Source organism: Alcaligenes sp. Marseille-Q7550 (genome assembly GCF_965112015.1).
Window position 1 is genome coordinate 280,643 of the sequence record NZ_CBCOPU010000003.1, and the last position, 55,837, is coordinate 336,479.

A 55,837-nucleotide genomic window follows, 5' to 3' on the forward strand; every position below is an offset into this window, starting at 1 on the left:
CTACTGTGCGGCGTTGGGCAAGCCCTACGTGACCCTGCACGCCGAAGACATCATCCACCCGCTCAAGGAGGTGGACGCCAGCGCCCAGGCCTGGGCCACCACTCCCGAGCAGATCGTGGAGATCCTGCGCTACATCCTCAAAGCCTGATCGGGCTTTCTCCCGGCTGCTTACGACATGCACCCGCAGGGCGAAGCCGAAAGGCCCCGCCCTGCGGGTACGGCCTCGGAGTGGCTATAGGCGGTTCAGTGCCCCGCAGGCCCGATGAATGACTTGGTGCTGTACAGCGAATGATCCAGGCGTTGGATCGCTGGCAGTCCCGTGCTGTCAGGGGCCAGGGCCTCGATGTAATTTTGAAGCACATCCGCGTCCTGCACCCCTACGTCGAAGCGACGTTCGGCGGGCACATTGGCCAGCGTCGCATAACCATCGCCCCCCGTGGCGTTGAAGCTCAGCACGAACAAGTCATACATGCGGGCCTCGTCCAGCGGCAGCCAGGTTTTCGAATTGCGATCGAGCACTTCAAAGTTGCTGGCGCGCGAGCCCTTGGCTTGCCGGGCATCGACGTCCCAACGCAGACCGCCAGCATAGGGATAAGGCCCCGTGCTGCCGTTCGGCCCGAATACCGCTTCCAGGCCATCTTCGATCATGGCTTTGGCTTCGGCCCCGCTGATGCGGAGTTTCCAGAGCTTATTGTCGAAAGGAAGCACTTCGATGACCTTGGCCGCGGTGACGCGGCCTTCCAGCGGCACGCGCACTCCCCCGCCGCTCTGCAGGCTGCAGTCGGCGCCGCCGTATTGCTGGCCGGCGACGTCCAGGTAGGCCTGGGCGACGAGTTGCTGGATGTCGCCGCCGCGAGCGCTGACGCTGCCTTCGGCGTTGCATATGGGTCCTGAGCGGCCATAGTCGACGGAGCCAGGACCGCCGGGGACGCGGCGCGTGCACAGCACGATGGGCGCATTGGCCACTTCGGTCTCTTTGTAGATCTCCACGCTTTCCTGATAAGGCTTCAGGATGCCGGCGGCTGCGGCGTCAGGGGCGGTGATACGCAGGAAACCGCTGGCGGCCGCATCGGCCTGGATGGCGGCCAGGTCGGCGCCTTGAACGGCGGCGCCATCAATCTGGAAGTCGTCGCCAATCAGGACGTGCGGCGTGCCTCCGCAGGCCGTGACCCGGCCTTTCTCATCGAAGCTGACTTTGAGCTCTCCCACCACTTGCGAGTATTCCCAGGCCTGGGCGATACATACGGTTTCGCCGTCCCGGTTCTTGAGCGCTTCGCCGTAGGCGCCGCCCGGCGTGCCAATGCCATATTGGGTCAAGGCGTCGGGACCCAGCAAGGTGTGGGAGTCGCCGCCGATCAGCACGTCCACGCCGGAAAGCTGGGCCAGCACCTGTTTTTCGTAGTCGTAGCCCAGATGGCTCAGCAGCACGATCTTGTTGACGCCTTGGTCGCGCAGCTTGTCGATGGCTTGCTGGGCGGCCACGACTTCATCTTCGAAGGTGGTGTCAGGATCAGGGCTGGATGAAGCCTTGGTCTTGCCGCCGATGGTCAGGCGCACGATGCCGATCTGCTGGCCGTCGCGCTCGATGATGGTGTAGGGCTTGACCATGCCGTCGGCGCGGCGGGGGTTCAAGGCCGAGTTCTCGCCGAAGCGGACGTTGGCGCTAAGCACAGGCGTCCGGCATTGCTGCGAGTTCAGCAGTTCCAGCCATTGGCGAAGTTCCGTGTCGCCTTTGTCGAATTCGTGGTTGCCCAGCGTGAAGGCGTCAAAGCAGACGGTGTTCATCATGGCCGCATCCGGCTCGCCGATTTCCCGCTGCCCGGCTGAAATACAAGGTGCCGGTCAGGGCGTCGCCCGCATGCAGCTTGAGCACATTCCCGGACTTCGCAGCCAGTTCAGCAAACGCGGCGGTGACTCGTGGAAAGCCCCCTGCATCCACCGATACGTTCACGCGCTCGTTGGAGGCGTTCAGCAGTTTCAGCGTCTTGCGTTGGCTGTCCCGGTTGGCGTGGAGGCCGTTGATGTGCAGGATGGCCCGTTCAAGCGGTCTGGCTTCAGGCTGACCCGGCTCGGCGAGCGGGACTCCGCTGCCGTCGGGACCGCGGTCGCCACAAGCGCTTAAGGCGCCGGCGACGAGCATGGCGAGCGCTTTGGCGCGGATACCGCCCGACGTCCAGGGATTGCCTGCCCAAAGATGTGACTTCCGAGATTCTTGCATGCTTGTTTCCATCAAAAGAGGCCAAGCGCACATCATCGTGCAGCTTTATGACGGTCTTATTAAGTTGGAAGTCAGGCACGGAAATACATCGGACAAAGAGAAAGAACGCCTGCCCGCCCACGGCGAACAGGCGTTTCGCGCTTACGGCAGCGACACGCGGCGCAGGCGCAAGGAGTTGGTGACCACGAATACGCTGGACAAGGCCATGGCGCCGGCCGCGAATACCGGCGAGAGCAAGGGGCCGCCGAAGGGGTACAGGGCGCCGGCCGCCACCGGTATCAGGGCCACGTTGTAGGCGAAGGCCCAGAACAGGTTCTGCCGGATGTTGCGCAAAGTGGCGTGCGAGAGCGAGATCGCCGTGACCACGCCGCGCATGTCGCCGGACATCAGCACCACGTCCGCCGCCTCGATGGCAATGTCCGTGCCCGTCCCGATGGCAATGCCCACGTCGGCCACCGCCAGGGCGGGCGCGTCGTTGATGCCGTCGCCGACATAAGCCAGGTGCTGGTGCGCCTGGCGCAGCGATTCCACGGCCTTGACCTTGCCTTCGGGCATCACTTCGGCCACGACCTCGTCGATGTTCAAGCGGCGCGCAATGGCCTGCGCGGTATGGCGGTTGTCGCCGGTGATCATCACCACCTTGATGCCGCGCGCATGCAGGTCCTCGATGGCTTGGGGCGTGGTGTCCTTGATGGGATCGGCTACCGCCAGCAAGGCGACCACCTTGTTTCCGCGAGCCGCGTACATGGGCGTCTTGCCTTCCTGGGCCAGCGATTGGGCCTGTTGCGTGAAGGCGGACAGGTCCGCCCCCAACCGGGCCATCAGGCGGTCGGCGCCGACGTGCCATTGCTCGCCGCCGATGCGGGCGGCCACGCCCAGCCCGGTCAAGGATTCGAACTGCTCGGCCTGCGGCAGCTCCAGCCCCTTGCCGCGGGCGGCGGTGACGATGGCTTGCGCAATGGGGTGTTCGGAGTGGTTCTCCAGCGACGCGATCGCAGCCAGTACGGCGGATTCATCTTCTCCCTGTGCGCCGATGAAGTCGGTCAGTTCGGGCGAGCCCTTGGTCAGGGTGCCGGTCTTGTCCACCGCCACGACCTTGACGTCGCGCAGCGCCTGCAAAGAGTCGCCCTTGCGGAACAGCACGCCGGCTTGCGCCGCCCGGCCGGTGCCCACCATGATGGAGGTCGGCGTGGCCAGGCCCATGGCGCAGGGGCAGGCGATGATCAGCACGGCCACGGCGTTGACCAGTGCGAAGCTGAGCGCGGGCGAAGGGCCGAAGATCAGCCAGACGATGGCGGTCAGCGCCGCCAGCCCCATGACGGCGGGCACGAACCAGAGCGTGATCTTGTCCACGATGGCCTGGATGGGCAGCTTGGAGCCCTGCGCCTGCTCGACCATGGAGACGATGTGGGCCAGCACCGTGTCCTGTCCCACGGCCGTGGCGTCGAATTCGAGGGAGCCTTTCTGGTTGACGGTGCCGCCGATCAGGGAGTCGCCCGCCGCCTTGGACACCGGCACGGACTCGCCGGTCACCATGGATTCATCGACGTAGCTCTGCCCGGACACGACCTGGCCGTCCACGGGGATGCGTTCGCCCGGACGCACCACGACGCGCTCGCCGGTCTGCAGCTCCTCCAGCGGCACTTCCACTTCCTGGCCGTTGCGGCGTACGCGGGCCGTCGGCGGCTGCAGGCTGAGCAGGCGCTGGATGGCTTCAGAGGTGCGGCCCTTGGCGCGCGCTTCCATCAGCCGGCCAAGCAGGATCAGCGCCACGATGACGGCGGCCGCCTCATAGTAGACGTGCTGCGAGGCTTGCGGCAGCCACTGCGGGAAAAACGTCGTGACGATGGAGAACAGATAGGCGGCCAGCGTGCCTACGGCCACCAGCGAATTCATGTCCGGCGCGCCGCGCAGCAGCACCGGGATGCCTTTGGTGTAGAACTCGCGTCCCGGGAACAGGAGCACCAGAGTGGTCAGCACGAACTGCAGCAGCCAGCTGTTCCGGGTGCCTATGGCCTCTCCCACCCAATGGTGGAAAGCCGGCACCATGTGCCCGCCCATCTCCAGGATGAATACGGGCAAGCCCAGCGCAGCCGCCAGCCAGAAGCGCTTGCGTATGGTGTCGTAGGCCTGCCGGGCGCGCTCGGCCGGGTCGTTGGCGGCTGCTGCGCTTGCCTGTCTGGCCGGATAGCCCGCCTTGCCCACGGCCTCGATCAGAGCGCCGGCCGCCACGCCTTGCAGGCTCTGCACGTGAGCCTTGCCGGTGGCCAGGTTGACCGTCGCGGCCTGCACGCCGGGCACCTTCAGCAGCGCTTTTTCCACGCGGCCCACGCAGGAAGCGCAAGTCATGTCCTGCACATCCAGAACCACTTCCTGGGAAGGCACGTGGTAGCCGCCTTTTTCCACGGCCTGGATGATTTCCTGTACAGGCGGCGCTCCGTCGAAATCCACGGTTGCCTTCTGCGTGGCCAGGTTCACCTGGGCCTGCCGCACGCCGGGGACCTTGGCGATGATCTTCTCCACCCGGCTGACGCAGGAGGCGCACGTCATGCCCTCCACGCCCAGCGTCAGGCGCGAGCCGTTGTCCGAAGTGCTTGTTGTCATGAGAATCACCTATGAGATGTCTTGGATGATTCCACTTTAGAGCTTGACCCGATGGGAAGGTCAACACCTACGAGAAAAAGCCGGAGGCCTTCTCTCAGACTGGGTGTGCAGCAGAAAAACAGCGCCCCTTTCCTGGGCGCTGCGTGTGCCGGACCAGGCAGGTCTGGATTTAGTAGGCCACGAAGTGGTCGTGCCTGCCATGCCATTGCCTGACCTCTGCCGCCACCTGTTCACGGCTCAGCGTGCCGCCCTGCGAGGTTCTATGGTTTGGGTCAAGTCGTTTTAGGCAATAACTTGGATGGATCGAAGGCTTGTCCGCTTTTCCATACCGCATAGGCGATGCGCAACAGCTTGCGCGCCAGAATCACAATCGACTCTGTGCCCGCCAGGCCTCGAGCTCGATACGCCTCATACAGCGGTTTACATGCCGTACTACGGCACGCCGACATCGCTGCCAAGTACAGTTGTCGGCGCAGCAGGGCTGGCCCACGCTTGCTGATACGGCGACGTCCTCGTTTGGCCCCGGAGTCATTGGGTCGGGGATCCAATCCGCTATACGCCACCAAGGCATCCGCGTTGGCGAAGGGGATACGATTGAGCAGCTCCGTTAACACGGACGCTGTCTGCTGGCCAATGCCCGTGACGCTGCGCAAGCGTTGATACCCCTGTTCGAGCTGTGGATCGCCGGCAATCAAGCGCTGTATTGGCCGATCCATTGAAGCCAGAACAGCCTCAAACCCCTGCTGCAACGCGTGGATATCCACACCCGATACATCCACATCCGCAAACGCCTGACGTAAGGCGCCCTGGTGAGCGATGACTTGAGCGCGACGAGACAGCAGCTGGCGTAGCTGTTGCTGTTGGATGCTGAGCGGTTGCCAGGCCTGCAAGCTGGATTGATGCTCTTGCAGGTAGCGGGCAATCACCTCGGCATCAAGGCTGTCGGTCTTGCCCCGGCTGCCCAAGGCCCGCGCATAGTAAAAGACGTCGCGAGCGTTCAGAATAAACACCGTCAGGCCATGAAGATGAGCCAACTGAGCCAGCAAGGCGTGATAACGGCCCGTTGACTCCATCGCAATTTGAGCCTGTTCGGGCACCGTCTTTAACCAGCGCGTAATACCAGCCGCCGTGTTGGCAATGGTGCAGGGCCGTTCGCCCGCTACGCTGATGACCACGTCAGCCTTGGCGACATCGGCGCCGATATAAAGCCTAGTCGTTTGCATGGGAGCACCTCCTGAGCGCATTATGAACAATGTCGGGGTGTACGCCATCGGGCTCGTTAACTTGCGTTCAGATCGGCGGTCGCGGTTCAAGGAACAGCGCCGCTCAGTTCCTTATCGACGATGATGGGTGGGGCAGGAGAGTTCTCGCAGTGTCGGTCCGGCGATGGCCGATAGTTCACAGTGTCCCTCCACCCCGACACCTTAACCATACAAGATCTGAGGATAATCGTTCATGGCGCCGGCCTCGAGCCGGCCTTTGGCGCGAGCGTCGGCCAGCTCCTGCATGACTTGCTGTCTGCTCTTGCTGGACGCGGTCTGCAGGACGGGGTAGTCCAGATGCTCGCCGACATCCTGCCCTGCGCCGGCGGCGTGGGCGGCGCCCATCAGGGCGGCGGCGCTCAGAGAAAGACCCAGGATGACGGAACGTGCAATGCTTTTCATGATTCACTCCAACTTCTTTAAGAAAGAAATTGCACTCTAGGGTTTGCTACCGTGGCAAGGTCAACACGTCAGGCGGGCCGCCCTCTGGAGCAGGATGGGCGGTGCAAAAAAAAACAGCGCCCCTTGCGGGGCGCTGTCGGAACCTGCGCAGAACCGTCTGGCTTAGAATGCCACGAAGTCGCCGTGAGTGCTGTTCCACTCGTTGGTCGAGGCCGCGACTTGTTCGCGGGTCAGCTTGGTGCCTTGCGACAGCTGAGGATAGTCGTTCATGGCGCCGGCGCTGGCCAGGCCCTTGGCTTGGGCGTCGGCCAGTTCCTGCTGAATTTGCTGGCTGCTCTGGGAGGCGCTTGCAGCGATGACGGGGTAGTCCAGCTGTTCGCCTTGCGCTGCGCTGGCGGCGTTGGCGGTGCCCATCAGGGCGGCGGCGCTCAGAGAAAGACCCAGGATGGCGGTGCGTGCAATGCTTTTCATAATTCACTCCAACTCTAACTATTCGTTTAAGAAAGATTCGGAGTCAGATCATTTCCGAATCGTTGGATGAAGTATGAGCTTTTCCGAACCTAGGAAAAACCCTTAATATTGCAAATATATTTCCATTCATGGAACAATCCCAATGAGCAGCAACATCACTGCCGGCCCCCTGCTGAACGATATCGCCATCTTCGTGGAGGTGGCGCGGGCGCGCCATTTCACCCGCGCCGCCGAGGCGCTGGGCATGCCGGTTTCCACCGTGTCCCGGCGCATCCGCGAACTGGAAAAAGAAGTGGGCGTGGCCCTGCTCAAGCGCAGCACCCGCAATGTGGATGTCACCGAGGCCGGGCAGATCTACTTCGAGCGCTGTCTGGCCATCGTGGAGCAGGCGCGGCTGGCGCATGAACAGTTGCTCGACGTGGCGCAGTCCCCCAGGGGGCGCTTGCGGGTCTCGATTCCCGCCAGTTTCAGCATTGTGTTCATGCCGCCCGTCATCCATGGCTTTCGCCAGAAATACCCGGACATCGAGCTGGACTGCGACCTGAACATCCGCCATATCGATCTGCAGTCCGACAACTACGACTGCGTGATTCGCGTCGGCCCCCAGCCCGACTCCAATACCGTGGCCACTGTCCTGGGGCAGATCCACCTGGGCCTGTATGCGTCGCGTACCTATCTGGACCGCCACGGCCGCCCTCAGCATCCGTCCGAGCTGTCCGCGCATACCTGCATCTGCGCCAGCCATGACGAAAGCGACAAGGTGTGGACGCTGCGCGGTCCGAACCAGGAGCGTTACGATGCCGTGATCAGCGGCCCGGTCACCATCAACAATGCCATCATGATGCGCAAGCTGGCAGTGCGCCACATGGGCATCGCGGCCTCCTCGTTGATTGAACGCTACCTGGACACGGATGGCGCCCGCCTGGAACGGGTCTTGCCGGACTGGGAGTTCACGCCTTTTCCCATCATGGCCCTGCTGCCATCGCGCATGATTCCCCAGAAAACACGGGTATTCGTGGACTATCTGCGCTCGGAGCTGGATCGGCTGATCAACAATCCCGAGCTGGACGGCGAAACCCAATCGTACCTCCTGTAATAGGACGTATGGCCTTTCACATATCGGGGTCGGAGGTGATCTATGCTATTAATGGCCGGACAGATCCGAGTGTATTCACTGCAATGAACAGGAGTTCAAGATGATCCGCATCAGCAGACGCGCATTGTGGGCGCTGGCGCTGGCTCTGGCCTTGGGCGGCGGCAGCGCCTGGTCGCAGACCGCTTTGCTGGAAGCCGTCGAACAGGGCGACAGCCCCAAGGTGCGGGAGTTGCTGGAGCGGCCGGACGGGCGCAAGGCGGTCAACATACCCGATCACCAGGGGCAAAGTCCCCTGCTGCGCGCAACCTGGCTCAACCATGTGGAGATTGCGGCGCAACTGATACGCGCCGGCGCCGACGTGAACCAGGCGGATGCCATTCATGACACGCCCTATCTGGTGGCGGGCGCGGAAGGCCGGCTGGAGATCCTGCGCATGACGCTGCGCAACGGGGCGGACGTGCGCAGCGTCAACCGCTATCGCGGCACCGCGCTGATTCCGGCGGCCGAGCACGGCCACGTGGAGGTGGTGCGCGAACTGCTCAAGGCCGGGGTGGACCCCAATCACGTCAATCGCCTGGGCTGGACAGCCCTGCACGAGGCCATCGTCCTGTCCGACGGCGGCCCTGCTCACCAGCAGGTGGTGCGCGACCTGATCAAAGGCGGGGCCGATGTGAACCTGCCCGACGGCCAAGGAGTCCGTCCCCTGTCGCTGGCGCGCCAGCGCGAGCAGCACGCCACGGCCGCCATCCTGGAGCAGGCCGGCGCAAGACCGTGATCCCCGAAGCGTGTACAGTACCGTTTTAATCAGTCTACTGACCTTTATTTCATGACCTCTTCCGTTTCACCCCGCGCCCAGGGACTCTGGCTGGCGTTCGTCATTCTCGTCGGCCTGAACCTGCGGCCCTTCCTCACGTCCAGCGGCACCTTGGCGCGGGACGTGGCCGAAGGTCTGGGCATGGCCCTGGGCGACATGGCCTGGCTGACCTTGCTGCCCATGATGATCATGGGGCTGGGCGCCTTCTGCATGCCCTCGGTGCGCCGCGTGCTGTCCGTGCGCCATGTCGTCATGGTGTCGCTGATCATACTTTGCCTGGGCTGCGCGCTGCGCTGGATCGTGCCCAACGGCCTGAGCCTGATCTCCACGGCCCTGCTGTGCGGAGCCGGCGTGGCCATGTTGCAGGCCGTCATGCCCGGCATCATCAAGGAGCAGTTTCCCAACCATATCGCCCAGGTGACGGGCGTGTATTCCGCCACGCTGATGGGCGGCGGCGCCCTGGGCGCGCAGATCACGCCCCTGGTCAGCGCCTTGTCGGACAGCTGGCGCATCGCGCTGGCCTTCTGGGCGCTGCCCATCAGCGTGGCCTTGTGGATTGCCTGGAAGGTCGTGCCGCCCGCGGTGCGCGGCGCCGCGGGCGCCCTGCCCTCGCTGGAGCTGCTGCGCCGGCCGCGCACCTGGTCGCTGATGCTGTGCTTTGGCCTGATCAATGGCGGCTACGCGTCGCTGGTCACCTGGCTGGCCACCTTCTATCAGGATCACGGCTGGAGCCTGGCGGCCAGCGGCACGCTGGTGGCCCTGCTGTCGGTGGCGCAGGCCGTGGCGGCCTTTCTGCTGCCCACGCTGGCTGCCAGGAACAAGGACAGGCGCGCCTGGATCTGGCTGGCGCTGGTGTTTCAACTGATTGGCTTCGCGGCTTTTGCCTGGATGCCCGATACGGCGCCCTATTTGTGGGGCGTCATCATCGGCATAGGCTTGGGCGGCTGCTTTTCGCTGGTGCTGCTGGTGGCGCTGGACCATTTCGGCGATGCCGCCCGCGCCGGCACCTTGAGCGCCCTGATGCAGGGCGGCGGCTTTCCGATTGCCTCGCTGTTTCCCATGATCAGCGCCTGGCTGCGCGAATATAGCGGCGGGTTCAATGCAGCCTGGATGCTGCATTGCGTCCTGGTTCTGGCCGTGGCCGTGCTGGCCTGGCGCTTCCAGCCCGCCCATTACGCCCGCATCATGAAGGATGAGCGCAAGGCCTAAGGCTGCAGGCGGCGCCGCGGCTTGCCTTCAAAAGAAAACGGACACCTCCTGGTGTCCGTTTTCCTTTGTCCGGTATTGCTCTTACTGCGCGGCGCCGGCCATGATCCATTCCACGACTTTCTTGATGTCGTCGTCGGAAATGCCGGGGTTTGGCGGCATGGGCATGGGACCGTACACGTCCTTGCTGCCCTGGCGGATGTGCTGGGCCAGCAGTTCGGCATTGGCGGGGTCGCCTTTGCGCTTTTCGGCGACTTCCTGATAGGCTGGGCCCACGACCTTCTTGTCCACGGCGTGACACGCCAGACAGGCGTTCTTGGTCAGGATGTCCTTGACGGACTCGAAGGTGGGCTCGGCAGCCTGCGCGCCGAAACCGATGGTCATCAGCGATGCACAGACCAGCAGGTGTTTCAATTTCATTGGGCATCTCCCTTGTAAAGCAGGCGCAGGAACGGGCCGGGGCTCGTGTGAATGCTGCGCATGCGTCGTTTCCCACATAGATCGCTATGTGGCATTCACTTCGTGATGATACGGTTATGATAGAACAGCTTTGGGTAAATAAGCGTATGCATTGATGTCGATCAAGTATATCCAACTGCTTATTCGGTAATGTGCATATGACAACTAAGTGTTTCAGGCTTAAACAGTTAAAAACCAATCAAGAGGTGTCTATGCTGAATGTTCTCGTTCCGGTCGATGGTTCCGATGCTTCCACCCGCGCCGTCCAGGCCGCCGCGGCCATGCTGGCCCACAAGCCCGAAGCCACGCTGCACCTGCTGGCCGTGCCCACGCCCATCGTGTCAGGCAATGTCAAACGCTTCTTTTCCGAGGACGTGCTGCAGGCCTATTACCAGGACGAAGGCAATAATGCCCTGATTCCCGCCCGCTCGGTGCTGGCCGACCAGTCCCTGCGCGTGAAGGAAAACATCATCGCCGGCAACGCCGCCCAGACCATCAAGGACTACGCGGAGCGCCATGGCATCGACCACATCGTGATGGGCACCCGCGGTCTGAGCGCCCTGCCCGGCCTGGTGCTGGGTTCGGTGACCACCAAGGTGCTCAGCCTGGTCAATGTGCCGGTTACGCTGATCAAATAAGTCGGCTTCGGCTTTTGCAGGCCCGGACTGATGGCGCACGCTGTTTGTCCGGGCTTTCTCATGAGGGATTCCCAGGCGGACAGTCGATTTCGCGCTGTAGTCCAGCCGGTCATCAGGGAAGAAATCCGCCGCCACGCGCAGCCTGAAACCGCTCTGAAATACCGCCTTCAAGGTGCAGCGCGCACGCGCAGCAACTGGCCGTCGCGCTCGTCGGTCAGCACGTACAGCCAGCCGTCGGGTCCCACGCGCACGTCGCGGATGCGCGCCCCCAGGTCCTGGAGCAGGCGTTCTTCGCCCACCACGCGGCCGTCTTCCTCATCCAGTTGCAGGCGTATCAGAGCCTGTTCCTTCAAGGCCCCCACGAAAACGCTGTGCCGCCAGGCCGGCACGCGGTCCGCGTCATAAAAGGCCAGGCCGCTGATGGCGGGCGAGACCGACCAATAATGGAAGGGCTCGACCAGGCCGGGCACGGGCTCCTGACGCGCCTCGGGGATGGGCTGGCCGTTGTAGTTGATGCCGTGGGTGGCCAGGGGCCAGCCGTAGTTGGCGCCGGGCTGGATGCGGTTCAGCTCGTCCCCGCCTTGCGGACCGTGCTCGGCCACCCAGAGCTCGTTGCTCCAGGGGTTCCAGGCCATCCCTTGCGGGATGCGGTGGCCGTAGCTCCAGATCTCGGCCCTTGCCTGGCGGTTGCTCCGGAAAGGGTTGTCCCTGGGCACGGAGCCGTCGGGCCGTATCCGGACCACTTTGCCTTGCAGATGATCGAGCTGCTGAGCCGTGGGCCGCTGGTTGTTCTCGCCCAGGGCGATGTACAGGTCGCGACCGCCCGGACCGAAGGCCATGCGGGCGCCGTAGTGCAATCCGGTGGACAGCGCCGGCTCCTGGCGGAAGATGGGCCGGAAAGCCTCGATCCGCGTCAGGTCCGAGGACAGCACGCCATAACCCACGGTGGTGGCCGATACCTGCTTGTCGCGCCGTTCCGCATAAGCCAGGTAGATGCGGCGGCTGCGGAAGAAGTCCGGCGCAAGGGCCACGTCGAGCAGGCCGCCCTGCCCCACGGCGTGGACCTTGGGTACGCCCGTGATCGGTTCGGACAGGCCTTTTCCCGCCGTCCACAGCCGCAGCCGGCCAGGACGCTCGGTGATCAGGATGCCCTCGTCCCTGGGCAGAAAGGCCATGGACCAGGGATGTTCCAGGCCCGAAGCCAGGACTTCGGTGGAGACGGCGGGGCCGGTAATGGCCGGCACGGGAGCCGCCTGGGCCAGGACCGCGACGGGGGCGGCCAGGCAGGCCAGGCCCAGCAACGCGCCGGCCAGGCCCAGCCGGATGCTGAATGTTCTTCTTGTGCTCATAAAACTACGAAGGATTGATCGGAGGGTCGGGATTCCTGTCCTGCTCCGGCTTGTGGCCAGGTGCGGCCGTCTGGCCGCTCATCAGCCCTTTGAGCAGCTCGACCGGCAGCGGAAATACAATGGTGTTGCTCTTGTCGCCGGCAATCTGGGTCAGGGTCTGCAGGTAGCGCAATTGCATGGCCGAGGGCTGGGTCGCCAGCACGAGGGCCGCTTCGCGCAGGGCTTCGGCCGCCTGCCGTTCGCCATCGGCATGGATGACCTTGGCGCGCCGTTCGCGCTCGGCCTCGGCCTGACGGGCGATGGCGCGCACCATGGTGTCGTTCAGGTCGATGTGCTTGATCTCCACGTTGGTGACCTTGATGCCCCAGGAATCGGTCTGCTCGTCCAGGATGCGCTGGATGTCCAGATTGAGTTTTTCCCGTTCGGACAGCATGTCGTCCAGCTCGTGCTTGCCCAGAACGGCGCGCAGCGTGGTCTGCGCCAGTTGGCTGGTGGCGTTCAGGTAGTTTTCCACCTGGATGATGGCCTTCTCGGGCGCCACCACCTTGAAATACACCACGGCGTTGACCTTGACGGAGATGTTGTCGCGCGAGATGACGTCCTGGGCGGGCACGTCCATGGTGACCACCCGCAGGTCCACGCGCACGATCTGCTGCAGGAAGGGAATGATCAGGATCAGGCCGGGGCCGCGCACGGCGGTGAAGCGGCCCAGCGTGAAGACCACGGCGCGCTGGTATTCGCGCAGCACGCGCACGGATTTGATCAGGACGACGAAGATCAGGAAAAGGACCAGGACATAGCCCAGGCTGGCGTCGTAGTAGAACATGTGGTTCTCCTTGGCTATCAGTGACGCAGGCGCTGGACCTTGAGGGTCAGCCCCTGCACGGCAATGACTTCGATGCTCTGGCCGGCTTGCAGCGTGTCATTGGTTTCGAAGCGCCAGCGCTCGCCCTGCACTTCGGCGTAGCCCTGCCCCGGCTTGTCCAGCACCAGGACTTCGCCCACCGCGCCCAGCAGCGCCGCGCGTCCGGTGACCGAACGACGTCGCAGCAGGCGCCAGGCCAGCACCAGCGTGATCACCAGCAGCACGAACAGAGCGGCCACCAGGATCAGGAAGGTGGTCGTGCTGTAGGTGCGCAGCACCGCGTCGTCCACCCAGAGCAAGGCGATGCCGTTGAAGCCGGCCAGCACGGCCACCACGCTCAGGGCGCCGGTGCCGCCCAGGCTGGCTTCGGCCAGCAGCGCAGCCAGGGCCAGGGCAAAGGAAAAATAGGCCAGCCATTGGTAGTCCAGGAACTGCATGGCGTCCTCCTTGGTCTGCAGCCCTGAGGATCTGGCCGATCAGCCAGGGTGCGTCATGTCCAGCGGAACGATCCAGTCGTCGTATTGCTCGGCGCTGAGATGGCCTGACTGCAGGGCCGCTTCGCGCAGGGTGAGCCCGTCGTGGTGGGCCCGCTTGGCGATGGCGGCGGCCTTGTCGTAACCGATATGCCGGTTCAGGGCGGTGACCAGCATAAGGTTTTGATCAAGATTATGCTGGATTCGTTCCATGACGGGTTCCAGGCCCTGAGCGCAGTGCTCGTCGAAGGCCAGGCAGGCATCGCTGATCAGGGCGATGCTCTCCAGGACATTATGCACCATCACGGGTTTATAGACATTCAACTGGAAGTTGCCCTGGCTGCCCGCGAAGGCCACGGCGGCGTCGTTGCCGTAGACCTGCACGGCCACCATGGTCAGCGCTTCGCACTGGGTCGGATTGACCTTGCCGGGCATGATGGAAGAGCCCGGTTCATTTTCCGGGATCTGCAGCTCGCCTATGCCGCAGCGCGGCCCGCTGGCCAGCCAGCGCACGTCGTTGGCCATCTTCATCAACGCGCCGGACAGGGTGCGCAGCGCGGCCGACAGGTTCACCAGGGCGTCATGCGCAGACAAGGCGAAGAACTTGTTCGCGGCGGACTCGAATGGCAGGCCCGTCAGCTGGGCGATGTGGGCGGCGGCGCGCTCGCCGAACCGGGGATGGGCGTTCAGGCCGGTGCCCACCGCCGTGCCGCCGATGGCCAGCTGGTAGATGCCGTCCAGCGCCTTGGCGACGGTTTCCAGGCCGAAGTCGATCTGCGCCACCCAGGCGCCGATCTCCTGCCCCAGGGTGATGGGCGTGGCGTCCTGCAGGTGGGTGCGGCCGGTCTTGACGATGGCGGCGAACTGTTCGGCCTTCAGCTCCAGCGTGTCGCGCAGCTGGCGCACGTCCCGCATCAGGCGCCGGCGGCACTCCAGCGCGACGGCGATGTACATGGCGGTCGGGAAGGTGTCGTTGGACGATTGGCCGCGGTTGACGTGGTCGTTCGGGTGCACGGGATTCTTGCTGCCAAGCTCGCCCCCGGCCAGTTCGATGGCGCGGTTGGCGATGACTTCATTGGCATTCATGTTGCTCTGGGTGCCCGAGCCGGTCTGGAACACGACCAGCGGGAATTCCGTATCCCAGCGGCCGGCGATGACCTCGTCGGCGGCCTGTACGATCAGGTCGGCAAGCTCGCCCGGCAGTTCGCCCAGCTCGCGGTTGGCCAGGGCGGCGGACTTTTTCAGGATGCCCAGGGCCTCTATCATGCTGCGGCCCCATTGGAAGCGGTCGCGGCCGATGGGAAAGTTCTGGATGGAACGCTGGGTCTGGGCGCCCCAGTAATGCTGGGCGGGGACCTCGATGGGGCCCATGGAATCCTGTTCGACGCGTATGGTGCTCATAGGTGCTCCTTTAAAGTAACGACGGTCCGCTCCGCGCCTGCGGGGCGGCTCAGGCCTCGCGCACGAAGCGCGAGGCCCACACACAGGCAATGTCCAGCAGGCGGTTGGAAAAGCCCCATTCATTGTCGAACCACACCAGCATATTGACCAGGCCGTCGCCATTGGTGCGGGTCTGGGTGCCGTCCACCACCCCTGAATGCGGGTTGTGGTTGAAGTCGATGGAGGCATGGGGCCGTTCCGAGTAGTCCAGGATCCCCGGCCAGCGCCGCGCGGCCTGGCGGAACAAGGCGTTGATCTCTTCCTGGCTGGTGTCGCGCCGCAGGTTGACCATCAGGTCGATGGCGGACACGTTCAGGATGGGCACGCGTATGGATTTGGCCTGCACCTTGCCCTTCAGTTGGGGCAGCAGGCGCTCCACGCCCTGCGCCAGGCCCGTGGACACCGGAATCATGGACTGCAGCGCCGAGCGCGTGCGGCGCAGGTCGTGGCTGTGGTAGCCGTCTATCATGGGCTGGTCGTTCATGACCGAATGCAGCGTGCTCAGGAAGGCGTGGCGTATGCCGAAGGCCTCGTCCAGTTGCGCCAGGACCGGGATGATGGCGTTGGTGGTGCAGGAGGCGTTGGAGACGATGCGCTCCGTTCCCTGCAACTGATCGTCGTTGATGCCCAGGACGGCGGTGAAGTCCACGTCGTGGGCGCTGTGGGCCGGGTTGGAGACCAGCACCCGCGGGCAGCCCGCATCCAGGAAGGCCTGCAGGCCGGCGCGCTCGCCATAGACGCCGCTGCATTCGATCAGGATATCCAGCCGCAGCGCCGCCCAATCCACGGCTTGGGGGCGGGTTTCGTGCAGGACGCGGATGGGCCGGCCGGCGATGATCAGGTGGTCGGCGTCGTGCTCCACCTTGGCGGGAAAGACGCCGTGGGTGGAGTCGAACTGCGTCAGGTAGGCCATGGCGGCGATGTCGGCCGGCTCGTTGATGGCCACCACGTCGAAATCGGTCTGCCGGGGCGACTCATGGATGGCGCGCAGCACGCAGCGGCCAATGCGGCCATAACCATTGATGGCGATACGGATGGGGCGGGACAAGGACATGCTTCGCGTGAATCAGAAAGTGATGGAGAAACCGCCGTCCACGACCACGATGTGGCCGTTGACGTAGGAAGCGGCCGGCGAGGCCAGGAATACCGCGGCGGCGCGGATCTCGTCCGGCCGGGCCCAGCGCCCCAGCGGATTGCGGCCCACCACCAGCGGGCCCTTGACCGGATCGCCGGCCAGCGCGGCGTTGCTTTCGGTGGCGAAGGTGCCGGGGGCGATGCCGTTGCTGGTGATGCCCAGCCCGCCGAACTCCACGGCCAGCGAGCGCACCATGCCGGCCAGTCCTTGCTTGGCCACGGGGTAGATGGCGTCGCCCGGACGCGCCAGGGGCCCGGCGATGGAAGTCAGGGTGATGATGCGGCCTGCAGTCGTCTGCGCCCGCAGCATGGCCTGAGCGGCCAGCTTGGAGAGTTTCAGCGATGCCAGCAGGTCCACCTGCAGCAGATGCGCGATGTCGTCCCAGGCGGCGTCCTGCAGCCGGCTGCGCAGGCGTATGCCCACATTGTTGACCAGGATGTCGGGCGCGCCGCCGCGCGCGCAGAGCGCATCGAAGGACGGTTCCAGGCCGTCCAGGTCGGCAAGGTCTTGCACCCAGGTGTCGACCTTGGCGCCCGCGGCTTGCAGTTCATCGGCCAGGCCCTGCAGCTTGGCGCCGTCGCGGCCGTGCAGGATGAGGTCGGCGCCGTGGGCGGCGAAGGCTCGGGCGATTTCCAGCCCCAGGCCGGCCGACGACCCCGTGACCAGGGCGCGACGGCCGGTCAGGGAGAAGTCGGCTAGGTAGGAAGACAATGTGGACATGGCTACAGGACGTTGCGGGGAACGCCGTCGTGAAAGGCGGCGATGTTGTCTATCAGTTGATCGGCCAGGGCCTGCATGGACTGCTCGCTGGCCCAGGCGATGTGCGGGGTCAGGATGTAGTTGGGCAATTCCAGCAGGCGCATCAGGATGTGGTCGGCCGGCGGCGGTTCGGGCACGCACACGTCCAGGCCCGCCCCGCCCAGCCAGCCCTGGCGCAGGGCCTGCTCCAGGGCCTGGTTGTCGATCAGGCCGCCGCGGGCGGTATTGATCAGCAGCGGACGGCGCGGCGCCATCAGCCGCAATTCCTCCAGGCCCAGCAGGTTCTGCGTGTCCGGCGTCAGCGGGCAATGCAGGGACAGGATGTCCGCCTGCGCCAGCACCTGCTCGAAAGGCAGGCGGTCCGGCTCGCCTGTGACCTGCGCCTGGCCGCGCCGCTGCGCGAAGATGACCTTCATGCCCAGCGCCCGGCCCAGGGCGGCTACCGCCTGCCCCAGCGAGCCCGAGCCGATCAGGCCCAGGGTGGAGCCCGCCAGGTCACGGATCGGATAATCGAAGTAGCAGAACTGGCCGGACTGCTGCCAGCGTCCGTCCTGGACGGATTGCCGGTAGGCGGTGATGTTGCGGCGCAGGGCGAATATCAGGGCGAAGACGTGCTCGGGCACGCTGCGCACGGCATAGTCGCGGATGTTGCTGACCGTGATGCCCTGCTCGCGCGCCGCCGCCAGGTCGATGTTGTCGCTGCCGGTGGCGGCGATGGCGATCAGCCTGAGGTGCGGGGCCTGCGCCAGATGCTCGCGCCGCAGCGCCACCTTGTTGGTGATGACGATGGTCGCCGAGGCGATCCGTTCGGCCACCTGCTCCGGGCTCGTGCGGGCGAACACATCCAGTTCGTGTTCGAAGGGTATGGCTTTGAGTGTGACGCTGTCGGCCAGCGTGTCCCGGTCCAGAAATACAATTCGAATCGGTGGGGTCATGAGCGTCCTTGTTCTGCTGCGCCGGCCATTGCCGCCGGTTCCGATTTTCCGCGCCATGCTTTTTACATGGCCGGGACCATCATCCGATATAGTAATGTGATTGGCCGGGCCTTGTCCGCCGTCTTGCCATTACCTACCTGTTTTTGAGAGGTTCTTGCCCATGATTCTGTCTTTGTTGCTCTCCGTCGGCGCCCATGCCGTCGTGCCCGACAGTACGGCAGCCGATGCTGCGGCAGCCGGCGCTGCGGCTGTTTCCGCGCCTCCACGCCGGTACGATATCCGGGACTTCTTCCAGAATCCCAGGCGCAGCGGGTTCCGGCTCTCCGACCACGGCAAGATGATAGGCTTCATGGATCCGGCGCCGATCGACGGACATCCGGCGCGCCAGAACATCTTCGTGCAGGAGCTCAAGGGCAGCGAACCGGTCGGCCAGGCGCGCCGCATCACGGCGGAAAGCCAGCGCGATATCGCCGAGTACTTCTGGAAAGGCGACGATACCGTGATCTACGCCAAGGACGTGAACGGCGACGAAAACTATCACGTCATCGCCGTGAACGTGAGCACCGGCAAGGCGACGGATCTGACCCCGCTCGAGGGCGTGCGGGCCGGCGTGCAGGACGATCTGCCCGACGATCCGGACCATGTGCTGGTCGTGCACAACGGCCGCAATCCCGAAGTATTCGACGTCTACAAGGTCAATGTGCGCACCGGCCGGAGCACTCTGGCGGCGCAGAACCCGGGCGATGTGCTGGGCTGGAGCACCGATCACGAAGGCCGCGTGCGCCTGGCGACGGCATTGTCGGGCGTGGATTCCGAGCTGCGCTACCGCGACAAGGAGACCGAACCGTTCCGCAGCCTGATCCGCACGGACTTCCGTACCGAAGTCTCTCCACTGTTCTTCCATGCGGACAATCAGCGCTTCTACGCCTTGAGCAACCGTGGCCGCGACACCCAGGCCCTGGTGCTGATCGATCCGCGCGCGCCTGACCAGGAAGACCTGGTATTGGAGCTGCCCCGCCACGACCTGATGGGCGCGGGCTTCTCGCGGCTGCGCAAGGTGCTCACGTCCGCCGACTATCACACCGACAAGCCGGGCCATCATTTCTTCGATCCGGTCAGCGAGAAGATCCATGAGGCCATTGCTCGCCAATTGCCGGGCTACGAGGTGGCTTGGCAGGACATCACGCGCGACGAAAGAAAATTCATCGTCGCCAGCTACAGCGATCGCACGCCCGGCGCACGCTATCTGTATGACGCCGACAGTAACACCTTGCACAAGCTGGCCGACATCAACACCGCCCTGCCCGAAGCCGACATGGCGCCCATGCAGCCCATCCAGTTCACGGCGCGCGACGGCATCACCATCCATGGCTACCTGACGCTGCCGCGGGGGCGGCCGGCCCGGAACCTGCCCGTGGTGGTCAATCCGCATGGCGGCCCCTGGGCGCGCGACTACTGGGGCTTCAATCCGGAAGCGCAATTCCTGGCCAACCGCGGCTATGCCGTGCTGCAGATCAATTTCCGCAGTTCCACGGGCTACGGGCGGCGCTTCTGGGAGGCGGGCTTCGGGCAGTGGGGCCTGGCCATGCAGGACGACATCACCGACGGCGTGCAATGGCTGATCGATCAGAAGATCGCCGATCCCAAGCGCATCGGCATCTATGGCGCCAGCTACGGCGGCTACGCCACGCTGGCCGGCATCGTCAAGACGCCGGACCTGTACGCCGCCGCCGTGGACTACGTGGGCGTGTCCAACCTGCTGACTTTCATGAACACCATTCCCCCTTACTGGAAGCCCTTCCTGGTCAAGATGCAGGCCATGGTGGGCGATCCCGTCAAGGACAAGGCCAGGCTGGAAGCCAACTCCCCCGCCCTGCACGCCGACAGGATCGTCACGCCTTTGTTCATCGCCCAGGGCGCGCATGATCCGCGCGTCAACAAGGCCGAAAGCGACCAGATGGTGGCGGCCCTCAAGGCGCGCGGCGTGGAAGTGGAATACATGGTCAAGGACAACGAGGGCCATGGCTTTCACAACGACGAGAACAAATTCGAGTTCTACGAGCACATGGAGCGCTTCCTGGCGCAACACTTGAAACCTTAATATTGTGGTGAGCGGCGCGGGCTCGTCCGCGCCGTCTTTTGTGCGGGACTATTTTCGAGAGGAATCCCATGAAACTGTATTACCTGCCCGGCGCCTGCCCTCTGGCCAGCCACATTGCACTGGAATGGATAGGCAAACCCTATGAAACCCATGCCGTCAGCCGCGACGAACTCAAGCAGCCGGCGTTCCTGGCGATGAATCCTCTGGGCGCCGTGCCTGTACTGCAGGACGAAGGCCTGACGCTGACGCAAAGCTCGGCCATTCTGGAGTATCTGGCCGAAAAGAACCCCGAGGCCAACCTCCTGGGCAAGACCCTACAGGAGCGCGCCGAGACGCGCCGCTGGCTGGCCTTCGTCAATGCCGACATCCATCGCAACTTCGGCGTCATGTTCGGCGTGCAACGCTATGCCGACCAGGAATCCACCCAGGCCGAAGTGCGCGGCAAGACCGCCGAGGTTCTGAAGAAACTGTTCACCGTCGCCAACCAGCAACTGGCCGGCAAGCAATGGCTGACCGGCACCCGTTCGGTGGCCGACGCCTATCTCTACGTGACGCTGCGCTGGGCGCACGTCATGAAGATCGACCTGTCCGGCCTGGACAATCTGGACGCCTTCTACAAGCGCATGGAGCAGGACCGCGCCGTGCAGACCGCGCTGCGCGCCGAAGGACTGGTCAAGGACTGATCGGCGCGACTGCGCCAAGGGGCTTTGGCGACGGCGTCCTTTTCAAACCAGGGGAATAGACGAGGATGAAGCGAGCGGCTGCACGGCCAGCCGCATGCCCATCGCCTTCAAGATAGCGGTCAGGCTGCTCAGCGCGGGATTGCCCTTCGGCGAAAGCGTGCGATAGAGTTGCGTCGGGTTCAAGTGCGCCTGTTCGGCCACTGCCTGCACGCCACCGAACGCCTGGGCGAGCTGACGCAGCACTATCAGCAACTCGGCCTGATCGCCATCTTCCAGAATAGCGTTGATGACCTCGAGTGCGAGTGCGGGATCGTTGCGATACAGTTCGGCCATGGCCTCGTCATGGGATCTGCTTTTCATTCCTTGATTCTCCGTTGCCAGTCCCGCCAGCATTTCACTGCACGGCTGACGTCGAAATCTTGCGTGCGCTTGTCGCCGCCGCCTAGTAGCAGCACCAGTCGTTTCCCAGACATTGCGTAATAGACCCTATACCCGGGGCCTACATCGATGCGTAACTCCCATATGCCATCACGACAGAATTTGTGATCACCGAAGTTGCCTTGCTCGATGCGGGCGACGCGTCGGATGATCGCTACCTTTGTTTGAATGTTGCGCAGGATGCCAAGCCAGTCGACATAGAGGTCTTTCTGCCCGTCAGCTGTCAGGTAATGCTCGATGAGATACATGGCTATATTCGTTTATAAACGAATCGATGTCAAGAACAAGGAGTTCGAGGTCAGGGCGTAAAAGGCTGCTGACGCTGCGAGTCACCGCCTGGCACGTCAACTTTCCTTCAATGCGAACATAGCGTATGAGCCTCGCTACGGTCTTGTGAACCGTGAGCATCTTGTCCACCTTGATGGCGGCTTGGCAATGAGAGCTGCACCACAAGGCGGGTGCTACTATCGATCAGCCTGCCCCTGCCCCGCAGAGTGGCAAAAAAAAACCCGGCGCCAGGGCCGGGTTGCAGGGAAAAGCAGCGGCTTTACGCGCCCAGGTAGGCCTTGCGTATGTCCGGGTTTGCCAGCAGGTTGGCGCCGGTGTCCTGCATGACCACACGGCCGGTCTCCAGCACATAGCCCCGGTCCGCCACCTGCAGCGCCTTGTTGGCGTTCTGCTCCACCAGGAAGACGGTGACGCCCTGGTCGCGGATGGTGCGGATGATATCGAAGATCTGGGCGATGATCAGCGGCGCCAGGCCCAGGGTGGGTTCGTCCAGCAGCAGCAGCGAGGGCCGCGTCATGAGCGCTCGGCCAATCGCCAGCATCTGCTGTTCGCCGCCGGACATGGTGCCGGCGCGCTGGCCGGCGCGCTCCTTCAGGCGCGGGAACAATTCGTAGACGTGGGCCTCCCCTTCTTCGATCTGGCTGCGGTTCAGGAAGAAACCTCCCATCTTCAGGTTTTCGGACACGGTCAGGTCCGAGAACACGCGCCGGCCTTCGGGCGAGATGGCGATGCCTTTGCGCATGATGCGGTGCGTGTCGGCCTGGGTGATGTCCTCGCCGTTGAAGGTGATGGTTCCCGAACTGGCCCGCGGCGAGCCGCAGACCGTCATCAGCAAGGTGGTCTTGCCGGCGCCGTTGGCTCCGATCAGGGTGACGATCTCGCCCTTGTTGACCTCCACGCTGACCTGGTCGAGCGCCTGGATGGCGCCGTAATGGGTGGATACAGAGTCCAGCTTCAGCACTTATTCTTCCCCCAGATAGGCTTTGATGACGCGCGGATCATTGCGCACCTCGTCGGGTTTGCCGGTGGCGATGGGTTTGCCGTATTCCATGACCAGAATGCGGTCGGACACGCCCATCACCAGGCTCATGTCGTGCTCGATCAGCAGCACGGCCACGTCGAATTCGCGGCGCAACTGGTCGATGAGGTGCTGCAGGTCGCGTTTTTCCTGGGGATTGAGGCCGGCGGCCGGCTCGTCCAGCATCAGCAGGCGCGGCTTCGTGATCATGCAGCGGGCGATTTCCAGGCGGCGCTGGTGGCCGTAGGCCAAGTTGCCTGCCTCGCGGTTGGCCATGTCGGTCAGGCCCATGAAATCCAGCCACTGCGCGGCGCGTTCCTTGGCCTGTTTTTCCGAGCGCTTGTACTTGCCCAGGTTCAGCAGGCCCGCCAGGAATCCGGCGTTGAGCTGCTGGTGCTGGGCCACCAGCAGGTTCTCCAGCACCGTCAGTTTCTTGAACAGGCGCACGTTCTGGAAGGTGCGCACCAGGCCCTTCTGGGCCACCTTGTGGCTGGCCAGGCCGTGAATGGGCTGGCCGTCCAGAAGGACGGTTCCCGACGTGGGCTTGTAGAAGCCGCCCACGCAGTTAAAGACCGTGGTCTTGCCTGCGCCGTTGGGACCGATGATGGCGAAGACTTCGTCCCGGCCCACTTCGAAATCCACCGAATCCACGGCCAGCAGGCCGCCAAAGCGCATGCACAGGCCCGAAACACTCAACAATGAACTCATGCGTGCAACTCCACGTGAGGCCGTTTCACGGGCAGCAGCCCCTGCGGACGCCAGGCCATCATGACCACCATCACAACACCGAAAATCAACATGCGGTACTCCGCGAATTCACGTGCCAGCTCGGGCACCACGGTCAGCACGATGGCCGCCAGGATGACGCCCACCTGCGAACCCATGCCGCCCAGCACCACGATGGCCAGGATCAGGGCCGATTCGATGAAGGTGAAGGATTCGGGGTTGACCAGGCCCTGGCGGGCGGCGAAGAAAGCGCCGCCGAAACCGGCGAACATGGCGCCCATGGTGAAGGCCGACAGCTTGATCGTGGTGGGGTTGAGCCCCAGCGAGCGGCAGGCGATCTCGTCCTCGCGCAGCGCCTCCCACGCCCGGCCTATGGGCATGCGCACCACGCGGCTGGACACGAACAGGGTGATGAGCGCCAGGGCCAGGGCCATCAGGTACAGGTACACGACCACGTCCTGGTTGCTGAAGGACCAGCCCATCAGGTCATGGAAGGTCGTCTGCCCTTCGGGAGCGCGGCGCATCATGGGAAAGCCGAACACGGTGGGCTTGGGAATGCCGGAGATGCCGTCCGGGCCGCCGGTGACGTTGTACAGGTTGATCAGCAGCAGGCGGATGATCTCCCCGAAGCCCAGGGTGACGATGGCCAGGTAGTCGCCGCGCAGGCGCAGCACCGGAAAGCCCAGCAGGAAGCCGAACAGGGCCGCCATGCCGCCGGCCAGCGGCAGCGCTTCCCAGAAACCCCAGCCCGCGTAGTGGTACAGCAAGGCGTAGGTGTAGGCGCCCACGGCGTAGAAGCCGACAAAGCCCAGGTCCAGCAGGCCCGCAAAGCCCACCACGATGTTCAGGCCCAGGCCCAGCATGACGTAGATGAGCACCAGCGTGGCGATGTCCACCTGCGCGCGGCCGCTGAAGAAAGGCCAGACCACGGCGGCCGCCACCACCAGGTACAGCAGGACCCGCTTGGTCTGCATGTTCAGTTGCGGCAGGGTCCAGCGGCTCTGGCGACTCTTGCCGATCTTCAGGCTGGGCCGTATGAGCTGCGCCACGAAGACGATGCCCATGCCGAGCAGGATCATGTTCCAGTCGGTTTCTATATGGGTATTCATGCCGGCGCGCACGATCTGCAGGCCGAAGACCGGCGCCACGATGATGCCCGCCAGGATGGCGGCGATGAATGCGTTGCTGAAACGATTGGCCATCAGACTTTCTCCACCTCGGGTTTGCCCAGCAGGCCCGTTGGACGGAACAGCAGGATGAAGACCAGCAGCAGGAAGGCGACGATGTCCTTGTACTGCGAAGAAATGAAGGCGGCGGCGAAGGTCTCGGCCAGGCCCAGCAGCACGCCGCCCAGCATGGCGCCGGGGATGCTGCCGATGCCGCCCAGCACGGCGGCGGTGAAGGCCTTGATGCCGGCGATGAAGCCGATGAAGGGGTTGAGCTTGCCGATCGCGGTGGCGATCAGCACTCCACCTACGGCGGCCAGCATGGCGCCGATGACGAAGGTGAAGGAGATGATCTTGTTGGTGTCTATGCCCAGCAGGTTGGCCATGCGCAGGTCCTGCGAGCAGGCGCGCGAGGCGCGGCCCAGGCGCGAATACTTGATGTAGAAGCTGAGCATGACCATCAGCACCACCGTGACCACGATGATCATGACGCGCGAGTACGGGGCGGTCACCACGAAGCCGTCCTGTCCCAGGGCGAACTGGAACGAGCCCGAGAGCAGCGTGGGCACGGCCATGTCGCGCGCGCCCTGGCCCAGGGCCACCCAGTTCTGCAGGAAGATGGACATGCCGATGGCGGAGATCAGCGGCACCAGGCGCGGGCTGCCGCGCAGCGGCGCATACGCGACCTTCTCGATGGCGTAGCCGTAGACGGCGGTCACCAGCACGGCGACCAGCAGCATGATGAGGATAATGAGCCAGATCGGCAGGCCCGAGCCCACGCCGATGGCGGTCAAGGTCACCAACCCCACGTAGGCGCCGATCATGTAGATCTCGCCGTGCGCGAAGTTGATCATTCCGATAATGCCATAGACCATTGTGTAGCCGATGGCGATCAGTGCGTAGATAGCGCCCAACGATAATCCGTTGAACAGCTGCTGCACGATCTGAGGGAGTAAATCAGACATGCTTTTTTGCTTCCGTTGAGTCCGTCATTCTTGTTTTAAGGCTTTGTGGGCGCCCAATGGCAATGCCCCCGTTCTTGGTGTCGAGCGGGGGCATCGCAAACCGGATTTACCTGTTCACCAGACTGAAGTTGCCGTCCTTGTCCCACTTGAAAACGGCGAATTCAAAATGCTTCAGGTCGCCCTTGGCGTCGTATTCTACCTTGCCGATGGCGGTATCGAACGAATTGGCATGCATGTAGTCGGCCGCTTTGGCGGAATCCTCGCCCACGGCGTTGATGGTGTCGGCGATGATCTGCACCGCGGCATAGGCCGGGAAGGTGAAGGCGCCGTTCGGGTTGCGCTTGTAGGTGGTGAAGTTCTCCATCACTTTTTCATTGCCCGGCATTTTGGTGAAGTCCGTGGGCAGGGTCACCAGCAGGCCTTCCACCGCGGGGCCCGCGATGGCCACCAGGTCGCGGTTGGCCACGCCTTCAGGACCCATGAACTGGTTCTTCAAGCCCTGCTCGCGCGCCTGGCGCAGCAACAGGCCCAGTTCGGCATGGTAGCCGCCGAAATAGATCAGGTCGGGATTGGCGCCCTTGAGCTTGGTGATCACGGCCGAATAGTCACTGTCGCCCACGTTGATGCCTTCGAACATCACGATGTTCATGCCCTTCTTGGTCAGGGCGTCGCGCACCTGGCTGGCCACGCCCGAGCCGTAGGTCTGCTTGTCGTGCAGCACGGCGATGGTCTTGGGCTTGAGCACGTCGGCAATGTAATCGGCGGCGAAGGGGCCTTGCTGGTCATCCCGGCCTATGGTGCGGAAGAAGTAATGCGGCTTGATGGTGTCGGTGACCAAGGGGGACGTGGCGCCGGGGGTGATGGCGACGATGCCTTCCTGTTCATACACGGTGACCGCGGGCACCGTGGGGCCCGAGCAGGCGTGCGCCACGGCGAACTTCGCGCCCGAATTGACCACGCGGTTGGCCGCCGGCACCGCCTGCTTGGGCTCGCAGGCATCATCGATCAGCAAAGGCTCCAGCTTTTTGCCTTTCACTCCGCCTGCCGCGTTGATGGCGTCGATTGCGGTCAGTGCGCCTGCCTGGATCTGATCGCCGTACTGGGTGGACGGGCCGGTCATGGGTTGCGGAATACCGATTTTGATGGTGTCCGCAGCAGAGGCGGTGCCCATGGCGAGGATGGCGGCCAGGGCTGCAATGCCAGGGGTAAAGCGTAGAGTCCGTTTCATACCTGCTATCTCCCGAAACCGGCGTGTAACCGGCAGTGGCTTGGAAAAATTATCGTTCTGGCGCGCGGGCTGGCTTCCGTTGCCCCTGCGTCAGGCGAACTCATTGTCGCGGAGTGCTACAAACACTGTCACTTCGGATAAGCCCTACTGCGGGCCAGAAGCTGTCCGGGCATGCGGCGAAGGCACAATGGCCGGATGCCGGGTGCGTTTGAATCCGGACCGCTGCTATGAAAGGTCGATTGCCGTGCTCAGTGGCTGCGTATTTGAATATATCTGAATGTGATGATTTGGTAACTGGAGTTTCTTGATGAAATTATTTGCCAATAAAAAATGCAATATTTCAAAACGTTCAATGAAAAACCCGGCTGTGAGCCGGGTTTTATGCGATTGCCGCCGCCGAATGGCGAGCGTGCAGGGTCAGGAAAATTCGCGAGCCAGCTCGGCGGCGCGCTCTCGAGCGGCGCGCACGGCGCGCTGCACCAAAGCGGGAAAATCGCCCTGGCCAAGCACGCTCAGGGCGGCGGCGGTGGTGCCGCCTTTGGAGGTGACGCGTTCGCGCAGCACGGCGGGCGGCTCCGGCGCCCACGGGGCCAACTGCGGGGCGCCAGTGAGGGGGCCAAGGCAAGCTGGCGGGCCTGATCAGGAGTCAGGCCCTGCTCCACCCCGCCCTGGATCAGGGCTTCCAGGAAAAGAAAGACATAGGCCGGACCGCTGCCCGACAGCGCGGTGACCGCGTCGATGGCCGCATCGTCCTGCACCCAGACCACTTCGCCCACCGAGCCCAGCAACTGCCTGGCGATGGCCTTGTCGGCCTCGTCCACCTGCTCCATGGCCATCAGGCCGGTAATGCCGCAGCCGATGAAGGCCGGCGTATTGGGCATGCAGCGGATGACGCGGGTGAACGGCGCGTCCGGCTCGCCCAGCCATTGAGCGATGGCGGTGGCGGGAATGCCGGCGGCCACGCTGATGACCAGGGTGTCCGGCTGCAGGTACGGCTTGCAGGCCAGCACGGTTTCCTTCATGACCTGGGGCTTGACTGCGAAGACCCAGATGCGCTGGCCGGACAGGGCGGGGCCCGGCTGGGTCGCCGTCTGGACGCCTTGCTGGGCCCAGGATTCCAGGGCCTGCGGGTTGATGTCCAGGGCCAGCACGTCCGGGCCGCCGCAGCGCTTGCCGATCAGGCCGGCCGCCAGTGCGCTGGCCATGTTGCCGGCGCCGATAAAAGCCAGCTTGAAGGGGGTGTCATGTGGATTCATCATCTCTCCATTATACGGGTCCGCCGGGACCGGCAGCCAGGCTCTTGAGGGTAAGTCGTCATTGACCCCCGGGCCCCAGTGGGTACATTCACGCGATCGTCATATACAAGTCATAAACTTGGCACCCGATGACTGCTACATCCTAGCGGTACCTTTTATACAGGAGAAAGTTCGATGCGAACGAAACTATTTGCTCTGTCCCTGGCCGGACTGATTGCTTCCATTGGCACGGCCCATGCCGCCACGGAGATCCAGTTCTGGCACTCGATGGAAGGAGCCCTGGGCGATCGCGTGGACAAGCTGGTCAACGATTTCAACAAGTCTCAGTCCGACTACCAGGTCAAGGCCTCGTACAAGGGCCCTTATGGCGAATCCATGAACGCCGGCATCGCGGCCTTCCGCGCCGGCAACGCGCCCGACATCCTGCAGGTTTTCGAAGTGGGCACCGCCACCATGATGGCTGCCAAGGGCGCCATCCAGCCCGTGCAGGAAATGTCCGAGAAAGCCGGCAACCCCATCAACCCCAAGGATTTCCTGGGCGCTGTGGCCGGCTACTATTCTTCCAATGAAGGCAAGCTGGTCTCCATGCCCTTCAACAGCTCCACGCCGGTGCTGTACTACAACAAGGACGCCTTCAAGAAGGCCGGCCTCGATCCCGAGAATCCGCCCAAGACCTGGCAGGAACTGCAGGCCGCCGCCAAGAAGCTGCGCGATGCCGGCCAGGAATGCGGCTATACCGCGTCCGGGCCGTCCTGGATCCTGCTGGAGAACTTCGACGCCTGGCACAACAGTCCTTTCGCCAGCGAGAACAACGGCTTCGGCGGCCCCAGCGCACGCCTGAAGCTGGACAGCCCCCTGTTCGTCAAGCACATGAGCTTCCTGGCCGACATGGCCAAGGAAGGCACCTGCACCTATGGCGGACGCGGCGACACGGCCAACGCCTTGTTCACGTCGGGCAAGTGCGGCATGTTCACCGGCTCCAGCGGCAATCGCGCCAACATCATCAAGACCGGCGAGTTCCAGTTCGGCACCAGCAGCCTGCCCTACTACAGCGACGTGCAGGGCGCGCCGCAGAATTCCATCATCGGCGGCGCCTCGCTGTGGGTCTTCGCCAAGAAGTCCGACGAGACCTACAAGGGCGTGACCGAGTTCTTCAAGTTCATCTCCAGCCCCGAGCAGGCGGCGGCCTGGCACCAGGACACCGGCTATGTGCCCGTGACCTCCGCCGGCTATGAAAAGACCAAGGAGTCGGGCTACTACGACAAGAACGTGGGCGCCGACGTGGCCGTCAAGCAGCTCGACGCTGCGACCACCGACAACTCGCGCGGCATCCGTCTGGTCTCCCTGCCCCAGATCCGCGACATCGAGGACGGTCTGATGGAACAGATCTTCGCCGGCAAGGTGACGCCGGAAGAAGGCCTGAAAGCCATGCAGAGCCGCGGCAACGAGTTGCTGGAGCGCTTCGAGAAGAGCGTGAAGTAAGCCCTGCCCGCTTCGGCGGGTGGTTTACAATCGGGCGTATGATTCTGGGATCATGGTCTCGCCTGCCTCCGTCATGAACATGGGGAGCGCACGCCGTGAAACATGGCAGATTCATACGCTCTTCTGTTTCCTGTCATGCCCCGGCTCGCGATCCGAGCGGCGGCCCCACCCCTCGCGTTGATATCTCATGGAAAAACGTGTCGTATTTCGCCACAAGACACTTCCTTACCTGCTGCTGGCCCCGCAACTGGCCATCACCGTGATCTTCTTTTTTCTGCCCGCCGGCCAGGCGCTCTGGCAGGCTTTCCATCTGGAAGATCCCTTCGGCCTGTCCTCCCAGTTCGTGGGCCTGGACAATTTCCGCGAGCTGTTCAGCAACGCCGAGTACATTGCCTCCTTCGAGACCACGGCGGTCTTCTCGATCGCGGTGGCCGCGGTGGGTCTCGCGGTTTCCCTGCTGCCGGCCGTCATGGCCAACCGCGGGGTGCGCGGCGCGCTGGCCTACCGCACCTTGCTGATCTGGCCCTACGCCGTCGCCACGGCCGTTGCCGGGGTGCTGTGGCTGTTCCTGTTCTCGCCCTCGGTGGGGATCGTGGCCGTGTTCCTGGTGGAGATGGGCCTGAAGTGGAACCCGCGTCTGAACAGCGACGACGCCATGATGCTGGTGGTGCTGGCCTCGGTCTGGAAGCAGATATCCTACAACTTCCTGTTCTTCCTGGCCGGCCTGCAGGCCATTCCGCGCTCCCTGATCGAGGCCGCGGCCATTGACGGCGCAAGCCCGGCGCGGCGCTTCTGGAGCATCGTCTTTCCCCTGCTCTCGCCCACCACCTTCTTCCTGCTGGTGGTCAATGTCATCTACGCCTTCTTCGACACCTTTGCCATCATCGACGTGGTCAGCCAGGGCGGGCCGGGCGAATCAACCTCCATCCTGGTCTATCGCGTGTACAACACGGGTTTCCGCGCCCTGGACATCGGTTCCTCGGCGGCCCAGTCCGTGGTGCTCATGGCGGTGGTCATCGCCTTGACCATCATCCAGTTCCGCTACATCGACCGCAAGGTCAACTACTCCTGACGAGCGCCAAGGAAGATTGTCATGATTGAACGCCGTCCCGTCCTCGATTTCATCACGCACCTGATCCTGATTCTGGGCGTGGTGATCATCGCCCTGCCCTTGTACGTCACCTTCGTCGCTTCCACCCAGACCGCCGCCGAAGTGGCGCGCGCGCCCATGTCGTTGCTGCCGGGCTCGCATTTCATCGAGAACTACACCGTCGCCTTGACCGGCGCGGCCACCAACACGCCGGCCGTGGGCCGCATGCTCATCGTCAGCACCGTGATGGCCTTGGGCATCGCCCTGGGCAAGATCGCGATCTCCATGCTCTCGGCCTTCGCCGTGGTGTATTTCCGCTTTCCATTCCGCATGCTGTTCTTCTGGATGATCTTCATCACCCTGATGCTGCCGGTGGAAGTGCGCATCATGCCCACCTACAAGGTGGTGGCCGACTTGAACCTGCTCAACAGCTACGGCGGGCTGATCCTGCCGCTGATCGCCTCCGCCACGGCCACCTTCCTGTTCCGCCAGTTCTTCCTGACCGTGCCGGACGAACTGGTCGAGGCCGCCCGCATCGACGGCGCCGGCCCCATGCGCTTTTTCAAGGATGTGCTGCTGCCCCTGTCCAAGACCAGCATCGCCGCCCTGTTCGTGATCCAGTTCATCTATGGCTGGAACCAGTACCTCTGGCCGCTGATCATCACCACGCACGAAGACATGTATCCCATCGTGGTGGGCATCAAGCGCATGATTTCCGGCGGGGACAGCGTCACCCAGTGGAACGTGGTCATGGCCACCGCCCTGCTGGCCATGCTGCCGCCGGCCTTTGTCGTGATGCTGATGCAGAAATGGTTCGTCAAAGGTCTGATCGACTCCGAAAAGTAACCCCCAACAGGCTCAACTGAATGGCTACCTTAAGTTTTCAAGGCGTCAAGAAAACCTATCCCAATGGCGTCGCCGTCATTCACGGCATAGACATGGACATCCAGGACGGCGAATTCGTCGTCATCGTCGGCCCCTCGGGCTGCGGCAAATCCACCCTGATGCGCATGGTCGCGGGCCTGGAGTCCGTCACCAGCGGCGAGATCCGCATCGACGGCAAGGTCGTGAACGAACTGGAACCGGCCGAGCGCGACATCGCCATGGTGTTCCAGAACTATGCGCTCTATCCCCATATGTCGGTCTTCGACAACATGGCCTATGGCCTGAAGATCCGCAAGTTCTCCAAGGCTGATATCAAGCAGCGCGTGGACGCCGCCGCCGCCATCCTGGAACTGGGGCCGCTGCTGGAGCGCCGTCCTGCGCAACTGTCAGGCGGCCAGCGCCAGCGCGTGGCCATGGGGCGCGCCATCGTGCGCGAACCCAAGGTGTTCCTGTTCGACGAACCCCTGTCCAACCTGGACGCCAAGCTGCGCGTGCAGATGCGCCTGGAGATCCAGAAGCTGCACCAGCGTCTGCGCACCACCAGCCTGTATGTCACGCATGACCAGGTGGAGGCCATGACCCTGGCCCATCGCATGGTCGTCATGAACCACGGCGTGCCCGAGCAGATCGGCACGCCGGCCGAAGTCTTCGACAAGCCAGCGTCCGTGTTCGTGGCCAGCTTCATCGGCTCCCCGCCCATGAATCTGCTGCCCGTCCAGGTATCCGAAAAAGGACTGATCAGCGACGACAATGGCCAGCCGCTGCAGTTCGGCCCGGAACTGGTTCCGGCGGGCTTATACGGCCACAAGGCCTACTTGGGCATACGGCCCGAACACATACGCCTGCATGCCCCAGGCCTGACCACGCAGGTGGAAATGGTGGAGATCCTGGGTTCGGAGCAGTTGCTGCACCTGGCGCACGGGGACTACCGCCTGGTGGTGCGCTGCCCGGTGGAACAGACTCGCGACTACCCCATCCAGTTGGGCGAGACCATCCAGGTCGGCCATATGCCGCCTCATCCGCTGCACTGGTTCGATCGCGAAACGGGCCGGCGCATCGAGGCCTGATCTCCCGATCATGCACGGATAAAAAAACCGGCCTCAAGGCCGGTTTTTTTATGTGGCGGACAGCGTCCGACCGAGCGGCTTACTTGCCGTAGACCGTCTTGCTGCCGTCCGCATGCCAGGTGAACACATCGAACTTGAAGTTGTTCAGGTCGCCCTGCTTGTTCCAGCTGATGTCGCCGATGGGCGTCTTCACGGTGTTGGCGTGCAGGTAGTCGGCGACCTTGACGGGATCGTCCACGCCGGCGCCCTTGATGCCTTCGGCAATCGCCTGGGTGGCGGCATAGGCCGTCAGCTGGAAGGCGCCGCTTGCATCGCGCTTCTTGTCCTTGAAGGCCTGGACGATGGCCTTGTTGTCCGGATCCTGGGTGAAGTCGGCGGGCAGCGTCAGCAGCATGCCTTCCACGGCCTTGCCGGCGATGGCGTTGATGTCGGGGTTGCCGACGCCTTCAGGACCCATGAACTTGGCGTTCACGCCTTGTTCGGCGGCCTGGCGCAGCAGCAGGCCCATCTCGGGGTGGTAGCCGCCGAAATAGACGAAGTCGGCGCCGGAGGATTTCAGCTTGGTGATGACGGCGGAGTAATCGCTGTCGCCCGCGTTGATGCCCTCGAAGATGGAAACGGTGGTGCCGGCCTTCTGCAGCTCGGAGCGCACCGCAGAGGCGATGCCCTGGCCATAGGATTGCTTGTCGTGCAGGACGGCGACGTTCTTGGGCTTGATATGCTCCAGGATGAACTTGGCGGCGGCCGGGCCTTGCTGGTCGTCGCGGCCGATGGTGCGCAGGATCATCTCGTAGTTCTTGCCGTCGGTGACCGCGGGCGCGGTGGCCGAGGGGGTGACCATCAGCACGCCTTCGTTGTTGTAGATATCGGTGGCGGCGATGGTGGCGCCGGAGCACACGTGGCCCACGACGTAGTGAATCTTGTCATTGACGATGCGGTTGGCCACGACCGGGCCTTGCTTGGGTTCGCAGGCATCGTCCACCGTGACGGCCTGGAGCTGTTTGCCCAGCACGCCGCCGGCTGCGTTGATCTGCTCGATGGCGGTATCCACGCCCTGCTTGACCATTTCGCCGTATTGCGTGACCGCGCCGGTGAAGGGGCCGGCAATGGCGATGCGGATGGTATCGGCATGGGCAGCGCCGGACAAGAGCAGACCCGTTGCCAGGCTCATGGCCGCTGCAACAGGAGTAAAACGAATTTTCATAGAAAACACCTCCGTGATTGTGCAAGAGAGCATACACCGAGAACGGCGGCGCATGCCCTCCTGCATCCGGCAAATCAGGGTTTTCTATAGGGTGTTTGAAAACCATTGCACCCTGAAGCCGGAATCACTGCAGCAGGCTGCGCAGCATCCAGGCGTTCTTCTCGTGCACGTCCAGACGCTGGGTCAGCAGGTCGGCGGTGGGCTGGTCGTCGGCCGCGTCGGCGCGATCGAAAGCCGTGCGCGCGGTACGGGCCAGCGCTTCGTTGCCCTTGACCAGCAGTTCGATCATGGTGGTGGCGTCGGGCACGGACTTGGGCTGGGAAATGGAGGACAGCTTCTCGAACTCGGCGTACGTGCCGGGGGCGTAGTGGCCCAGGGCGCGGATGCGTTCGGCGATGTCGTCCAGCGCCTGCCACAGTTCGGTGTACTGCGTCATGAACAGTTCATGCAGCGTCTTGAACATGGGGCCGGTGACGTTCCAGTGGAAATTGTGCGTCATCAGGTAGACCGTGTACGAGTCGGCCAGCACCTTGGACAGCTCCTGGGCGACGGCGGCGCGATCGTTGGACGAGATGCCGATGTCGATGTTCAGGACGCTGCTGGAGGCGGCGGGCTTGGCCGGTTTGGCGGCGGCCTTGGCAGGGGCGCTGGCGGCTTTCACGGCCTTCTTGGCAGGGGCTTTCTTGGCGGGCGCCTTGGCCGGGGCCTTGACGGCGACGGCGGCCTTGTCGTCAGCGGCGGCGGACGCTGCTGCGCTGGTATCGGCGGGCTTGGCCTGGGTCGCCTTGGTAGCCTTGACGGATTTACTCACTGTTTTCACGGCTTTTGCCATAATGGACTCCTGTTGAACAGAGGGCTAAATAATACCTGGGGCAGAATAACACGCACAGGGCGCGCTGCTCAGGTTAATTCTGGATAAGGGAAACTGCCGCTGTATTCGACTTTCAGGTAGTTCACCCCAGCCAGCCCGCTTTCCATGATGCCACGGGTCAATGCGTCGATGGCGGAGGTGCGGGGAAAACTCTTACGCCAGATCAGGGCGATGCGCCGGTCGGGCACGGGGTTCTTGAACGGCACGTAGGCCAGCAGATCGTTGGCCTGCCCTGGAGAGGACAGGGAGCTGGCCGGAAGCACGGTGACGCCTATGCCGGTGGCCACCATGTGGCGTATGGTTTCCAGCGAGGAGCCTTCGAAGGTGCGCTGTATGCCTTCGCTGGAGGCCGAAAAGCGCGAGAGCTCGGGACATACGCCCAGGACCTGGTCGCGAAAGCAATGGCCCGCGCCCAACAGCAGCATGGTCTGCTCCTTGAGCTCTTCCGGGTCCACCTCCTTGCGCTTGGCCCAGGGGTGATCGTGCGGCACGGCCACCACGAAAGGCTCGTCGTACAGCTCGCGTATCATCAGCCCGGTCTCGGGCAGCGGCAAGGCCACGATGGCGCAGTCGATCTCGCCCTGGCGCAGCAGCTCCAGCAGCCGCACGGTTAAGTTCTCCTGCAGCAGCAAGGGCATCTGGGGCGTCAGTTCGATCTGCTTGGGCACCAGCCGCGGCAGCAGGTACGGGGCGACGGTGTAGATGATGCCCACGCGCAAGGGGCCGGCCAGCGGATCGTGGCCCTGGCGGGCGATCTCGCGCAGGTTGGCGCCCTCTTCCAGCACCTTCTGCGCCTGCGCCACGATGCGCAGTCCGATGGGCGTGATGCCCACCTCGGTGCCGCCGCGCTCGAAGATGACCACGCCCAGCTCATCCTCCAGCTTCTTGATGGCCACCGACAAGGTCGGCTGGCTGACGAAGCAGGCCTCGGCGGCGCGCCCGAAGTGGCGCTCGCGCGCCACGGCGACGATGTACTTCAGCTCGGTCAATGTCATGGCAATTCCTTGTGCAAAACCGAATTTATGATTCAACTGCGCAGCAATTCTTCCCTGCCCTTCATCCAGCGCTGCAGATGGGCCCGGGCGTGATCCGGATAGCGGCTGCGGAACTCCGCGACCAGCTCCTGGGCCTGCTCGATCAGGTCTTCATCGGATTCCAGGCTGGCGAAGCGCAGCACGGCCTGCCCCGACTGGCGCATGCCCATGAATTCGCCCGGGCCGCGCTGTTCCAGGTCGCGGCGCGCGATCTCGAAGCCGTCATTGGTTTCGTACATCGCCCGCAAGCGCTGGCGCGCCACGGCCGACAAGGGCGTCTGGTACAGCAGCACGCAGACCGACTGCACCTGCCCGCGCCCTACCCGCCCGCGAAGCTGGTGCAGTTGCGCCAGGCCGAAGCGCTCGGCGTGTTCGATGATCATCAGCGAGGCGTTGGGCACATCCACGCCCACTTCGATCACGGTGGTGGCCACCAGCACGTCCAGTTCGCCGTCGCGAAAGGCATCCATGACCTGCGCCTTGTCCGTGGCCGACAGGCGTCCGTGTATCAGCCCGACGCGCAAGGGCGCCAGCGCCTGGGCCAGGGCTGCATGCGTGTCCACGGCCGTCTGCAATTGCAGCGCTTCGCTTTCTTCGACCAGGGGACAGACCCAGTAGGCCTGGCGGCCCTGCGCGACCTCGGCGCGCACGCGCGCCATGATTTCCTCGCGCCGGCTGTCTTCGGCGAGCTTGGTGATGACCGGGCTGCGCCCTGGCGGAAGTTCGTCGATGACCGAGACGTCCAGATCGGCGAAGAAAGCCATGGCCAGCGTGCGCGGGATGGGCGTGGCGCTCATGTTCAGTTGGTGCGGCAGATACGGGCGGCCCTGCTCGTCGACGGTGTCGACCTTGAGGTTCAGCTCCAGGCGCTGGCCCACGCCGAAGCGGTGCTGCTCGTCCAGGATGACCAGGCCCAGGCGCTGGAAGCTGACCTGCTCCTGGATCAGCGCCTGGGTGCCTATCACCAGCTTGGCCTGCCCGGAGGCGATGGACTCATAGGCCTGGCGGCGCGCCTTGGCGCCCAGGCTGCCCGTCAGCCAGGCCAGCTCCACGCCCAGCGGCTCGAGCCAGCCGCGCATCTTCAGGTAGTGCTGTTCGGCCAGGATCTCGGTGGGCGCCATCAGGGCGACCTGAAAGCCGCTGGCGATGGCCTGGACGGCGGCCATGGCGGCCACGATGGTCTTGCCGCTGCCCACGTCGCCCTGCAGCAGGCGGTGCATGGGATAGGAGCGCAGCATGTCTTGCCCGATCTCGGTCACGGCGCGCTGCTGGGCCCCGGTCAGCAGGAACGGCAGCGAGGCGGCCAGCGCGCGGGCCAGCTCGGAGTCCTGCGCGGTCAGGGGCGCGGCGCGCTGCGCCTGGCGCGCGGCGCGCGCTTCCGCCAGGGACAATTGCTGCGCCAGCAATTCGTCGAACTTGATGCGGTTCCAGGCCGGGTGGCCGCGCTCGAACAGATCGTCGTAGCTCAGGTCGGGCGGAGGATAGTGCAGCAGCCGTATGGCCTGCGCGAAAGGCATCAGGCCATGCTTGCGGCACACGGCTTCGGGCAGCGTGTCGCTCAGATCGGCATGATCCAATGCGTGGGCGATGGCCTTGCGCAACTGGTCCTGGGACAGGCCGTCGGTGGTCGGATAGACAGGCGTCAGGGCGCGGGCCAGCGGCGCGCCGGCTGCCGAGACCTTGGGGTGCACCATCTCCAGTCCGTGAAAGCCCTGGCGCACCTCCCCGCGCACGCGCAGGGGCTTGCCGGCTTGCAATTGCTTCACCTGGCTGGGGTAGAAATGCAGCCAGCGCAAGGTCAACTGGCCGGTATCGTCGGCGATGCGGGCATGCAGCTGGGCGCGGGGCCGGGCTTGCACGTCCGTGCTGATGATTTCGCCTTCGATCTGGGCCATCTTGCCCGGATACAGATGGGCGATGGGCTCGATCCGGGTCTCGTCTTCGTAGCGCAAAGGCAGGTGCACCACGAAATCCGCCGGTTCGCGCAGACCCAGCTTGTCGAACTTCTGATCGAGGGAGACGGCCTTCCGGGCGGAGGGCCGTTTGGCCTGGCGAACAGGCCTGTCTGCGATCATGGCTGCCGGGAGGTCAGAGGTGCAGGATGGCCTCGACCTCGAACTGAGCGCCCTTGGGCAGGCTGGCCACGCCGATGGTGGAGCGCGCGGGGAAAGGCTGGGGGATCAGCTCGGCCATGATGGCGTTGGCGCTGGCGAACTTGCTCAGGTCGGTCAGGAACAGATTGAGCTTGACGATGTCGTCCAGGGAACCGCCGGCCGCCTGGACGACGGCTTCCAGGTTGGCGAAGGCCTGGCGGACCTGGCCTTCGAAGTTTTCGGAAACCAGTTCGCCCGTGGCGGGCTCCAGGCCGATCTGACCGGACAGATAGACTGTCTTGCCGCCGGATGCGACGATTGCCTGGGAATAAGGGCCTACGGCGGCGGGAGCGGCATCGGTGAATACGACTTGCTTGGTCATGGTTAGAACCTCTGATGAGTGGTTTACTATCAGAGTTTAAGCGCCTATAGCTAAAATTAACAGTCGCCGACGCAATTATTTTTCGACGAAAGCGCGTTCGATGACGTAGTCGCCGGGCTGGCCCACGCCGGGCGAAACCTGGAAGCCGCGGCTGTCCAGCATGGCGCTGATGTCGGCCAGCATGGCGGGACTGCCGCACAGCATGGCGCGGTCCCGGGCGGGATCCAGGGCGGGCAGGCCCAGGTCCTGGCACAGTTTGCCCGATTCGATCAGCTGGGTGATGCGGCCCGTGTTGCGGAAGGGTTCGCGCGTGACGGTGGGGTAATACAGCAGTTTTTCCCGCACCAGTTCGCCGAAGTATTCGTTCTGCGGCAAGTCGTTCTGGATGAAATCCGAATAGGCCAGCTCGCTGACGTAGCGCACGCCGTGCACCAGCACGACTTTCTCGAAGCGTTCGTAGGTGTCGGGATCCTTGATGATGCTCATGAAGGGAGCAAGACCCGTGCCGGTGCCGAACAGGAACAGGTTGCGTCCCTGGCGCAGGTCGTCGATGACCAGCGTGCCCACGGGCTTGCGGCTGACCAGGATGCTGTCGCCTTCCTTCAGGTGCTGCAGCCGGGAAGTCAGCGGGCCGTCCTGCACCTTGATGCTGAGGAATTCCAGGTTTTCCTCGTAGTTGGCGCTGGCGATGCTGTAGGCGCGCATCAAGGGCTTGCCGTCCACTTCCAGGCCTATCATGACGAAATGGCCGTTGTGAAAGCGCAAGGCGGCATCACGCGTGGTGGTGAAGGAAAACAGGGTATCGTTCCAGTGATGGACGCTCAGCACTCGTTCGGTATTGAAAGCTGCCATGGTAGTGTCGGTGTGGGTGGTCGGGAAATCCCGAGCAATTATGCAAAAACCTGTCCATTGTACCCAGTTCGCGGCGCAAATCCACGTGTGAACATCAGAAGGCCTTGATCGCAATCAGGATTTACCATCATATCTTGCAATCAACGCCGTTCAGCTTGTTTTCAGAGGCCAGCGCCCTTATTCTAGTCGCCCTGCGGCTTCATTTCCGGGAGCGCCCTATTGTGAGACGGGACAGAAGCTGCTACCTTTGCGTTTGATAATCATTACTATTTGTGCCTATCTTATCGGTTCAACAGAACTCCGGAGTTCTTTCCATGAAGCGTTTCAAGCCGTCCGCCCGTTCCCTGATCCAAGCCCTGGTCCTGTCCGGACTGGGCGGTTTGTCCATGGCCGCGGTGGCCGCCGACGAGGTCAATCTGTACACCACCCGCGAACCGGGCCTGATCACTCCTTTGCTGGAGACCTTCACCAAGGACACCGGCGTCAAGGTCAATACGGTATTCGTCAAGGACGGCCTGATCGAACGCGTCAAGACCGAAGGCGACAAATCGCCGGCTGACGTGCTGATGACCGTGGATATCGGCAATCTGCTGGATCTGGTGGAAGCCGGGGTCACCCAGCCGGTCGAATCGGCCGCCCTGACCGAAGCCATCCCCGCCAACCTGCGCGGCGCCGACAAGCAGTGGTTCTCCCTGTCCTTGCGCGATCGCGTGGCGTACGTGGCCAAGGACGTGGACGTCAAGAGCATCACTTACGAGGATTTCGCCGATCCCAAGTGGAAAGGCAAGGTCTGCATCCGTTCGGGCCAGCACCCCTACAACACCGCCCTGGTGGCGGCCATGATCGCCCATGACGGCGCCGAGGCCACCGAAAAATGGCTGCGCGGCGTCAAGGACAACCTGGGCCGCAAGGCAGCCGGCGGCGACCGCGACGTGGCGCGCGACATCCTGGGCGGCATCTGCGACGTGGGCATCGCCAACGCCTACTACGTGGGCCGCATGAAGAACGCCGAAGAAGGTTCGGACGCCCGCAAATGGGGCGACGCCATCAAGGTGGTCCGCCCCACCTTCGCCAACGAGAAAAGCCAGGGCACGCATGTGAACATCTCCGGCGCCGCCGTGGCCAAGCATGCGCCCAACAAGGACAATGCCGTCAAGCTGCTGGAGTACCTGGTGTCCGACAAGGCACAGAGCCTGTACGCCAGGGCCAACTACGAATATCCGGTGCGCGCCGGCGTGGATCTGGATCCCGTGGTGGCCAGCTTCGGCGAACTGAAGGTCGACCCCTTGCCCTTGACGGAGATCGCCAAGCATCGCAAGCAGGCCAGCGAGCTGGTTGACAAAGTTGGCTTCGACAACTGATCTATCCCGTCCCTTTTCCGCGACCGCCGGCTCCGAGCAATCGGGGCGGCGGTCGCCGCGCATTCAGGCGCCTGTAATTCAGCAGCATCGCATCATGTCTTTTTTCCGCCGACTGCCCGTCTGGCATGTGGCCGCCCTGCTGGTCGCCGTCCTGGCGGCCGCGCCCGTCCTCACCTTGCTGGTCCATGCCCTGGGAGGCAGCACGCAGCATTGGTCGCACCTGTTCCAGTTCGTGCTGCCCAATGCCTTGCGCAACACCGGCCTGCTCCTGCTGGGCGTGGGCGTGCTGGTCAGCTGCCTGGGCGTGGGCGCGGCCTGGCTGATCACCGCCTACGATTTTCCCGGACGACGCGTCCTGCAGTGGGCCCTGCTGCTGCCCCTGGCGGTGCCGACCTACATCGTCGCGTTCGCCTACCTGGACCTGCTGCACCCCATCGGCCCGATCCAGACGCTGATCCGCGAACTGCTGGGCTACAGCAGCCCGCGCGAATTCCGCCTGCCCGACCTGCGTTCGCTGGGCGGCGCCATCTTCCTGCTGGGCTTCGTGCTCTACCCCTACGTCTACCTGAGCACACGCGCCATGTTCGCGACCCAGTCGGCCAGCCTGCTGGAAGCGGCGCGCATCATGGGCGAATCCGGACGCAGCGTCTTCTTCCGCGTGGTGCTGCCCATGGCCCGCCCGGCCATCGCCGTGGGCGTCAGCCTGGCCTTGCTGGAAACATTGAACGACATCGGCGCCTCCGAATTCCTGGGCGTGCAGACGCTCACCGTCTCCATCTACACGACCTGGGTCACCCGTTCCGACCTGGCGGGCGCGGCGCAGATCGCCGTGTCCATGCTCATCATCGTGGCCGGACTGATCACGCTCGAACGCTACGGACGCCGCCGCCAGGCCTATGCGGGCAACCAGCGCTCCGAACCCATACGCCCTGCCCGCCTGCGCGGCGCGTCCCGCTGGGTGGCGCTGGCGCTGGGCGCGGCGCCCGTCCTGATCGGTTTCGTGGCGCCGTCCCTGTACCTGCTCAACGAAACCATCAAGCACCTGGCCCAGGCCGGCGCCGTGTCCGAGCAGTTGCTGGCCAGCGCCTGGAACACCTTGCACATCGCCGCCCTGGCCACGGCGGCCACGCTGCTGTGCGGCCTGGTTGTGGCCTGGGCGGCGCGCGCCGTGCGCCACAGCCGCAAGCCCCGTTTCGCGCGCGCGCTGGCCGGGATCAGCAGCCTGGGCTACGCCATTCCGGGCACGGTGCTGGCCATCGGTCTGCTCACGCCGCTGGTCCTGTTCGATTCGTTCTACAACCAGGTGCTTTCCTGGTTCGGACACAAGCCGGCCGGGCTGCTGCTGATGGGCTCCACCCTGGCTTTGATGCTGGCGTATACCCTGCGCTTCCTGGCCATTTCCGTAGGCGGCCTGGATGCGGGCCTGGCGCGTATTCCCCCATCCCTGGAACAGGCTTCCCGCCTGCTGGGCGAAACTCCCGCCGGCACGCTCAGGCGCGTGCATCTGCCCTTGCTGCGGCCCGCCATGGGCGCGGCGGCGCTGCTGATCTTCGTGGACGCCATGAAAGAGCTGCCCGCCACCCTGCTGCTGCGCCCCATGAACTTCGACACCCTGGCCACCTGGCTGTACGCGGAAGCCGCGCGCGGCACTTATGAAGAAGGCGCCGTGGCCGCCCTGGCCATTGTGCTGGCCGGACTGATACCCGTCATCCTGCTGGCGCGCACCCAACTGACGGCCCATGGCCGACGCTGACCATGAATGCATTCCTGGACCTGCAGGCCATTACCCTGGCCTATGAAACTTCCAAAGGCTTCCGCCCCGTGGTGGACCAGTTGAACCTGCAATTGCCGCAAGGAGAAATCGGCTGTCTGCTGGGCGCCTCGGGCTGCGGCAAGACGACGGTGCTGCGCGCCATCGCGGGTTTTGAACCGCTGCGCAGCGGCCGCATCCTGCTCGATCAGCAGGTGCTCTCCACGGTTCAGCAGCAGGTGCCGCCCGAGCATCGCCATGTGGGGATGATGTTCCAGGACTACGCCCTGTTTCCGCACCTGACCGTGGAGAAGAACGTAGCCTTCGGGCTGCGCAAGTGGAACAAGGCCGAGCGCGAGGCGCGCGTGCGGGAGATGCTGCAGCTGGTGGACCTGGGCCCGCTCGCCCAGCGCTATCCGCATGAGCTCTCCGGCGGCCAGCAGCAGCGCGTGGCCCTGGCTCGGGCGCTGGCATCCAAGCCGTCCCTGCTCCTGCTGGATGAACCCTTCTCCAACCTGGACGTGGACACCCGCGAGCGTCTGGCCTTCGAGGTGCGCGACATCCTGAAAAGCGCGGGCATGACGGCCATTCTGGTCACTCACAACCAGGCCGAGGCCTTCGCCATTGCCGACCGCATCGGCGTCATGCAGGCCGGCAAGATCATCCAGTGGGATACCCCTTACGGCCTGCATCATCGCCCGGCCAATGATTTCGTGGCGGACTTCATCCGGCGCGAGGCCATCATGGCGCAACGCGCCCAGGCCTTCCTGCGCGGTGGCCAATCCGCCGAGCCAGTGCTGTATCACTAATGCGTCAGGCGGCCAGCTTGACGACCATCCAGATTGCCATGCCGACCATCATCAGGTTCTCGGTCAGCGATACGAAGCCCAGCGGCACATTGCTGTCGCCGCCGACGCAGGCGCATTTCAGTTCCTTCTTGTCAATATAGACAGCCTTGAATACTGAAATCGCGCCTATGCCGCCGATGAACAGCGCTAGAGGAATGGACACCCACATCCAGAGGCCGGCAATCATCAGCAAACCCGCCAATGCCTCCGCAAAAGGATAGAGCGTGGCGTAGCGCACCCAGCGCTGCGCCAACAGGTCGTAGTTCAAAAACATGGTGGAAAAGCCCTCCACGTCCTTGAGCTTCTGAAGCGCCAGCAGACACATTGCCATGGCAATAAACCATTCGGCCGCCTGAACAGTGAGCGCAGCGCCAAAGGCGGCCCAGCTTGCGGCCAGGGCCATCAGGGCGGCGATGGAGAAAAGCGCGATCACTGGAGTGTAGGAGACGGTATTTTTGTCCTTGGGCGCCCCGCCCGGGAAGCTGATCAGATCGTCATAGCCGCCGATCCGCCGGCCGTCGACAAAGACCTGAGGGGTCGTGTCGACGTGGAGCCTGGCTTTGATGGCGTCGATCTCTTCCCGGCTTCTCAACAGGTGATCATCGACTTCAAAGCCTTCGCGCTTCAAGAGGTCCAGCGCTTTCAGTCCATAGGGGCAAGTGTGCTCAGCCGTCACCATGCGGTGCAGTTCGGCGCGTTTCAGTGCCTGTGTCGCCATAGTCAACTCCTTTGACTTTACGATGTTGCATTCTCGATTTCCCGCCCTGATTGTCGTATTGCGTCTTGTTCCTACACCCTACTCGATACCGCTGGCGGGGTATGTAACCAGCAGTACTGCCGCGACGGCGATGGCGGCGCCGCCTTTCATGGGCTGGAAAACGTGGTTTTCTTCTCTCGCTGCATGGTCAGCGGCAGCGTTGCAGCGAGGCTTGCCGCCACGATCAGCAATTTGTCCAGGCTGGCCCCGGACAGGACCGGATCACCCAGCACCAGAGACGGGACGGCTAACGCAGCGCAACTGGCCAGATGCAGCATGGCGGACTGCAGGGTCATGAATCGTCCTCGTTGCGTATCGGAGGGGTAGCCGGCGCTATACGAGCTGGCGCAAACCAGACGAACATAGGTGGCGGCCATGAACAGAACCATGAACAGCTCGGCATGCCCTCGTCCCCAAGACAGCAAGCCAAAGGAAACGCACAGCAGTACCGTCGCCCACAGGGCGACGCGCTTGTCGCCCCACTTTACGATGGCCAACGCAGCCATTTTGGATGCGGCCAGGGCGGCCATTCCGCCTGCAGCGAAAATGCCCGGCATCTGCCCCTTTTCGACACCATAGCGTAACGCCAGGACCGGAACCAGGACAGGGATCAGCAACAAGGGAGCAGCCTGGGCGACTGCTGGAACAGCGGCCCAATGCCAACCCTCGCGCGTCAGGAAAGCATGTGCCGTCACGGGTACAGAACCATCCAGAGGCGGCAGCCCGGTCTGTGCAACGCAAGGATATCAGCAGCATGGGCTTGGCCGGGGCCCGCGATACCCAGAAGCTGGCCAACAGCCCCGACAGGGCCGCTGCGCCCATATAGCCGGATGCGACATAGCCGGCATACACGGGCGGCACGCCCAGGTCCGTAGAAATCCAGAAGAACAGCGGTGTCAGCGCCATGAATTCCAGCGCGAGCATTTGAAAACACAGCGCAGCGCCTGGATACCGCCCGAACCGGACCAGGCATAAAAAAGAGCGGCCCAAGGGCCGCTCTGGTCGGGACAGCGCCGGCAGATGCCGGAGCAGGCCGTCTTAAAGGCTGTAGTACATGTCGAATTCGACCGGATGCGGCACCATGCGCAGACGGGTGATTTCGGCTTGCTTGAGCTCGATGAAGGCGTCCAGCATCTCGTTGCTGAACACGCCGCCGCGGGTCAGGAATTCGCGATCCTTGTCCAGGGCTTCCACGGCCTGTTCCAGGGAAGCGCAGACGGTCGGGATCTTCGCATCTTCTTCGGGCGGCAGGTCGTACAGATTCTTGTCCGCGGGGTCGCCGGGGTGAATCTTGTTCTGCACGCCGTCCAGGCCGGCCATCATCAGGGCGGAGAAGGCCAGGTAAGGGTTGGCCATCGGGTCGGGGAAGCGGGCCTCCACGCGGCGCGCCTTGGGGTTGCTGACGTAGGGGATGCGGATCGAGGCCGAGCGGTTGCGGGCCGAGTAAGCCAGCTTGACCGGGGCTTCGAAGTGCGGCACCAGGCGCTTGTAGGAGTTGGTCGTGGGGTTGGTGATGGCGTTCAGGGCGCGGGCGTGCTTGATGATGCCGCCGATGTAGAACAGCGCGAACTCCGACAGGCCGGCATATTCGTTGCCGGCGAACAGGTTCTGGCCGTCTTTCCAGATGGACTGGTGCACGTGCATGCCCGAACCGTTGTCGCCGACCACGGGCTTGGGCATGAAGGTGGCCGTCTTGCCGTATACGTGAGCCACGTTGTGGATCGTGTACTTCAGGATCTGATTCCAGTCGGCGCGTTCGACCAGAGTGGAGAAGCGCGTGCCGATCTCCAGCTGGCCGGGAGCCGCCACTTCGTGGTGATGGATTTCCACGGGAACGCCCTGCTGTTCCAGCAGCAGGCACATTTCGGCGCGCAGGTCGGAGAAGGAGTCCACGGGCGAGACGGGCACATAGCCGTCTTTAAGGCCGGGACGATGGCCCAGGTTGTTGCCGTTGAACTCCACGCCGCTCGACCAGGGGGCTTCTTCGGAACGGATTTTCACGAAGCTGCCGGACATGTCGTCGTTCCAGGTGATGCCGTCGAACACGAAGAATTCGGGTTCGGGACCGAAATAGGCGGTGTCGCCCAGGCCGCTGGAACGCAGGTAGGCTTCGGCGCGCTTGGCCAGCGAGCGGGGGTCGCGGTCGTAGCCTTTCAGGTCGGAAGGCTCGACCACGTCACATGTCAGGATCAGGGTGGGTTCTTCGCGGAAAGGATCCATGCGCGCCGTCTTGGCGTCAGGGATCAGCAGCATGTCCGATGCTTCGATGCCTTTCCAGCCGGGCAGCGAGGAGCCATCGAAAGCCACGCCGGATTCGAAACGGTCCTCGTCCACGGCGTGGGCAGGCGTGGTCAGGTGGTGTTCGCGGCCTAGGGTATCCGTAAAACGGAAGTCCACAAACGCGATCTCGCGTTCAGCTATGATCTTCAGAACATCTTCGGGGGTGGACATGTTGACTCCAGCGTCAATGACGTAAACAAAGGGTGAAGGGGGTTCACGGCGGGTCCTTGTATGACCCGCTGTGGTAAATCCGGCGCACGCTTCCCCGGCAGGCCCGCCCTTCTTTGTCTGGTCCTCTCGGATATGAGAATTGTGACACTGGCTTTACCTGAAATCGATTGTAGAGCAATTGTGCATCTGCACAATAAAAAAATGACGTAATCCGGCAGTTTCTTGTCAGGAAGCCTCATCGGGCAGAAACGCTTCCTGCAAGTCATTGAGAAACCGCCACCCGAGCTCGCTGGCGCGGATGCGCATCGGGTCGGCCTCCAGCAGGCCTTTCTCGATGTTGCGCCGCAAAATGGGCAGGATTCTGGCCAGAGGCACGCCGGTGCGTTCCTGGAAATAGTGGGCGGGTACGCCTTCCTTCAGGCGCAAGGCGTTGAGCATGAATTCGAAAGGCAGATCGGCGGCCGGCACGCGTGCATTGTGCGCGTAATGACTGCCGTCGCGGCGCGGCGCCGATTCCATCCAGGAAGCGGGATTGCGCACGGTGGCCGTGCGCACGATGCGATCGTGGAAGGACAGCTTGCCATGGGCGCCGGGACCGATGCCGATATAGTCGCCGAACTCCCAGTAGTTCAGATTGTGCCGGCTGTGCCCGCCGCGCCGGGCGTAGGCGGAGATCTCGTACTGGATCCAGCCGCCGCCGGCCGTCAGCTCGATCAGCCTGTCCTGCATGGCGGCGCTCTCGTCGTCATCGGGCAGTGCGGGCGGATACTTGGCGAAGACGGTGTTGGGCTCCAGCGTCAGGTGGTAGAGCGACAGGTGTTCGGGGCCGAAGGACATGGCTTGCAGGATGTCCTGTTCGGATTGCTCGGGACTTTGGCCCGGCAAGGCGTACATCAGGTCCAGGTTCACTCTGGAGACGGCCTTCATGGCCATCTCGATGGCCTGGCGCGCCTGTCGGCCGTCGTGGATGCGGCCCAGCGCCTTCAGGGCCTGGTCATCGAAGCTTTGCACGCCCAGGGAGATCCGGTTCACGCCGCTGGCGGCGTAGTCGAGGAAACGGCCGGCTTCGGCCGTGCCGGGATTGGCTTCCAGCGTGATCTCGGCGTCGGGCAGCAGATTCAGGTGCGAGCGCAGCAGCGCCAGCATGCGATCCAGGGCGCGGGCCGACAGGAGACTGGGCGTGCCGCCGCCGATGAAGACCGAGATCACCTGCCGTCCCCACACCAGCGGCAGGTTCTGCTCCAGGTCGGCCTGCAAGGCGTCCAGGTACTGCTCTTCAGGCAGCTGCTCGGGCGCTGCATGGGAGTTGAAGTCGCAATACGGGCATTTGCGCACGCACCAGGGCACGTGCACATAGACGGACAGCGGCGGCAGGCTGGGCAGCAGAGTGGCCGGACCGGATCCGGGACGGATGCGCACTTCAGGCGAGAATTCGCTCATGACGTTCACTCGCGCTCCAGCCGGGCCAGCAGGCTTTGCAGCGCCTGGCCGCGATGGCTGTGCCGGTTCTTGATTTCGGGGCTGAGTTGCGCGACGGTCTGCAGGAACTGCGGGATATAGAAGTGCGGATCGTAGCCAAAGCCATGTTCGCCTTGCGGCTGGTCGACGATCTCGCCCTCCCAGACGCCTTCGACGATGATGGGACGGGGATCGTCGGCGTGGCGCACGTAGACGAGCAGCGCCACGTAACAGGCGCGGCGATCGGCCCGGCCCTGCAGGCGACGCACCAGCAGCTCGTTGTTGGCGGCATCCGATTTTTCACCGCCCTGTTCCATGGCGGCGAAGCGGGCCGAATAGACGCCTGGCGCCCCGCCAAGGGCGTCCACGCACAGGCCCGAGTCGTCGGCCAGCGCGGGCAGCCCGGTCAGGCGGCTGGCATGGCGCGCCTTGGCCAGGGCGTTTTCCACGAAGGTGCCGAAAGGCTCGTCCGCCTCCGGCACGCCCAATTGCCCTTGGGGCACCATGGTGATGCCCGCCGCGGACAGGATGGCGGAGAATTCCTTGAGCTTGCCGGCGTTGTTGGACGCCAGGACGACTTGTTTGTGTTCAGTGTTCATGCACGTGTACGGACGACTGCGCGCCCGGTCGGAAGAAGATGAATCAGATTCCCAGAGCCTGGCGCTGCGCGGCCATCAATTGACGTATGCCGCCTTCGGCCAGATCCAGCAGGCTGTTCAAGGTCGCGCGGTCGAAGGTCTGGCCTTCGGCCGTGCCCTGGACTTCCACGAAGTGCCCGCTGCCGGTCATGACGATGTTCATGTCCGCGCCGCAGGCCGAGTCTTCTTCGTAGTCCAGGTCCAGCACGGGCGCGCCGTCGGCCAGACCGACCGATACGGCGGCCAGTTGATCGCGGATGGGGTTGCCCTGCAGCAGGCCCTGCTGCTGCAGGGTGCGCACGGCCAGCGAGGCTGCGACCCAGGCGCCGGTGATGCTGGCGCAGCGGGTGCCGCCATCGGCCTGGATGACGTCGCAGTCGATGTGCAGCGTGCGCTCCCCCAAGCCCTTCAGGTCGAATACGGCGCGCAGGCTGCGTCCGATCAGGCGCTGGATCTCCTGGGTGCGGCCGCTCTGCTTGCCGCGCGCCGCTTCGCGATCGGAGCGCGTATGGGTCGAGCGCGGCAGCATGCCGTATTCGGCCGTCACCCAGCCCTGCTCCCTGCCCTTCAGGAATGGCGGCACCTTGTCCAGGACGCTGGCGTTGCACAGCACGTGCGTGTCGCCCATGCGGACAAGCACCGAGCCTTCGGCATGGCGGGTGAATCCGGTCAGGAATTCAACGGGACGGCACTGGTCGGCGCGGCGGCCGGAGTGGCGCGCGGCAAGGACGGACTGGGACAAGGCGGGACTCCAAACGGGAAAAATGCAAAAACCCTATTGTACGCGCGGCACCGGCCGCAGAGGCACGCCCATGTCCAGCCATTTGTCGGCCTGGCAGGTGAACAGCAGGATCTGGTGGCGCCGGGCCGCGTCGTTGATGATGCGTTTCATGGCCTGCAGCCTGTCGTGATCGCTGTGGACCAGCACGTCGTCCAGGATCAGCAGCGTGGGCCGGCCGGCCTGTTGCAGCAGGTCCGCATAGGCCAGCCGCGCGATCAGGCCTATCTGTTCACGGGCGCCGAAGCTCAGGCCGTCGATGTCGTCGGCCATGGGCTCGCCGTCCTCGCGCTGCAGCCAGCGCGGCGCCAGGTGTTCGTCCAGTTCGACCGACGCTTTGCCCAGCAAGAGGCGCAGGTAGTGGTTGATGTGTTTCTGCAGGGGCTGATGCAACTGCTGAGTCAAGGCGCGACGCTGCTCGCGCAGCACCTGCACCAGCAAACGCAGGGCCGCCACGCGCCGTTCATACGCGGCGCAGCGGCGTTCGCTGTCCAGCAGGCGCGCCCGCACATCGGCGATCTGCTCTTCCAGGCCTTGCGCTCCCTGGGTTTCCAGCTTGGCCTGCACGAGCTGGGCGGCCACGCGGGCCTGGGCGTAAGCCTGTTCCTGTTGCCGGGCGCTGCGCTCCAGCCGTTCCACATCCTGTTCGAGAATGTCCACCGGCAAGCGTTCCAGTTGTGCAAGCAAGGTTTGCTGATCCCGGCGCAGCTGCTCGCGCCGCTCGCGCAATTCCGACCACAGGCGCTCCCGGTCGCGTTCAGCGGACTGACGCTGGGGATCGGCCCACTGCTGTTCCACGCGCTGCGCCTCGGCCTGCGCCTGCTCGTGACGGGCCGCCAGAGTGGCCAGGGACTCGCGTCCCTGGCGCCATTCCGTTTCCAGCGCCTGCCATTGCTGTTCAGCCAGGCTGGCTTCCCGGACCATGCGCTCCAGGTCCGTCGCCTCCAGGCGTTCGCCTTGCGGCCGCACAGGCGGGCTGCTCTGGCGGGCCGCGGCCAGCAGGCCCTGCAAGTGGGCCTTGCCCTTGGGCGCCAGTATCCTCATGGAGGCGCGCAGCACGGACTCGCGCTGTTCCTGCTGCCGACCCTGCTCACGGCGCTGCTCCAGTTCCTCCAGGCTGTTCGCACCCTGCTCTTGCAAGGCGAGTCGGAATTTGCGTTGCGCCTGTTCCAGCTGCTGCGCCAGGCCCGCCAGATCTTTGCCGCCGGGCACGATGCGCAGACGCCCAAACCCAGGCAACAGCACCTGCGTGCTGTCGGTCAACTGCAGCCGCGCCCGGCCGCGAATGTCCTTGCCGTCCACCTGGATGTGCATGCCCTCTTCCAGCTCCACCTGCATTTCCGTGGCGACCGACTCGAGCTGATGTTGAAGGCGCTGGACCTGCTGGCTGCGCTGGCGCAGGGCGGCCAGCGCCTCGTCTCCGACCCGCAGGCGCAGCACGGCGGCGCCGCACTCGGCCAGCTCGGTTTCGTGCCTGCTTAGCTCATCGAGCTGATCCTGGTACTGGCGAGCCTGCTGTTGGGCGCTCGCATGGGCGTCCTGTTCCCTGGCCCACTGCTGCCAGGCGCGGGCGCGCTCCTGTTCTTGGCGCATGCGGTCTTTATGGCTTCGAGCCTGTTGCAGCCGGCTCTCCAAAGCCAACAAGCCGCTCCGGGCGTTCAGCAGTTCGGCCTTCAAGGCTTCGGCCTGCGCCAGCCTGTCCTGCCGCTGCGCCGCCAGGGCGCCGTCCTGTTCCCGGGCCTGCTGATACAGGCGCTCCCGCTCCTGCAGCATGTCCAGTTGCTGTTTCAGCTCCAGGCTGCGCGCCTGCAGCTCCCGCGCCTGCTTCAATTGTTCCGTGGCTGCGCGGGCCTGTGCGCACAGGTGCTCCCAAGGCCGGTCCCGCTCGCCGTCCGCCACCTGGCGGCGCGCCTGGGCCAGTTCATCCACCCATTGCCGATACTGTCGCAGGTCCGACTCGAGACGCTCCAGATCAGCCTGGAGCTCGTCCCGCTCGCGCCGGGCCGCCAGCCAGACGCCGCGCGGCTGGCCCTGCGCCTGGGTAACGTACTGGTCCAATTGTTGTTGCGCCTGGTCCAGCACATAGTCGCCGTCGGCACTGGTCAGGTCGGACATCTCGGTGCCCAGGGCCTGCTGCAAGGTGGCGCCGGCATGCTGCACGGCGGCGCGCAGCTCCTGCCCCTGGCCCTGCTCGATCCACAACAGGCCGGGCACGCCCCAGTTGCGCGCCTGGCTGCCGCCGCGGGCGGCGTATTCGAATCCCATGCGGGAGGCCAGGTATTGTTCGGCTTCGTCGTTGTCGAGCTGCTCGCGGCCGATCAGCAGGTCGCAGCGCTTGCGCTTCAGGAAGCGCTTGCTCAGGCGCATGTCCTGCCCGTTCATGCTGAACTCCAGTTCCACGGCCGGAGCGGCCGAGGAATCGCCCCAGGGCAGGATGTCGTTCAGCCTGCTGGCGCCGGAGCGCTCGAAGAATCCCGTGCGCAGCGCCTGAGCCAGCGTGCTCTTGCCGGCCTCGTTGGGCGCGCTGATGATGTTCAGGCCGGGATCCAGCTGGTCGAGCCGCACCGGTTCGCGAAAACGTTTGAACTGTTCAACGCGCAAGGACTTAACGTGCATGGCGATCCTCCTTGTCGCGCAGCAGGCCGGCCAGGATCAGCAGGGCGTCCTGCGCAGCCTGGCCGTCCGGGCCCTGGCGCATGTCCTGCAATTGGTCAAGGGCGGCGCGCAGGTAGCCGTCGGCCTGCAAGGCGTGCAGATCGTCCTGCGTGGGCGCAAGCCCCAGGGCGTCGCGCCGGCAATCCCAGGCGCGGCAGCGCGCCTGCTCGCGGCCCAGCAGCGATTCCAGGCGGTCAAAGCCCGACAGGCTCAACTGGCCGGACAGCTTGAGCTCCACCACGCTTTGCCCGGGCAGGGCCGAGAGCTCGCGCTCCAGCAGATCCAGATCGGCGTCGCCGGACAACTCATATGCCAGACTGACCCAGCGGTGCCTGCCCGTGGGGACGGCGCGCACCGACGGCATGGCGCCGGGCGCTTCCAGATCGACCAGCAAGGCTTGTCCGGACGCGTTGTCGCGGAACCGATCCGGTTCGGGCGTACCGCTGTAGTAGCAGCGCTCGTTGACCTTCAGGGTGCCGTGCCAGTCCCCCAGGGCCAGATAATCCAGCCGGGCACGCATCACGCGGTCCTGGTGGATCAGGTTGTGACTGTCTATGTGCTCCAGCAGTCCGCCCGCGCTGCCGTGGGCCAGGCCCACGCGCAGGTAGCCCGCGGGGCTGGGCGCGTCGTCGAACCAGTCCGTCAGGTCCTGGTAGGTCTGGCGCTGGGTCAGCGGCGCGGGCAGGATGGCCAGGCGCAAGTCGTCCAGGACCAGGGCTTGGGGTTTGTCCAGCACATGGACGTGACCGGGCACGCAGGCCAGCCGTTGCGCCCGGGTCCACACGCTTTCGCTCAAGGCGGCGTCGTGGTTGCCGGGCAGCAGCACCCAGGGTCCCGTAAAGCCGGCCATGGCGTTGAAGGCGCGCCGCAGGCTGCGCTCGCCCAGGGTCTGGGAATCAAAGACGTCGCCGGCCGCCACGATCACGTCCACGTTCTGGGCGGCGGCCAGTTGCGCCAGCGTCTCGATGGCCGCGAACCGCGCTTCGGCGAGCGCGGCTGCGTCCTCGAGCGCAAAACGCGAATACTGGCGGCCGATCTGCCAGTCCGCCGTATGCAAGATTCTTACCATGCCTGGAACCTCAAAAAAACTGCTTCGGTATCGAAGTCCTCCAGTGTATAGAACTTTGGCGGTGGTCGTGGATGCTGCCTGGCGCCAGCTCAGGAGTACAATGGAACGTTTTCCATAATCAGAAAAGTGACTAAAAATGATCCGTAGCATGACCGCATTTGGCAACGCCAAGGCCGAGTCCGAGGCCGGCGCCGTCAATATCGAGATGCGCAGCGTCAATAACCGTTTCCTGGACTTGAACCTGCGCCTGCCCGAGGAGCTGCGCTTCGCCGAGAACCCCTTGCGCGAACAGATCTCTCAGGGCGTGCAGCGCGGCAAGCTGGAAGTACGGGTCAATTTCACGCGCGCCGGCCTGGAGCAGCAGCGCAGCCTGGACATGGATGCCGTGCTGCGCGCCGCGGAAATGCTGCGGATCGCCCGCGCCCACATTCCGGACCTGCCGGCTCCCGAGCTGCATACCCTGCTGAGCAATCAGAACGGCAATGCATCGGACATGGACCCCGAGGCCTGGCTGCCGCTGGTGCAGCAGGCATGCGAAGCGGCCCTGGCGGACCTGCAGGCCACGCGCGAGCGCGAGGGCCGGCGCCTGGCCGAGGTCATGCACGGCATCAGCCAGGAAATGAGCGCCATCGCGGACGAGGTCGAACGCCACATGCCCGCCATCCTGGCCGAACAGCAGAACAAGATCGCCACACGCTTGCAGGAAGCCCTGCTGCAGGCCAGCCCCGAGGGCTTCGCCCTGATTTCCGGCGCGGAACTGTCCGCCCGGGTGGCCCAGGAGGCGTCCACCTTTTCCCTGCGCATCGACGTGGCCGAGGAACTGGCCCGCCTGCGCTCGCATCTGAGCGAGCTGCAACTGATCCTGAACGGCGAAGTGGGCGCAGCGGGCGGCAAAAAAGGGACTCGCCAGGGCAGCACCGGCAAGCGCCTGGATTTCCTGTTCCAGGAAATGAATCGCGAAGCCAACACCCTGGGCTCCAAGGCCGGCAGCGTGGACGTGACCCGCGCCTCCATCGACCTGAAACTGTTCATCGAGCAGTTGCGCGAGCAGACCCAGAACATCGAATAAAGATGTCAGCCCTGCGGCCTTTGCGGCGCGCAGGACGAAACTCTCCAGCCCGGACACCATTATCCACCTGTTTGACGATATGGTCCTGAAGCGGAGTGCTCGCAAAGGTGACACCTCGCCCGATACGGATTGCGTAGCGGTAGGTTCTTGAGCGAGGTGATCCAATGGATTACAATGACGATGATGTATGGCATGGCGTCGCGGAACTGCCCTCTTACATCAAACAGGCGGAACGCTTTCTGGATGGCCAGGAGCGCCAGGATTTGATTCTGTATCTCGCGGCGCACCCAAAAGCGGGAGTGATCATTGAAGGCGCCGGTGGAATCCGCAAGTTGCGTTGGCGCCGGGGCGGCCAGGGCAAGCGCGGCGGCTTGCGGGTCGTGTACTACTACCACAGTTCCAGCATGCCGTTGTACCTGCTGGCCTTGTTCGCCAAGGGCGACAAATCGGACTTGACCCGCACCGAATGCGGGCAGCTTGCTGAATTGGTCGATGTATTGGTCGGCATCTGGAAAGGAAGATCGTCATGAATCGAGCGTTTGAAAGCATAAAGCAAGGTCTGCAGGAGGCGATCCGCCACGCCGAAGGCAAGGAAGGCGGCGTGCGCATCCATCATCCGCGCCAGGTGGATGTCAAGGCCTTGCGCGCCAAGCTTGGCATGACTCAGGAGCAGTTTGCCGCCCGGTTCGGATTTTCCACGGCGACGCTAAGGCACTGGGAGCGAGGCGATCGGACCCCGCGCGGCCCCGCCCTCGTGCTGCTCAATGTCATTGAACACAATCCTCAAGCGGTCATGGACGCATTGGGCTGATCCCGACAGTCATTCCGAATTCGTCGCAAAACCGCCGTCCGCACGTACAATACCCGGCGCGGCCGGCCACGCGCCGCCGGACATTGTGGGGATTACGAGTGAATTTCATTTTCCGCGGCAACGAGATGCTGGTCGATGCGCGCAGCGAAGGGCTGGAGCTGCCCGATGCGTCCGTGTGCGCCCGGATGGGCTTGGGCAAAGAGCGATTGCAGCCCTTGTGGCTGGATGCGGGCTGTCCGGACCACGCCTGCCACGTTGCGCCTGATGCGGCGCCGCCGCCCGGTTTCGAGTTTCGCGCATTGCGTTCCTTGCTGGCGCGGCTGGACGAGAAAGCCGCGCTGGCCAGCCGCGCCTTCCAGATAGCCGAATGGGCGCGGACGCGCCGCTATTGCGGCGTGTGCGCCGCAGCCATGGTTCAGTCGGCCACTGAACTGTGTTTTCGCTGTCCTTCCTGCGGTTTCTCCGCCTATCCGCGCATTTCTCCGGCCATGATGGTGCTGATCCGCGATGGCGACCGCATCCTGCTTGCCAGCCATGCCACCTATGCGACGGCACGCTACACGGCGCTGGCGGGCTTTGTGGAGGCCGGCGAGAACCTGGAGGACGCCATCCACCGCGAGGTCTGGGAAGAAGTGGGCCTGAAGGTGAAGGACATCCGTTATTTCGGCAGCCAGTCCTGGCCTTTCCCGCATTCACTGATGGTGGCCTACACGGCGGAGTACGCCGGCGGCGAACTGCGCATCCAGGCCGAGGAGATCAACGACGCCCGCTGGTTCGGCCCTGGGGACGCCTTGCCGGAGCTGCCGCACACCGATTCGATCGCAGGCCGCCTGGTGCGCGCCAACCTGCCCGGCTTGCCGCGCCCCTGAACGTGCGCTCTGGCGCGCGGTCAGCCCGTCAGGTGCGTGGCCACGTTGCGCAGCATGCGGCCCAGATCGTCGCGCTCCTGAGGGCTGAGCACCGACAAGGCATCGTCTATCATCTGCTTGGCGGCGGGCCAGACCTGGGCGTAGCGTTCACGGCCGGTCCCGGTCAGATACACGCGCATGAAACGGCTGTCGGTCTCGTCGGCCCGGCGCTGCACCAGGTCGCGCTCCTGCATCTGGTCGAAGACCCGGCTGGGCACCGGCTGGTGCACCCCGATGGCCTTGGCGATTTCGCCGATGCTGCGTCCGTCCTGGTCCCACAGGTACTGCAGCACACGGAAATGCACATAGGTCATGTTGTGGTCGCGCAG

At 64.1% G+C, this 55,837-nt stretch carries 52 protein-coding genes and 2 pseudogenes (2 of these 54 cut by a window edge); 18 read left to right on the forward strand and 36 right to left on the reverse strand.

Annotation, left to right across the window (positions count from 1 at the left end; genetic code table 11):
• Positions 1–148, forward strand: partial view of a YtoQ family protein gene (locus tag ACWPWO_RS17820; protein WP_454007724.1) — the final stretch only. It extends 293 nt beyond the left edge of the window; only the last 148 of its 441 coding nucleotides appear in the window; its start codon lies off the left edge, out of view; it ends in the stop codon at positions 146–148.
• Positions 149–243: 95 nt separating this feature from the next.
• On the opposite strand, the pseudogene ACWPWO_RS17825 reads toward ACWPWO_RS17820, so the two are convergent.
• From ACWPWO_RS17825 to ACWPWO_RS17845, 5 genes and pseudogenes are all read right to left on the reverse strand, one after another.
• Positions 244–2,140: pseudogene (locus ACWPWO_RS17825) on the reverse strand (bifunctional metallophosphatase/5'-nucleotidase).
• 219 nt (positions 2,141–2,359) lie between these two features.
• Positions 2,360–4,822: a heavy metal translocating P-type ATPase gene (locus ACWPWO_RS17830; RefSeq protein ID WP_454007725.1), complete on the reverse strand. Its 2,463-nt coding sequence runs from the start codon at positions 4,820–4,822 to the stop codon at positions 2,360–2,362.
• 272 nt (positions 4,823–5,094) lie between these two features.
• Positions 5,095–6,045: an IS110 family transposase gene (locus ACWPWO_RS17835; RefSeq protein WP_454005135.1), complete on the reverse strand. Its 951-nt coding sequence runs from the start codon at positions 6,043–6,045 to the stop codon at positions 5,095–5,097.
• A 201-nt stretch (positions 6,046–6,246) separates the two neighbouring features.
• Complete coding sequence (locus tag ACWPWO_RS17840) at positions 6,247–6,486, reverse strand: DUF4148 domain-containing protein (protein ID WP_454007726.1); 240 nt, start codon at positions 6,484–6,486, stop codon at positions 6,247–6,249.
• Between the two features lie 162 nt (positions 6,487–6,648).
• Positions 6,649–6,957 carry a DUF4148 domain-containing protein gene (locus tag ACWPWO_RS17845; RefSeq protein WP_454007727.1) on the reverse strand — a complete coding sequence of 103 codons (309 nt, stop codon included), beginning with the start codon at positions 6,955–6,957 and terminating at the stop codon, positions 6,649–6,651.
• Positions 6,958–7,099: 142 nt separating this feature from the next.
• Between ACWPWO_RS17845 and ACWPWO_RS17850 the strand changes: the two genes are divergently transcribed.
• From ACWPWO_RS17850 to ACWPWO_RS17860, 3 genes are all read left to right on the forward strand, one after another.
• Positions 7,100–8,053, forward strand: coding sequence for a LysR substrate-binding domain-containing protein (locus ACWPWO_RS17850; protein ID WP_454007728.1), 954 nt, complete (start codon positions 7,100–7,102; stop codon positions 8,051–8,053).
• A gap of 100 nt (positions 8,054–8,153) precedes the next feature.
• A complete protein-coding gene (locus ACWPWO_RS17855; RefSeq protein ID WP_454007729.1) occupies positions 8,154–8,828 on the forward strand; it encodes an ankyrin repeat domain-containing protein in 675 nt (224 codons plus the stop codon).
• 51 nt (positions 8,829–8,879) lie between these two features.
• Positions 8,880–10,076: a cyanate transporter gene (locus ACWPWO_RS17860; RefSeq protein WP_454007730.1), complete on the forward strand. Its 1,197-nt coding sequence runs from the start codon at positions 8,880–8,882 to the stop codon at positions 10,074–10,076.
• Between the two features lie 81 nt (positions 10,077–10,157).
• Here ACWPWO_RS17860 and ACWPWO_RS17865 read toward each other — a convergent pair whose 3' ends face one another.
• Entirely contained in the window at positions 10,158–10,493 is a 336-nt protein-coding gene (locus ACWPWO_RS17865) for a c-type cytochrome (protein WP_454007731.1), read from the reverse strand.
• Between the two features lie 251 nt (positions 10,494–10,744).
• Here ACWPWO_RS17865 and ACWPWO_RS17870 point away from each other — a divergent pair, with 251 nt between their 5' ends.
• Positions 10,745–11,170, forward strand: a complete 426-nt coding sequence (locus ACWPWO_RS17870; RefSeq protein WP_394059796.1) for a universal stress protein — start codon at positions 10,745–10,747, stop codon at positions 11,168–11,170.
• 167 nt (positions 11,171–11,337) lie between these two features.
• Here ACWPWO_RS17870 and ACWPWO_RS17875 read toward each other — a convergent pair whose 3' ends face one another.
• Genes ACWPWO_RS17875 through ACWPWO_RS17905 form a run of 7 tightly spaced genes read right to left on the reverse strand, consistent with a single transcriptional unit; the run spans position 11,338 to position 18,126 of the window.
• On the reverse strand, positions 11,338–12,519 hold the full coding sequence (locus tag ACWPWO_RS17875) for a PQQ-dependent sugar dehydrogenase (RefSeq protein WP_454007732.1): 1,182 nt from the start codon (positions 12,517–12,519) through the stop codon (positions 11,338–11,340).
• Positions 12,520–12,523: 4 nt separating this feature from the next.
• The gene (locus ACWPWO_RS17880; protein WP_454007733.1) at positions 12,524–13,345 is read right to left on the reverse strand and encodes a slipin family protein; all 822 of its coding nucleotides are present in this window, start codon (positions 13,343–13,345) and stop codon (positions 12,524–12,526) included.
• A 17-nt stretch (positions 13,346–13,362) separates the two neighbouring features.
• Positions 13,363–13,821 (reverse strand): NfeD family protein, encoded by a 459-nt coding sequence (locus tag ACWPWO_RS17885; RefSeq protein ID WP_394059793.1) that lies wholly within the window; start codon positions 13,819–13,821, stop codon positions 13,363–13,365.
• A gap of 39 nt (positions 13,822–13,860) precedes the next feature.
• The gene (fumC, locus tag ACWPWO_RS17890) at positions 13,861–15,258 is read right to left on the reverse strand and encodes a class II fumarate hydratase (protein WP_454007734.1); all 1,398 of its coding nucleotides are present in this window, start codon (positions 15,256–15,258) and stop codon (positions 13,861–13,863) included.
• A 49-nt stretch (positions 15,259–15,307) separates the two neighbouring features.
• Positions 15,308–16,351 carry a type I glyceraldehyde-3-phosphate dehydrogenase gene (locus tag ACWPWO_RS17895; protein ID WP_454007735.1) on the reverse strand — a complete coding sequence of 348 codons (1,044 nt, stop codon included), beginning with the start codon at positions 16,349–16,351 and terminating at the stop codon, positions 15,308–15,310.
• A gap of 12 nt (positions 16,352–16,363) precedes the next feature.
• Positions 16,364–17,152 (reverse strand): SDR family oxidoreductase, encoded by a 789-nt coding sequence (locus ACWPWO_RS17900; protein ID WP_454007736.1) that lies wholly within the window; start codon positions 17,150–17,152, stop codon positions 16,364–16,366.
• A gap of 2 nt (positions 17,153–17,154) precedes the next feature.
• Entirely contained in the window at positions 17,155–18,126 is a 972-nt protein-coding gene (locus ACWPWO_RS17905) for a D-2-hydroxyacid dehydrogenase (protein ID WP_454007737.1), read from the reverse strand.
• Between the two features lie 160 nt (positions 18,127–18,286).
• Between ACWPWO_RS17905 and ACWPWO_RS17910 the strand changes: the two genes are divergently transcribed.
• Both ACWPWO_RS17910 and ACWPWO_RS17915 read left to right on the forward strand, forming a co-directional pair.
• Positions 18,287–20,227 carry a prolyl oligopeptidase family serine peptidase gene (locus ACWPWO_RS17910; protein WP_454007738.1) on the forward strand — a complete coding sequence of 647 codons (1,941 nt, stop codon included), beginning with the start codon at positions 18,287–18,289 and terminating at the stop codon, positions 20,225–20,227.
• A 68-nt stretch (positions 20,228–20,295) separates the two neighbouring features.
• On the forward strand, positions 20,296–20,910 hold the full coding sequence (locus ACWPWO_RS17915; protein WP_454007739.1) for a glutathione S-transferase family protein: 615 nt from the start codon (positions 20,296–20,298) through the stop codon (positions 20,908–20,910).
• A gap of 42 nt (positions 20,911–20,952) precedes the next feature.
• On the opposite strand, the gene ACWPWO_RS17920 is transcribed toward ACWPWO_RS17915, so the two are convergent.
• The 8 genes and pseudogenes from ACWPWO_RS17920 to proC form a co-directional block, all read right to left on the reverse strand.
• A complete protein-coding gene (locus ACWPWO_RS17920) occupies positions 20,953–21,270 on the reverse strand; it encodes a helix-turn-helix domain-containing transcriptional regulator (protein WP_454007740.1) in 318 nt (105 codons plus the stop codon).
• A complete protein-coding gene (locus ACWPWO_RS17925) occupies positions 21,267–21,596 on the reverse strand; it encodes a type II toxin-antitoxin system RelE/ParE family toxin (RefSeq protein ID WP_454007741.1) in 330 nt (109 codons plus the stop codon). The genes ACWPWO_RS17920 and ACWPWO_RS17925 overlap by 4 nt, the downstream gene beginning before the upstream one ends.
• A gap of 299 nt (positions 21,597–21,895) precedes the next feature.
• A complete protein-coding gene (locus ACWPWO_RS17930) occupies positions 21,896–22,597 on the reverse strand; it encodes an ABC transporter ATP-binding protein (RefSeq protein WP_394059786.1) in 702 nt (233 codons plus the stop codon).
• The gene (gene livG, locus ACWPWO_RS17935) at positions 22,598–23,362 is read right to left on the reverse strand and encodes a high-affinity branched-chain amino acid ABC transporter ATP-binding protein LivG (RefSeq protein ID WP_454007742.1); all 765 of its coding nucleotides are present in this window, start codon (positions 23,360–23,362) and stop codon (positions 22,598–22,600) included.
• Positions 23,359–24,582: a high-affinity branched-chain amino acid ABC transporter permease LivM gene (livM, locus tag ACWPWO_RS17940; protein ID WP_454007743.1), complete on the reverse strand. Its 1,224-nt coding sequence runs from the start codon at positions 24,580–24,582 to the stop codon at positions 23,359–23,361. Before livM ends, livG begins: the two co-directional genes overlap by 4 nt.
• On the reverse strand, positions 24,582–25,511 hold the full coding sequence (gene livH / locus ACWPWO_RS17945; RefSeq protein WP_394059783.1) for a high-affinity branched-chain amino acid ABC transporter permease LivH: 930 nt from the start codon (positions 25,509–25,511) through the stop codon (positions 24,582–24,584). The genes livM and livH overlap by 1 nt, the downstream gene beginning before the upstream one ends.
• 106 nt (positions 25,512–25,617) lie before the next feature.
• Positions 25,618–26,739, reverse strand: coding sequence for a high-affinity branched-chain amino acid ABC transporter substrate-binding protein (locus ACWPWO_RS17950; RefSeq protein ID WP_454007744.1), 1,122 nt, complete (start codon positions 26,737–26,739; stop codon positions 25,618–25,620).
• A gap of 417 nt (positions 26,740–27,156) precedes the next feature.
• Positions 27,157–27,995 (reverse strand): annotated as a pseudogene (gene proC, locus ACWPWO_RS17955) (pyrroline-5-carboxylate reductase).
• A gap of 174 nt (positions 27,996–28,169) precedes the next feature.
• On the opposite strand from proC, the gene ugpB reads away from it, so the two are divergent.
• The 4 genes from ugpB to ACWPWO_RS17975 all read left to right on the forward strand — a co-directional run bounded on the left by ugpB (position 28,170) and on the right by ACWPWO_RS17975 (position 32,519).
• Positions 28,170–29,477 (forward strand): sn-glycerol-3-phosphate ABC transporter substrate-binding protein UgpB, encoded by a 1,308-nt coding sequence (gene ugpB, locus ACWPWO_RS17960; RefSeq protein ID WP_454007745.1) that lies wholly within the window; start codon positions 28,170–28,172, stop codon positions 29,475–29,477.
• Positions 29,478–29,664: 187 nt separating this feature from the next.
• Entirely contained in the window at positions 29,665–30,549 is an 885-nt protein-coding gene (ugpA, locus tag ACWPWO_RS17965; protein ID WP_454007746.1) for a sn-glycerol-3-phosphate ABC transporter permease UgpA, read from the forward strand.
• A 21-nt stretch (positions 30,550–30,570) separates the two neighbouring features.
• On the forward strand, positions 30,571–31,413 hold the full coding sequence (ugpE, locus tag ACWPWO_RS17970; protein WP_454007747.1) for a sn-glycerol-3-phosphate ABC transporter permease UgpE: 843 nt from the start codon (positions 30,571–30,573) through the stop codon (positions 31,411–31,413).
• 20 nt (positions 31,414–31,433) lie between these two features.
• On the forward strand, positions 31,434–32,519 hold the full coding sequence (locus ACWPWO_RS17975; RefSeq protein ID WP_454007748.1) for a sn-glycerol-3-phosphate import ATP-binding protein UgpC: 1,086 nt from the start codon (positions 31,434–31,436) through the stop codon (positions 32,517–32,519).
• 79 nt (positions 32,520–32,598) lie between these two features.
• On the opposite strand, the gene ACWPWO_RS17980 is transcribed toward ACWPWO_RS17975, so the two are convergent.
• The 6 genes from ACWPWO_RS17980 to ACWPWO_RS18005 form a co-directional block, all read right to left on the reverse strand.
• Positions 32,599–33,723, reverse strand: coding sequence for a branched-chain amino acid ABC transporter substrate-binding protein (locus ACWPWO_RS17980; RefSeq protein WP_454007749.1), 1,125 nt, complete (start codon positions 33,721–33,723; stop codon positions 32,599–32,601).
• A gap of 124 nt (positions 33,724–33,847) precedes the next feature.
• Positions 33,848–34,384 (reverse strand): Dps family protein, encoded by a 537-nt coding sequence (locus ACWPWO_RS17985; RefSeq protein ID WP_454007820.1) that lies wholly within the window; start codon positions 34,382–34,384, stop codon positions 33,848–33,850.
• A 239-nt stretch (positions 34,385–34,623) separates the two neighbouring features.
• Positions 34,624–35,589, reverse strand: coding sequence for a LysR substrate-binding domain-containing protein (locus tag ACWPWO_RS17990; protein ID WP_454007750.1), 966 nt, complete (start codon positions 35,587–35,589; stop codon positions 34,624–34,626).
• A gap of 32 nt (positions 35,590–35,621) precedes the next feature.
• Positions 35,622–37,703: an ATP-dependent DNA helicase RecG gene (recG, locus tag ACWPWO_RS17995; RefSeq protein ID WP_454007751.1), complete on the reverse strand. Its 2,082-nt coding sequence runs from the start codon at positions 37,701–37,703 to the stop codon at positions 35,622–35,624.
• 13 nt (positions 37,704–37,716) lie between these two features.
• A complete protein-coding gene (locus ACWPWO_RS18000) occupies positions 37,717–38,103 on the reverse strand; it encodes a Rid family detoxifying hydrolase (protein WP_394059773.1) in 387 nt (128 codons plus the stop codon).
• 75 nt (positions 38,104–38,178) lie between these two features.
• The gene (locus ACWPWO_RS18005) at positions 38,179–38,955 is read right to left on the reverse strand and encodes a ferredoxin--NADP reductase (protein WP_454007752.1); all 777 of its coding nucleotides are present in this window, start codon (positions 38,953–38,955) and stop codon (positions 38,179–38,181) included.
• Between the two features lie 314 nt (positions 38,956–39,269).
• On the opposite strand from ACWPWO_RS18005, the gene ACWPWO_RS18010 reads away from it, so the two are divergent.
• The 3 genes from ACWPWO_RS18010 (at position 39,270) to ACWPWO_RS18020 (ending at position 42,875) form a co-directional block, all read left to right on the forward strand.
• Positions 39,270–40,316, forward strand: coding sequence for a Fe(3+) ABC transporter substrate-binding protein (locus ACWPWO_RS18010; RefSeq protein WP_454007753.1), 1,047 nt, complete (start codon positions 39,270–39,272; stop codon positions 40,314–40,316).
• Between the two features lie 94 nt (positions 40,317–40,410).
• Positions 40,411–42,069 (forward strand): ABC transporter permease, encoded by a 1,659-nt coding sequence (locus ACWPWO_RS18015; protein ID WP_394059770.1) that lies wholly within the window; start codon positions 40,411–40,413, stop codon positions 42,067–42,069.
• A 2-nt stretch (positions 42,070–42,071) separates the two neighbouring features.
• Positions 42,072–42,875, forward strand: a complete 804-nt coding sequence (locus ACWPWO_RS18020) for an ABC transporter ATP-binding protein (protein ID WP_394059769.1) — start codon at positions 42,072–42,074, stop codon at positions 42,873–42,875.
• 4 nt (positions 42,876–42,879) lie between these two features.
• Here ACWPWO_RS18020 and ACWPWO_RS18025 read toward each other — a convergent pair whose 3' ends face one another.
• From ACWPWO_RS18025 to ACWPWO_RS18060, 8 genes are all read right to left on the reverse strand, one after another.
• On the reverse strand, positions 42,880–43,632 hold the full coding sequence (locus ACWPWO_RS18025; protein WP_454007754.1) for a glutaredoxin: 753 nt from the start codon (positions 43,630–43,632) through the stop codon (positions 42,880–42,882).
• 146 nt (positions 43,633–43,778) lie between these two features.
• Positions 43,779–44,366 carry a hypothetical protein gene (locus ACWPWO_RS18030; RefSeq protein ID WP_454007755.1) on the reverse strand — a complete coding sequence of 196 codons (588 nt, stop codon included), beginning with the start codon at positions 44,364–44,366 and terminating at the stop codon, positions 43,779–43,781.
• 343 nt (positions 44,367–44,709) lie between these two features.
• Positions 44,710–46,122 carry a type I glutamate--ammonia ligase gene (glnA, locus tag ACWPWO_RS18035; RefSeq protein WP_454007756.1) on the reverse strand — a complete coding sequence of 471 codons (1,413 nt, stop codon included), beginning with the start codon at positions 46,120–46,122 and terminating at the stop codon, positions 44,710–44,712.
• Positions 46,123–46,347: 225 nt separating this feature from the next.
• Positions 46,348–47,562: a radical SAM family heme chaperone HemW gene (gene hemW / locus ACWPWO_RS18040; protein WP_454007821.1), complete on the reverse strand. Its 1,215-nt coding sequence runs from the start codon at positions 47,560–47,562 to the stop codon at positions 46,348–46,350.
• A gap of 5 nt (positions 47,563–47,567) precedes the next feature.
• Complete coding sequence (gene rdgB / locus ACWPWO_RS18045; protein WP_454007757.1) at positions 47,568–48,179, reverse strand: RdgB/HAM1 family non-canonical purine NTP pyrophosphatase; 612 nt, start codon at positions 48,177–48,179, stop codon at positions 47,568–47,570.
• 43 nt (positions 48,180–48,222) lie between these two features.
• A complete protein-coding gene (rph, locus tag ACWPWO_RS18050; protein WP_454007758.1) occupies positions 48,223–48,960 on the reverse strand; it encodes a ribonuclease PH in 738 nt (245 codons plus the stop codon).
• A gap of 33 nt (positions 48,961–48,993) precedes the next feature.
• Complete coding sequence (locus tag ACWPWO_RS18055; RefSeq protein WP_454007759.1) at positions 48,994–51,612, reverse strand: AAA family ATPase; 2,619 nt, start codon at positions 51,610–51,612, stop codon at positions 48,994–48,996.
• The gene (locus ACWPWO_RS18060; protein ID WP_454007760.1) at positions 51,602–52,720 is read right to left on the reverse strand and encodes a metallophosphoesterase family protein; all 1,119 of its coding nucleotides are present in this window, start codon (positions 52,718–52,720) and stop codon (positions 51,602–51,604) included. Before ACWPWO_RS18060 ends, ACWPWO_RS18055 begins: the two co-directional genes overlap by 11 nt.
• Positions 52,721–52,856: 136 nt before the next feature.
• Between ACWPWO_RS18060 and ACWPWO_RS18065 the strand changes: the two genes are divergently transcribed.
• The 4 genes from ACWPWO_RS18065 (at position 52,857) to nudC (ending at position 55,469) form a co-directional block, all read left to right on the forward strand.
• Positions 52,857–53,789 (forward strand): YicC/YloC family endoribonuclease, encoded by a 933-nt coding sequence (locus ACWPWO_RS18065; protein WP_454007761.1) that lies wholly within the window; start codon positions 52,857–52,859, stop codon positions 53,787–53,789.
• Positions 53,790–53,953: 164 nt separating this feature from the next.
• Entirely contained in the window at positions 53,954–54,319 is a 366-nt protein-coding gene (locus tag ACWPWO_RS18070) for a type II toxin-antitoxin system RelE/ParE family toxin (protein WP_454007762.1), read from the forward strand.
• Positions 54,316–54,600, forward strand: coding sequence for a helix-turn-helix domain-containing protein (locus tag ACWPWO_RS18075; RefSeq protein WP_454007763.1), 285 nt, complete (start codon positions 54,316–54,318; stop codon positions 54,598–54,600). The genes ACWPWO_RS18070 and ACWPWO_RS18075 overlap by 4 nt, the downstream gene beginning before the upstream one ends.
• A 98-nt stretch (positions 54,601–54,698) precedes the next feature.
• The gene (nudC, locus tag ACWPWO_RS18080; RefSeq protein WP_454007764.1) at positions 54,699–55,469 is read left to right on the forward strand and encodes an NAD(+) diphosphatase; all 771 of its coding nucleotides are present in this window, start codon (positions 54,699–54,701) and stop codon (positions 55,467–55,469) included.
• A 20-nt stretch (positions 55,470–55,489) separates the two neighbouring features.
• Here nudC and ACWPWO_RS18085 read toward each other — a convergent pair whose 3' ends face one another.
• Positions 55,490–55,837, reverse strand: partial view of a MarR family winged helix-turn-helix transcriptional regulator gene (locus ACWPWO_RS18085; protein WP_454007765.1) — the 3' portion only. The gene runs 108 nt beyond the window's last position; 348 of the gene's 456 nt are visible here — the last part of the coding sequence; the start codon falls outside the window, past its right edge — the gene reads right to left on this strand; it ends in the stop codon at positions 55,490–55,492.

What these genes read in the sequence shown, in the direction of transcription:
- ACWPWO_RS17830 (WP_454007725.1), bottom strand. Translation starts at nt 4,822, where the DNA reads ATGACAACAAGCACTTCGGACAACGGCTCGCGCCTGACGCTGGGCGTG.
- ACWPWO_RS17835 (WP_454005135.1), bottom strand. Translation starts at nt 6,045, where the DNA reads ATGCAAACGACTAGGCTTTATATCGGCGCCGATGTCGCCAAGGCTGAC.
- ACWPWO_RS17840 (WP_454007726.1), bottom strand. Translation starts at nt 6,486, where the DNA reads ATGAAAAGCATTGCACGTTCCGTCATCCTGGGTCTTTCTCTGAGCGCC.
- ACWPWO_RS17845 (WP_454007727.1), bottom strand. Translation starts at nt 6,957, where the DNA reads ATGAAAAGCATTGCACGCACCGCCATCCTGGGTCTTTCTCTGAGCGCC.
- ACWPWO_RS17850 (WP_454007728.1), top strand. Translation starts at nt 7,100, where the DNA reads ATGAGCAGCAACATCACTGCCGGCCCCCTGCTGAACGATATCGCCATC.
- ACWPWO_RS17855 (WP_454007729.1), top strand. Translation starts at nt 8,154, where the DNA reads ATGATCCGCATCAGCAGACGCGCATTGTGGGCGCTGGCGCTGGCTCTG.
- ACWPWO_RS17860 (WP_454007730.1), top strand. Translation starts at nt 8,880, where the DNA reads ATGACCTCTTCCGTTTCACCCCGCGCCCAGGGACTCTGGCTGGCGTTC.
- ACWPWO_RS17865 (WP_454007731.1), bottom strand. Translation starts at nt 10,493, where the DNA reads ATGAAATTGAAACACCTGCTGGTCTGTGCATCGCTGATGACCATCGGT.
- ACWPWO_RS17870 (WP_394059796.1), top strand. Translation starts at nt 10,745, where the DNA reads ATGCTGAATGTTCTCGTTCCGGTCGATGGTTCCGATGCTTCCACCCGC.
- ACWPWO_RS17875 (WP_454007732.1), bottom strand. Translation starts at nt 12,519, where the DNA reads ATGAGCACAAGAAGAACATTCAGCATCCGGCTGGGCCTGGCCGGCGCG.
- ACWPWO_RS17880 (WP_454007733.1), bottom strand. Translation starts at nt 13,345, where the DNA reads ATGTTCTACTACGACGCCAGCCTGGGCTATGTCCTGGTCCTTTTCCTG.
- ACWPWO_RS17885 (WP_394059793.1), bottom strand. Translation starts at nt 13,821, where the DNA reads ATGCAGTTCCTGGACTACCAATGGCTGGCCTATTTTTCCTTTGCCCTG.
- fumC (WP_454007734.1), bottom strand. Translation starts at nt 15,258, where the DNA reads ATGAGCACCATACGCGTCGAACAGGATTCCATGGGCCCCATCGAGGTC.
- ACWPWO_RS17895 (WP_454007735.1), bottom strand. Translation starts at nt 16,351, where the DNA reads ATGTCCTTGTCCCGCCCCATCCGTATCGCCATCAATGGTTATGGCCGC.
- ACWPWO_RS17900 (WP_454007736.1), bottom strand. Translation starts at nt 17,152, where the DNA reads ATGTCCACATTGTCTTCCTACCTAGCCGACTTCTCCCTGACCGGCCGT.
- ACWPWO_RS17905 (WP_454007737.1), bottom strand. Translation starts at nt 18,126, where the DNA reads ATGACCCCACCGATTCGAATTGTATTTCTGGACCGGGACACGCTGGCC.
- ACWPWO_RS17910 (WP_454007738.1), top strand. Translation starts at nt 18,287, where the DNA reads ATGATTCTGTCTTTGTTGCTCTCCGTCGGCGCCCATGCCGTCGTGCCC.
- ACWPWO_RS17915 (WP_454007739.1), top strand. Translation starts at nt 20,296, where the DNA reads ATGAAACTGTATTACCTGCCCGGCGCCTGCCCTCTGGCCAGCCACATT.
- ACWPWO_RS17920 (WP_454007740.1), bottom strand. Translation starts at nt 21,270, where the DNA reads ATGAAAAGCAGATCCCATGACGAGGCCATGGCCGAACTGTATCGCAAC.
- ACWPWO_RS17925 (WP_454007741.1), bottom strand. Translation starts at nt 21,596, where the DNA reads ATGTATCTCATCGAGCATTACCTGACAGCTGACGGGCAGAAAGACCTC.
- livG (WP_454007742.1), bottom strand. Translation starts at nt 23,362, where the DNA reads ATGAGTTCATTGTTGAGTGTTTCGGGCCTGTGCATGCGCTTTGGCGGC.
- livM (WP_454007743.1), bottom strand. Translation starts at nt 24,582, where the DNA reads ATGGCCAATCGTTTCAGCAACGCATTCATCGCCGCCATCCTGGCGGGC.
- livH (WP_394059783.1), bottom strand. Translation starts at nt 25,511, where the DNA reads ATGTCTGATTTACTCCCTCAGATCGTGCAGCAGCTGTTCAACGGATTA.
- ACWPWO_RS17950 (WP_454007744.1), bottom strand. Translation starts at nt 26,739, where the DNA reads ATGAAACGGACTCTACGCTTTACCCCTGGCATTGCAGCCCTGGCCGCC.
- ugpB (WP_454007745.1), top strand. Translation starts at nt 28,170, where the DNA reads ATGCGAACGAAACTATTTGCTCTGTCCCTGGCCGGACTGATTGCTTCC.
- ugpA (WP_454007746.1), top strand. Translation starts at nt 29,665, where the DNA reads ATGGAAAAACGTGTCGTATTTCGCCACAAGACACTTCCTTACCTGCTG.
- ugpE (WP_454007747.1), top strand. Translation starts at nt 30,571, where the DNA reads ATGATTGAACGCCGTCCCGTCCTCGATTTCATCACGCACCTGATCCTG.
- ACWPWO_RS17975 (WP_454007748.1), top strand. Translation starts at nt 31,434, where the DNA reads ATGGCTACCTTAAGTTTTCAAGGCGTCAAGAAAACCTATCCCAATGGC.
- ACWPWO_RS17980 (WP_454007749.1), bottom strand. Translation starts at nt 33,723, where the DNA reads ATGAAAATTCGTTTTACTCCTGTTGCAGCGGCCATGAGCCTGGCAACG.
- ACWPWO_RS17990 (WP_454007750.1), bottom strand. Translation starts at nt 35,589, where the DNA reads ATGACATTGACCGAGCTGAAGTACATCGTCGCCGTGGCGCGCGAGCGC.
- recG (WP_454007751.1), bottom strand. Translation starts at nt 37,703, where the DNA reads ATGATCGCAGACAGGCCTGTTCGCCAGGCCAAACGGCCCTCCGCCCGG.
- ACWPWO_RS18000 (WP_394059773.1), bottom strand. Translation starts at nt 38,103, where the DNA reads ATGACCAAGCAAGTCGTATTCACCGATGCCGCTCCCGCCGCCGTAGGC.
- ACWPWO_RS18005 (WP_454007752.1), bottom strand. Translation starts at nt 38,955, where the DNA reads ATGGCAGCTTTCAATACCGAACGAGTGCTGAGCGTCCATCACTGGAAC.
- ACWPWO_RS18010 (WP_454007753.1), top strand. Translation starts at nt 39,270, where the DNA reads ATGAAGCGTTTCAAGCCGTCCGCCCGTTCCCTGATCCAAGCCCTGGTC.
- ACWPWO_RS18015 (WP_394059770.1), top strand. Translation starts at nt 40,411, where the DNA reads ATGTCTTTTTTCCGCCGACTGCCCGTCTGGCATGTGGCCGCCCTGCTG.
- ACWPWO_RS18020 (WP_394059769.1), top strand. Translation starts at nt 42,072, where the DNA reads ATGAATGCATTCCTGGACCTGCAGGCCATTACCCTGGCCTATGAAACT.
- ACWPWO_RS18025 (WP_454007754.1), bottom strand. Translation starts at nt 43,632, where the DNA reads ATGGCGACACAGGCACTGAAACGCGCCGAACTGCACCGCATGGTGACG.
- glnA (WP_454007756.1), bottom strand. Translation starts at nt 46,122, where the DNA reads ATGTCCACCCCCGAAGATGTTCTGAAGATCATAGCTGAACGCGAGATC.
- hemW (WP_454007821.1), bottom strand. Translation starts at nt 47,562, where the DNA reads ATGAGCGAATTCTCGCCTGAAGTGCGCATCCGTCCCGGATCCGGTCCG.
- rdgB (WP_454007757.1), bottom strand. Translation starts at nt 48,179, where the DNA reads ATGAACACTGAACACAAACAAGTCGTCCTGGCGTCCAACAACGCCGGC.
- ACWPWO_RS18055 (WP_454007759.1), bottom strand. Translation starts at nt 51,612, where the DNA reads ATGCACGTTAAGTCCTTGCGCGTTGAACAGTTCAAACGTTTTCGCGAA.
- ACWPWO_RS18060 (WP_454007760.1), bottom strand. Translation starts at nt 52,720, where the DNA reads ATGGTAAGAATCTTGCATACGGCGGACTGGCAGATCGGCCGCCAGTAT.
- ACWPWO_RS18065 (WP_454007761.1), top strand. Translation starts at nt 52,857, where the DNA reads ATGATCCGTAGCATGACCGCATTTGGCAACGCCAAGGCCGAGTCCGAG.
- ACWPWO_RS18070 (WP_454007762.1), top strand. Translation starts at nt 53,954, where the DNA reads ATGGATTACAATGACGATGATGTATGGCATGGCGTCGCGGAACTGCCC.
- ACWPWO_RS18075 (WP_454007763.1), top strand. Translation starts at nt 54,316, where the DNA reads ATGAATCGAGCGTTTGAAAGCATAAAGCAAGGTCTGCAGGAGGCGATC.